This window comes from Microthrixaceae bacterium (genome assembly GCA_023957975.1).
GTDB lineage: Bacteria > Actinomycetota > Acidimicrobiia > Acidimicrobiales > Microtrichaceae > JAMLGM01.
Genome location: JAMLGM010000005.1, coordinates 173,015 through 229,053 on the forward strand (window position 1 = coordinate 173,015; position 56,039 = coordinate 229,053).

The following is a 56,039-nucleotide window of genomic DNA, read 5'->3' on the forward strand; positions in this document are numbered from 1 at the left end:
TCGGCCGACAGGTCGAACACGGCGAGCCCGTCGGGGTTGGACAACAGCCGTTTGGCCATCGGTGCTCCGATGTTGCCAAGGCCGACGAATCCTGCAACCGCCATCAGATGCCTTCCGCGATCGTCTTGAGCTCGAGGTACTCCTCGAACCCGGCGACCCCCATCTCGCGGCCGATGCCGGACTGCTTGTAGCCACCGAACGGAGCGTCGGGGCTGTAATAGAGCCCACCGTTCACGCTGATGGTGCCGGTTCGGATTCGCCGTGCGACCGAGCGGGCACGTTCGATGTCGTTGGAGGTCACCGCTCCCGACAGTCCATAAAGGCTGTTGTTGGCGATGGCCACGGCGTCGTCGTCGCCGTCGTGGGCGATGACCGCCAGCACCGGTCCGAACACCTCCTCCTGGGCGATGCGCGAGTTCTGGTCGACGTTGACGAGCACGGTCGGTTCGACGAAGTATCCGCCCGCCAACTCCCCCTCGAGCACGGCCGGTTTGCCCGAGCCGAGCACCAGTTCGGCTCCGTCGTCAACCGCGGTGTTGATGTAGTCGAGGACCTTGGTTCGTTGGACCTCGCTGACGATGGGGCCCATGAAGTTTCCGGGATCGGTCGGGTCGCCCCACCCGATTCCCTGCATCATCGACACGAGCGCATCGACGAACTCGTCCTGGCGGGCACGCGGCACCAACAGCCGGGTCGTGATCGCACAGCCCTGGCCGGCGTGCGCCATGATCTGAAATCCGGCGCCCATCGCCACGGCCATCGGATCGGCGTCGTCGAGCGCGATGAACGCCGACTTGCCGCCGAGTTCGAGGAACACCTTTTTGAGGGTGGCCGAGGCGGCCGCCATGACCTTGCGTCCCGTGGCCGTGGAGCCGGTGAAGCTGACCATGTCGACGCGGGGGTCGGTGCACAACACCTCGCCGATGGCGTTTTCCTGGGAGGTGATGACGTTGAACACGCCCGCCGGCATGTCGGTGTGTTCGGCCACGAGGCGCGCCAGGTTGTTGGCCGCCCACGGGGTTGCGGGCGCAGCCTTCAAGACGACGGTGCAGCCCGCCGCGAGCGCGGGGATCACCTTGGCCAGGTTGATCTGGTGCGGGAAGTTCCATGGCGTGATCGCCGCGACGACCCCGACGGCCTCGCGGGCGATCGTTCGGTGGGTCTTGATGCCGAGGGGCACCGCCTCGCCGAGGTCGGTGTCGAACTCGTAGCCCTCCAACAGGTCGGCGTTGTAGGCGATGGAACTGACGGGGATGTCGAGCTGCGCCGCATAGGTCAGCCCGACCGGGCACCCGACCTCGGCCACCGTCATCGCCCGGATCTCCTCGGAGTTGGCGAGATACGCATCGTGAAGCTGGCGAAGACACCGCACGCGCAGTTCGGTGTTGGTCGACCAGTCGGTTTCGTCGAAGGCCCGCCGTGCCGCGGCGATGGCTCGGTCGATATCAGCAAGCGACGCGTCGGGGGCCTGGCCGATCACCTTGCCGGTGGCGGGGTTGGTGTTGTCGTAGGTCGCTGCGCCGGTGGCGTCGACGAGTTGTCCGTCGATGAGCAACTTGGGTTCGTGGAAACTCACGTGGTTCCTTTCTTGCGGAGGTGCGTTGTTGGCCGACACCGGGTCAGTCGAGGTCGACGATCGACAGGGCGTGGGTCGGGCAGTACTTCACGGCGGCCTGCACCGCGCTCCGGTGCTGTTCGCCCGGTTCGGGGATCAGGATGTGCAACTCGTGCTTACGCACCTCGAACACGTCGGGGGCTTCGCCCTCACACACGCCGTGGCACTGACACAGGTCGGTGTCCAACTCGATACGAAATGCCATGATCGGGCCCCCTCAGTCCTGGCGGCGACGGTACTTCACCGTCGTCGGCGACTTCATTTGCACCACCATCTTCGAGTGGTCGTTGACGTAGGACTCCGGCGGGGCACCCAACTCGAAATCCCAGTCCTTCAACAGCACCGACAGAATCACCTTGAGCTGCATCATCGCGAACTGTGCGCCGACGCAACGGTGGCGGCCAGCGCCGAAGGGGATCCAGTTCCAGGGGTTCTCAAGGTCCTCGGCGCGGCCGTCGAGGTAGCGACCCGGGTCGAAGCGGTCGGCGTCGGGGAAGGACTCCTCGATCCGGTTCGAAATCGCCGGAGTGGCACCGACCAGCCATCCCTCGGGAACCGTGTAGCCGGCCACCTCGAAGGGTTCCTTGGCCACGCGCAACAGCAGGATGAGTGGCGGGTGAAGGCGCAACGTCTCTTTGATCGCCGCTTCGGTGATCGGCATTTCCCGCAGCGCCTGATAGGAGGCCGAGCGGCCATCCGCGTACAACTCGTCGAGTTCGCCGCGCACCGCTGCGAGATGCTCGGGATTGCGCAGCAACTCGATGAGGGTCCAGCTCAGGGTGGTGGAGGTGGTGTGGTGGCCGGCGAACATCATCGAGATGAACATGCCGGTGATGTAGTCGGCGGAGAAAGCGAGCGAGCCGTCCTCGTTCTTGATGCTCAACAACACGTCGACCAGGTCGCGGTCGTCGCCTTCGGGCGCGGGCTCGGCCAGGCGCTTTTGCAGGATGGCATCGATCAGGGCCACGAGTTCCTCGCGGGCCGCATCTCGTCGGTGAAACGACGCGATGTCCATGTAGGGGTCGACGAACGCGAGGGCATCGGTGCCCTTTTCGAGATCGTGGAAGAGCTCCGCGAACTCAGCGGTCAGGTCCTCCCGAAACCGCGGACCGATGAGGCAGGTGGTCGAGGTGTAGATCGTGAGTTCGGCGAACCAGTCGAGCATCTCGAATTGGCCGGCCTCGCCGAAGCGTTCGCACATCCGGTCGATCTCGGCGTGGATCTTCTCCGCATGGCCGCGCATGTATTTGTCGCGCAGCGCCTGGTTGTGCATCATCTCCCGACGCCGCTCGGCCGAGGCGTCGAACACGACGCCCTCTCCGAACACCGGCTTCATGAACGGGTAGGCCTCGGCCTGATCGAGCGCCGATTCGGGTGCCCGAAAGTAGGGCTCGTTCGCCTCGGAGCCGCTCAGTAGTGCCACCGGGCGATCGACGAGCATGAAGGCGCCCACGTCGCCGTGTTCGGCGCGGACTCTGGCCATGAGGCCGATCGGGTCGTGGCGCAACTCCTCGAGATGGCCGGTGGTGTCGTCGCCGCCGGAGACGAACTCCGGGATGCGTGGCTCATTGGCGGTGTCGGTGTCGGTCATGACGGTTCCCCCTGGTCTGAGACCGTTGCGGTCAGTTCGTTTCCGATTGGTCGGAGGTGTCGCTGCGACGCGGCAGCGGCGCCTCCGGGTTGAGTTCGACGAGCGACCACAGCATTCCCCGCGGCGCCGTGGCGACGTGCACGATGGCCGCGGCTATGTCGTCGGCGTCGATGAACCCGCCGTGGCGCAACACGCCCCAGCGCTGCCATTCGCGCATCGTGTGGTCGAGAAGTTGTTGGTCCCAGCCCCAACCCATTTCGGTGAGGGTGGGTCCGGGCCGAACGATCGAGGCCCGCACGCCCGTTCCCTCGAATTCCATCTGCGCGGTGCGGGCGTAGGCCTCGAGCGCAGCCTTCGAGGAGTTGTAGGCGGCCGACATGACCCGCGGGACCGACGCGTTCATCGACGACACGTACACGATGTCGCCGCGACCTCGCTCGATCATGGCCGAGCCAATCACGGAGGTGAGGCGCTGTGGACCGAAGACGTTGACGTCGTAGTGCCTGGCGAAACGTGCGGCGTCATCGCTGTGTACGGTCGACGGCTCGTTGTCGCCGGCGTTGGACACGACGATGTCGATCTCGCCGATCGCCGCCTCGGCGGCTCTGACGCCGGCGTCGATGGAATCGAGGTCTCCGACGTCCATCGCGACGCCGACCGCCTCACCGCCGTCGGAGCGGATCGCGGCGGCGAGTTCGTCGAGACGGTCGAGGCGCCGCGCCGCGATCGCCACCGGGTGCCCGATCGCCGCAAAGGCGCGGGCGGTCGCCGCACCGATGCCGGCCGAGGCCCCCGTGACCAGGACCGGACGGCGGGTCGGGTGCGGTTCGAACCGTGCCATCAGGAGGCGGCCCGCAGCGCCAAGGTGGATGGAAGCGCCGAGAACCCGCGCACGTTGACCGAGTGCACCCGTTCGATACCCGATGGGTCCAGCTCGTAGCCGGCGACCCTGGCGACGAATTCTTCGAGCGCGACCTTGGCTTCCAGCCGGGCGAGCGAGGCGCCCATGCAGAAGTGCCGTCCGACCCCGAAGCTCAGGATCTGGCTGGTGTCGCGCCCGATGCGATACTCCTCGGGGGCATCGAACACCGTCTCGTCGTGATTGGCCGAGCCCGCCAGCAACAGCACCCGGGAACCGGCCGGGATGACACCGCCGGCGATCTCGACATCCTCGGTCGTGGTGCGTGCCAGCACCTGCGAGGAGGTGTCGTAACGCAACGTTTCCTCGATCCACTCCTCGACGCTGCGCTGCCCCGACCACACGGCGTCGCGTTGATCCGGGTTGCGCCAAGCCCAGTAGAGCGCGTTGCCCAACAGTTTGGTCGTGGTCTCGTTGCCGGCGACGACCATCAGGAACAGGAAGGCGACGATCTCGTCGTGGGCGAGCTTCTCGTCGTCGATCTCGGCGTCGATCAACGCACTCGTCAGGTCATCGGTACGCGTCTTGCGCCGCTGGGCGACCATGTCGTCGTAGTAACCGAACAGCGTCATCGCCGCCTCGATTCCGGCTGCGGGCACCCCCTCGACCCCTTCCTCGCGATGCACGAGCAGGTCGGCGAGGCGGCGGATCTCGTCGCGGTCCGCCTTCGGCACCCCCATCATCTCGCTGATGACGTCCATCGGCATGCGCCCGGCGAAGTCTTTGATGATGTCGTAGGGCTCGCCGTCGCGTGCGCCGTCGAGGTAGTCGATCGCGATCTCGCGGATCTGACCTTCCAACTCGACGACTCGCCGGGGGGTGAATCCGCGGGCGACCAGGGCGCGCATTCGCGTATGACGAGGCGGATCCATGGCCAGAAACGACATGGTCTTGTAGGCGTGGGGGCCCGTGGCCTCCTTGTCGAGGGAAACGCCGTCGGCACTTGAGAACCGTGCCGAATCACGAAAGCCCGCGCCCACGTCCTCGTGGCGCGACAGCGCGTAGAAGTTGAGGTCGTCGTTGCGATAGAGCGGCGCCTCGGAGCGAAGTCGGGCGTAGATTGGGTACGGGTTCTCGTGCGACTCGTAGTCGTACGGGCTGTAGTGAACGGTCATGTGCGTCCCCCCAAGATGAGTGTTGCGGATTCGATGAGGCGGTCGCCGAGCTCGTCGTACGACAGGTGGCCGGTGCCGGCCTGGAGCAGGGCTCCGGCGTAGAGCAGTTCGAGCGAGTGGACGACCAACAGATCGTCCGCGCCGAGCGAGTTGGTGAGTCGGATGCGGATGTTGGCGCCGATGCGGTCGCGCAGTCGTTTCACCTGCGGATCATGGGCCAGCAGTGCGGTGGTCACCGCCGCGGAGAGCTCGGGCTCGTCGGCCACCAGGTTCGACACGGACCGCAGAGCGTCGGCGACGCGTTGAGCGGCCGGGCGGTCGTCGTTGGACTGTGGGAGCGGCAACTCCTTGAGTCGACGCCAGAACACCTCCGACACGAGGTGCTCCTTGGAATCGAAGTAGGTGTAGGCCGTCGCGGCCGCCACCCCCGCCCGGGCGGCGACGTTGCGCACCGTCAGCCCGGCGAAGCCGACCGTTCGGATCTCGTCGACAGCCGCGTCGACCAGACGATTGATCGTCTCGACCTGACGGGGAGACGGGCGCTCGGAGCGTGCGGCGACTGCTGAACTGGACATGTGTCCAGGACACTACTGGACACCTGTCCAGTTTTCAACCAGCAATAGCGGTTGCGCCAAACGCATCGCGACACAGGACTCGGCGCGCTAGCGGGTCGGATGTGACCCGCTGGCGCGCCCAGTCCCCGCGAGACCGCCCGCTTCAACCCCGTGGCAACAATGCCAACTGGCGCGACTGGGCCACCAACGTGCCCGCAGCGTCCCAATACCAGCCATCGACCTCCATGAATCCGGTACTGACGAATCGGGTCCGTACCTCACAACAGAGCCAGTCGTCGACGGGCACGGCACGGATGTGGCCGGTGAGTTCCACCGTCGGCGCCCACCCCATCGGCAGGTCGAGATTGAAGATGGTCGGAGGGAAGGCGTCGATGGCCACGAGCAGTGCGTCAGTGGTCAACAGCTCGCCGTCGCCGAGACGGAACCACCCGCGATAGCGCGGCATACCGGTGCGTTCACCGAACACGAAACCGAGGTCGCGAGGGTCGATCAGGAGGTCGACCCGACGCATGAATTCGGGCGTCGTTTCCTGGGCCCCCATCTCAACGCACTCCTGTCGTGGCAACACGTCGGGTGCGGCGCCGTCGATCCAGGTCGGAAACTCGCCGCGCTCGGACAGATCGCCGTAGGTGGCGAGCGCGGTGATGACCGGCTTGGAGTCGGCGTTGAGCATCGTCGCCCGTGCCGTCGAGAAACGCTTCCCCTCCTTGACGGTTTCGACATCGATGCTGACGGGACCCGGCCGTCCCGGCGACAGGTAGTGCGCGGTGATCGTCATCGGATCCGGCCGCCCGGTGACCTCGGCGATCGATCGGCCCACGATTGCGAGCAGGTAGCCGCCGTGGGTGTTGCCGAGGATGTCCCACCCGTCGTGGATGGTGGCGCGGCAACGGGTCGAGTCGGGTTGTTCTTCGTGTGGAGTCCGCCCGAGGCGGGTCACCGCTGAAGCATCGAGGTACATCGGGCCACTCGACCACAGCCGACTCGACGCTGTCCAACGTCAGCGGTCAGCGACGACCGGCCCGCAGACGCGGGTGTGCACGACTCCGATCCCCTTGGGCTACAATTGGTCCTGCGGTTGGCGGGGCGTTCCCGCTCATCCGGCCCCTCGCCTCGGCGTCGGTTCGGGTCCTTCCGCAGGGGGTCACGTGCCAGACGGTCGACCCCACGTCTTGCGGACGACGTTTCATCGCCTTCGCGAGCAGCCATTCTCCAACACCTCACCGCCGTCGATGCTCGACGGTGATGGTTCATCGATGCATCGACGGGGCTCGCCACACCTATGGCCGACGCACACAACAGTTCCGCTGCCACAGCCGCTGCGACCGACGACCAGTTCCGCTCGGCGGTCGAGGCGCACGCGTACGGCGAAGCAACGCCGGAACAGATGGAGATCCTGCAGGCCGACGAACGCCGCTGGACCAACATGCTCATCCACCTCCTCGAGGACACCGAGAACACGATCGAGGTTCTCGAGGCATCCCAGGACGAGGACCGTTTCCAGGCACTCGCCGATTTCCAGACCGAGCACCGGCATCTGATCTCGGCCTATGCCCGCCTCACCGGAGACGTCGAGGCCCTCGACATCGATCCGAACCACGCCGGCCTCGGCCATCCGACGGCGGTGCTGTTGCAGCTCAGTTGGGAGCCCGGCAAGGTCATCGCCTGGGCCGCGGGCCCGACCGTCGGGGCCGCAGACCTCGACCGGGTCGCAGAGTTGCTGTCCCAGGCCGGTGCCTCCGCTTCGGGATGGTCGAAACACCCGTCGATCAAACTCCCCGACGGCACCAGCGCCGAGGCACTGGCCATCCCCGCCAGCGAACTCCTCGGCTGGCTCGTGAGCCTCGGCGGCGACGACGCCAGCCCACTCGTCGGGCCCTCCGGGCGATGGCTCGGCCAGGTCGCGGTGTGGGCGGTCGACCTCGCGGCGCGTGGAGCGATGGTGCCGCTGTTGCGTCAACGTCGCCGCAACAAGAAGAACCACGATCCGAACCTCAGCGCCTTTTCGGTGCGGTGGACCCCGACGCTCATCGACAACGAGCGCCTCGAGTACTTCGCCGAGACGATGCCGGGCGCGTGCACCGCGGCCTCGCCGGCCACCGACGGCCGCGAAGTCGTCAAGACCGCGCTCACCGGCATGGTCGATGCCATCTGTCGCATGGCGGCATCGATGGTGGACGTACCCGCTCCCCCGCCCCAGGTGCGCAATGCGCGAGACACTGCCGAGACCTTCCTCGCCAGCCTCGACGGCAGCCACTTCGACGCGCCGACCCACTGCGGCAACGAACTCGTGGGGCGCATCGATCGCTGGGCGCGACCGGTCGTCAACGGCAACCCCAACCGACTCATCCTGCAACTCGATCCGCCCGACACCGCCAACGCCTGGCACCTCATCGTGTTGGCCGAGGATCCCGATGGGCAGCTCGTTTCGGTCGAGGTTGCGCTCGTCAATGCCGGCGCGCGGCGTCGGGAAATCGAAGACCAACTCGTGCGGCTCGAACGGCTCCTTCCGGTGCTGTTGCGCCCGGGGTCCAACCGGCGCGGCGAGGTGTTGCTGAGCCAGGACGAGGCCTGGGAGCTGATGAGCAAGACCGGGCCCGAACTCGCCATGTCGGGCTACGACGTGCGGGTGCCGGCGCTGTCGACGAGGAAGGCGACCCCCTCGCTGCGGCTCACCTCCGAGTCCACGGGCAGCGTCGTCGGGGCACATCAACTGGCAAACGTACGGTGGTCGGCGGTTTTCGACGATGTCGAGCTCACCGCCGCCGACATCAGCCGCCTCGCCCAGGAGGCGCGGCCGCTCGTGCGATCCGGCGGCCGTTGGGTGGCGATCGACCACCAGGACCTGGCGAATGCCGCCGCAGCCCTCGCCGAACGCTCCACGACCACTCAACTCACCGGCGCCGAAATGCTGCGCCAGGCGCTCGGCTTGGACGGAGGCGGGCTGTCGGGCGGGATCAGCCTTGCCGGCTCCGGCTGGGCGAACGACCTGCTTGCGGCGGCGGGGGCGGTGTCGGCCGCAGATGTCGAGACCCCACCCGAGTTCGACGGCGACCTGCGGTCCTATCAAAAGGAGGCGCTCGGATGGCTCGGCTTCCTCGACGAAGCCGGCCTTGGCGGCTGCCTTGCGCTCGACATGGGGCTGGGTAAGACCCCGACGATGCTCGCGCACCTTGCGCAGACCAGCGAGGGGGGCCCAGCGCTCGTCATCGCACCGCCGGCGGTGATCGGCAACTGGGCATCGGAGGCGCACAAGTTCACCCCGAAGCTCAAGATCATGGTCCATCACGGCCCGAGCCGTGCCGAGGGCCGCCAGATCGCGCAGATCGCCGCGCTCAACGACGTCATCATCACGACCTACGGCACGGCCGTGCGCGACATTGCCGATCTCGAGGACATCGAGTGGGCCCGAGTGGTGCTCGACGAGGCACAGGCGATCAAGAACCCTGCGAACGACACCTCACGGCAGCTTCGACGGCTCAACGCCCGCTGCAAGGTGGCCCTCACGGGCACTCCCATCGAGAACGGCCTCGGCGACCTGTGGTCGATTCTCGATTTCACCAACCCCGGCCTCGTCGGGGCACGGTCGCAGTTCATCGCATCGCTTCAGGCCACCAACGGTGCCGGGGCCGAAGGAGCCGAGAGCGCACTGCGCACGCTCAACGGCATCCTGGTGTTCCGCCGCACCAAGTCGGAACCGGCGATCGCTGCGGAACTGCCCGATCGCGTCGACACCCTCGATCACTGCTCGATGACCCCCGAACAGATCGGGTTGTATCAGGCGGTGCTCGACCGGCTCGTGACCCACAGCTCCGACGACGCCGAACCGCGCAAGGGTGAGGTGCTCGCGGCGATCACCGCGCTCAAACAGATCTGCAACCACCCCGCCGCCTACCAGGACGACGGCCGCCCACTCGCGGGCCGATCCGGCAAGCTCGCCCGCCTCGAGGAGATCGTCCACTCGGTGTTCGCCGTCGGCGAGAAGGTGTTGATCTTCACGCACTTCGCCGAGTGGGGTGGCCGCATGGCACAGCACCTGACGTCGATCACCGGCAAGAAGGTGAACTGCTATCACGGCGGACTGAGCCGCACGGTGCGCGACGAGATGATCCGCGAGTTCCAGCAGTCCGATGGGCCCGGCGCGCTCGTGCTGTCGCTGAAAGCCGGTGGAACCGGCCTGAACCTGACCGCCGCGAGCCACGTCGTGTTGTATGACCGTTGGTGGAACCCGGCGGTCGAGGATCAGGCCCGAGATCGCGCCTGGAGAATCGGCCAAACCAAGACGGTCATCTGCCACCGGCTCGTGTGCCCGGGCACGGTCGACGAGAAGGTCGAGGAGGTCGTGGCCGACAAGCGTCGCATCGCCGATCTCGTCTTGCCCAAGTCGTCGTCGCTGTCCGACCTCGACGCCGATCAGTTGCGTCAGGCCCTGGGGCTCAACGCCGATGCCATCCTCACCGAGGAGTCCGAGTTGGCCGAAGAGAACGAGTTGCTCACCGGAGGTGCCCTCGCATGAGCCGATCCCGTCGATCCAACAAGCAACGATCCCAGGGCACCCAGCGCTACGCGGCTCAAGGCGCCGCTCGCGGCGCGAGGGCTCAGGCGCCGACCCGCGACTTCTGGGGGAGTTTCGACGACCTACCCGAGGGCGACGAACGAGTGCACCCGGCCGCCGACCCCGCCGCCGTCGTGTTGTCGCTGGGCAGTCCGCCGCTCGTCGGCCACGAGCAACTCGCCGAGCACTACTTCCGCGCCATCTACGAACGCGCGGGCGGCTTGGCCTACGCGGTCGCCGCCGGCAACGCGATGATCGCCGAGTAGCGCCCCTGCCCCGCCCGTTCTGCGATAACGAGTGGTCGTGATCACGACCACTCGTTATCGCAGAACGAGATGAGTCGGCGCGCAAGATCGTGGGCTTCGGCGACTTCGATGTCGGCAATCAGCGGCGACATCGAGACATCCGGTGGTGCCAGCGACACCTGCACGCTCGCCAGTCCGAGGCGCCGCTGAATCGGACCGCTGATGACGCGAACCGACTGGGTGTTGAAAACCGAGGCGGCCAGCACCCGGCGACGCAATAGCCCGCGTACGACCACGAGGTGAGTTTCGGAGAGCCCCCAACGCTCCACCCTCCAAAGGCGCCAACCCCGATAGACGCCGAAGGCGATCGCTGCGAGGACCATCGCCAACCAGCCCCACACCAGCGGAGCGGAGCTCAACCCGGTCGACCACTCACTGCGACGTTGTCCGACCACGAGGACCGCCAACGCAATTCCGAGCGCGGCCAGCACCGGAGTGGCGATCGATGCCACCCGAGCAAACACGGCGAAGCGCGCCGCACGAGGCTTCTGCACCAAGCGCGAAAGCGACTCGATGGGAAGTCCAATCAGGTCGTGAGCGAACCCGGCCCACGTTCCTGTCGGCATGTCGAGAGCCAACCGCCCCCGAACCGCTGCCCCGTCTGCGTCCAAGGTGGCATCGGCTGAGGCGTACCACACCGACTCCCGCGAACGCAGGCGCTGCATCCAACCGGATTCCCCGTAGACGACCTGAATTCGCCGCAATCGGCTCGACGAACGGTGGATCGTCGCCACCCCGGCGGTGGCCCGAACCGTCTCGCCGGACTCGAGCACCACCGTGAGGCGCGCATGGTTCAGCGTCCAACCCACAACAGAGACGACCCCGACCAAACTCATGGCAATCAGCGGCACCAACGACTGCCAGGCCTGTGCCACAACACCCGCGGTCACACACACGACGAGGCCGATCACAGCACCGAACACCCAGGGCCAGGAACGGTTCCAGACCGCGCCCGCCAACTCGCCGGGATCGACACGGTGGAGTTCACGAACCGACTCCGCCCCGCCTCGACCTTCCGCCGTGACCCCCTGCGAACCCTGCCCCTCCGCAACCCCATCGCCAGCACCACGAAGCCGCAACGCGCCGACCAAGGCTGTGGTCAGCACCTCGGCTCCCTCCACCGAGAGGTATTCGAGGAGGATTTCACCATCCGATCCAGCCGAACTGATCGTGACCCTCGACAGCCCCAACACTCGGGCCACCAGCGGCCGCGTGATCGTCACATCCTGGATTCGGTCAAGGCCGAGTTCCTTCGCCTGGTGTGTGAGGATGCCGGTGCGCCATTGCACGACGCCGTCGGCGATTCGAAACCGGGTCGACAGGTACCGAGCGGCAGCACCTGCGGCGAACGCTGCAGCGAGGACGAGCCCCGTCCAGTCCTCGACGAATGCTTCGGCGACATCGCCTGCCGTGCCGGAGGTCGGGGCGAACTGCTGGAGCCACAACACGATCAACACCACCACGACCGGGCCGGCGATCGGCAGCGTCGAACGCGGATCGACTCGGGTCCAGTGTCTCCACGCCGCGATCGGATCGTCGAGGTGCGAACTCGTCTCAGACGTCGGCATCGACATCGGGCTGGGACTCCGGCACCGCTGAGGGAGCTGAACCCTCCGTCTGTTCTCGTGGCAGCAACACCGAACGAAGGTGTTCGGCATCGGCTTCGTACACGTGGGGAATCACGATGTCGGGGGTGTTCGCTCCGGCGGAATGAACATGGATCGTGGCCATCCCGAGCGCCCGTTCGACCGGTCCCGACGACTTGGTCACGTTCTGAACCCTGCCGCGTGGGAGCACCGATTCGACCCGTCGAACCACGCCGAGCCGCGACTCGACGGTGCCCTCGGTCAGCTCCCACGACACCGCTCGGAATCGCAGCGTCGACCATACCCACCACACGGCCGCCGCAACGACCGCTGCCGTCATAGAGATCGCCCCGAGGACCGCCTCGTCGGCAACGAACGCGATCACCCCGAACACCACCATCACGACCGCCAGCAGAACCCAGGGCGCGTTGTGGAGACGGTACAGATGAATCGCCGGTGGTGGGAGGGTCCGGCGCGACGACGTCGGAGGCTGCATCCCTGCAGGCTACGGGATCCCGCCCCAGCCTGTTCTCCCGCCCCAGCCTGTTCTCCCGCCCCAGCCCGTTCTCCGATAACCAGTGGTCGTGATCACGACCACTGGTTATCGGAGAACGGGCGATTTGGGGGGCGGTACGGTGCAGGTGCCGCATTCGCATTCGCACTCGCAATCACCCGGAGGCCTCATGCCCGTTCGACCGCTGCTCGAATCGAAGACCGTCGTCATCACCGGAACCGGTCCCGGCCTCGGCGCCGAAGTCGCCCGCGTGGCGTTCGCCGACGGGGCCAACGTCGTCATCGGGGCACGCTCGGGCGATACCTTGGCGGCCTTCGCCCGGGAACTCGATCCCACCGGGGAGCGCGTCGTTGCCGTGCCGACCGATATCACCAAGCCCGACGAGTGCCAGCGAATCGTCGACACGGCGATCGAGCGTTTCGGTCGCGTCGACGGCCTGGCGCAGGTCGCCGCCTACACCGGAGCGTCGGGTGGCCTGAGAGCCGCCGACTTCGACAAGGTTCGACGCAGCATCGAGACCAACCTCATCGGCTCGATGCGGATCTCGACCGCCGCCGCGGATGCCATGCGCGAGACCGGCGGCGGGTCGATCGTGCTCGTCGGCAGCCAGTCGATGCTGGCACCGCTCATCGAACAGATCGGGTACGCGGCGTCCAAGGGCGCACTGTTGAGTGCCAGCTTCCACATGGCCAAGGAACTCGGCCCCGACAACGTTCGCGTGAACACCGTCGTGCCGAACTGGATGTGGGGGCCGCCGGTGGAGACCTACGTGCAATGGCAGGCCACGGCGAACGACATCACCGAGACCGAGGTGAAGGCCAAGCTCGAAGCCGCCATCCCCCTCGGCGAGATCGTGCCCGACGAGGAGGTCGCGAACGCGATCGCCTTCTTCCTGTCGGACCGCGCACGTTGCATCACCGGACAGACGCTGTTGGTCAACGGCGGCGAGATGATGCGCTGATGCTCGCCGCGTTCAGAACCCGGCCGCTACCGGGCTGGCGGGTTGGGGTCGAATGAGCCTCGACCCATCTGCTCACGGATCGGCACGACCGGCGGGTTGGTGAGCATGCGCCGCTGCCAGTTCGCGCCATCCACGACCAGGGTATGGCCGCTGATGAAACGGGCGAAGGGTGACGCCAGAAACGTTGCGGCCCACCCGAGTTCCTGGCGATGTCCAACGCGTAACGCCGGCTGGCAGGCGTCCTTGTCGGTGGTGCGGTCGAGGTTGCCGGTGATATCCGCGGTCATGTCCTCGTGCGGAAACAGCCCGGGCACGAGGCAGTTGACCGAGATGCCATAGGGGCCCCACTCGACCGCCAGGGTTTCGGTGAGGTTCTTGACCCCGGCCTTGGCGGCAGAGCTGTGAGCGAATCCTGGCCCGCCGGTCCAGGCGTAGGACGCTCCGACGCTGAGGATCGAAGCGGGGGTCCCGGCCTCGATGTGTCGCCGACCGAACTCGCGGCTCACGAAAAACGTGCCGTTCAACGTGATGTCGACGACCGTGCGCCAGGCGTTTGGCGACATGTCCTCGGCCGGTACGGGGAAGTTGGCGGCCGCGTTGTTGATCAGCACACCGGGCAGCGCAAACCGCTGTCCGGCGGCGTCGAAGGCTGCGGCGATCGAGTCTGGCTCCCGAATATCGCACTCGACGCCGATCACCTCGGCGCCGATGGCCTCGATCGCTTCGATGCCGGCCGCCAGGTGCTCGGGCTTGCGCGAGGCGATGACGATGTTCGCGCCCAAGCGAGCGAACTCCGAGGCGATCGCCTTGCCGAGGCCGGTGCCGCCGCCGGTGACGAACACCGTTTCACCGTCGTAGGTTCCGGGCGCCATCGCCGACGCTCCAACGGCGGGGGGAACCGGGATGCCGGGGAACTGAGAACGGTCGACCATGTCAGCTCCCGGTATAGCGGGGCTCGCGCCCCTCGGCTCGTGCCGCCTTGAATTCGGCGAAGTCGTCGGATCGGTTGAGGAAGGTCTGGTAGATCAACTCGTCGTCCATCGACGTCACGATCTGGGGGCGCGACAAATGCGAGATCACCCGACGGGCGAGCTTCACCGTGACCGCCGGCGAGGCCGCAATCTTCTGCGCCATCTCCATCGCGGTCGCGTCGAGTTCGTCCGCTTCGACGATGCGCGACACGATCCCGTGTTGCAGCGCCTCGTCGGCGCTCAGCCGTCGGCCGGTGAGCACCATGTCGCTGACGAGTCCGTGCCCGCACATTTCATAGAGCACACCCATGCCACCGGTGTCGGGGATCACGCCGTGGCCGACCTCGGGCAACATGAACTTCGCGTCGGGAGTGCAGATGCGAATGTCACACAGCAACGCCCGTTGGAACGACCCGCCGATCGCCCACCCCTGAATCGCCACGATGACCGGGGCGTCGAGTTCCCAGAGCCGTTGGATACCGCGGTGACCGCGAACCATCATCTGATGATGGGTCAGGTCGGTGCTGGCGTTGCCGATGATCGAGGTGTCGCGCCCCGAGGACCACGACTTGCCCTCGCCGCGCCACACCACGGCTCGCACCGACGGGTCGCCCGAAAGCTGCTCGAGAATCCCGAACAGTTGGGCATCCATCGCGTCATCGAACGCGTTGTGTTTCTCGGTGTTGTCGTTGGTGATGACGGCGACACCGCCGTCGATTTCGAGCCGTACGCTTCCGGGCATCTCGTCTCCCTCCCCGCACATCTCCGGGCGCGAGGTGTGACCGATGTTAGGCGTTGGCACGGTTGTCGACACCGGCCCAGCAGGGTGCCCCGCACTCGGGAATTGCGCCATGGCGGTTCGGCACCCCATCGGATCGTCGCCCTGAGGCGCAGCGTTTCCTGCCTGACCCCGCCGTTCGTCGAGTTAGTCGACCGACCCTGGCGCGATTCGAACAGCATCTGGCCCATGCCGTGTCGGAGTGATCGGAGTGCTTCGCATTGTCGCTTCCATTGCCACCTCACTTGCGAGGTCCATGGCATCTTCAGCATCTGGACGCGAGTCGACCACCGACGGAGCAGCAACGGGAATCACGTCCTTCGGTCGCAGCCGAGGCGCCGGCGGCGACCACGCTACGAGTCCCTGAACCACGTCTCCGTAGAACCGATTGATGAGGCCATCGACGGAGTCGATAAACCCAGCGGCTTTCCCACCGGCCTTCCGTGCAAGCCCCATCTCCGCTCGAAGCACGAGGCGGAATCGAAGAAACTCGCGGCCCTCCGAGTCGGTGAGCCGGTCTGGGTCCGCTGCGACCTCACTCCAACTTGCGACCAGAGGAGCACGCGAATTGCGCGGCCAGGCTTCGATTGACAGAGAGGATGACTGTTCGCCGAGTTGCCGGAGCAGCCACGTCATCCGCGCCTTGTTTCCTCGGTCTGACGGCGCAGGCACATCAACCGATGTCGTCAAGCGGCGAGCGCGTAGGTCGGCCTCAACTCCGATAACGCCAACTGCGTTCGGAATCTTGATCGCGCCTGCCAGCGTCCCGCTACCGCACAGAACGTCGGCCAACTGCGTGAGCCGCACCTTCGGATCCTGCTGGCCCTTCGACACCACTTGCTGCACATCGGCTCCGATTTCGGAACCAAGCCGCATCGACACGAACTGCAGAAGTTGGTCCCAGCGTTGCGCCACCTCTCGAACTTCGTCCGAATTTGCTCGAAGCGTCGACTCCTTCGCTCCATCCCGCACAGCGACCCAGTTCGACCCCATGTCGTTGAACGCAACTGCCCCCGACGCTCCGCTTTCCAGGTAGCGAATGAGCTCACCGAGAATCCACGCCTGTTCCACATCATCAACTCCGCGATGGACCTTGCACATGATCGCAGTGGAAAGCACCTTCGACCACGACAGGTGGTACACCTGCACCTTGGAGTTGGATCGAACCTTCAACCCCGCGGCCGGGTGTTGTCCAGGTAGTGCGATCTCATTCGAGATCGTGATCACTGCGTCGTAGCCGTACTTCCTGGCAACCTCCCAATAGCTGTTGATCTGAGCTGAGTTCAGTACGTTCTGCCCAGTCTTTACCTCGACGAGAGCGGTGAACGTGTTCTTTCCATAGGTGACCCGAATAAGCCCGTCGGGCCTGATGACCGTGCCATCGTCGAGTTTGAAGGACACCTCAACGAACGTCTCGACAAGCGCCTTCTTCGCCGCCGACGCCCCAAATGGACCTAGGAGGGCGATAGAGAAGTCCCGCACGATAGACACGACCGCCAACGTCGCCGATACCGCTCGCATCTCAGCTTCTGTATCGCTCTGGATCCCCCAAGTCGGGATCAGCCTCGCTACCTGCCACTCTGCCATCCGGTCCCCCCCGTCGACTTCGACGCGAACTACGACACGTCTCGATCCACGATACGCCCTCACCTCAGGTATCAGACGAATGGATTGCGATATTGAGCAGGTCTGAGCAAGCGCTGACCCGGGCGAGGACTTCATCGAACGTAGGAGGTTGGTCGGTGCCGTAGTACAGGACGCGCATCGCACGGTCATGTGCTTGTCGTAGCTGTGAAGCGAATGGCGAGTCGGGGTTGAACGCGTCCGAACGGGCGAAGCCACCGGTGGGCACCGGCTGGTCGGGGCGCCCGATCGAGGCTGAGACCGACTGCGCGCTTGCGAGGATCCGACGGACGAGTTTTCGGTCACCGAGCAACTCGGTCACCACCGGCGCACCGAGGAGCGCCCAGATATCGTAAAACTGGCGTCCAATCCGAACCCTGTTGTGATCTCCAGAATCGGCATCGCGGGTGGACGTGTAGTTGTTGACGCGCAACAACTTCTCGATCAGCGTCCGTCCAGGGTGGAGGATCTCCACATCAAACGGAGCGAGGTCGACCCACCGGTCGGTGTCGAACCCAGACGCCCTGAGTTCGCGGCTGAGCATCGAGGCCACCTCGTGCACCCGGTGGGGATTGGGCCCTCCGGACTGCCCGAGCTCAACGAGAATCGCAGCAGGGTCCGCGAATGCGTCGGATTCGACTCGATGTCGCAGTGGCGGTTCCAGGTATCCGGCTCGATGAAAGCTACCTGGATTGCCGCCCGAGGTGACGCTGGAAGGCCCGGCGCCGGTCGCGTTCGCTGCCGCCGCGAGCATCTCGCGTAAGGCCTTCTGCTGTGCACGGTTGGACGGGTAGCTACCGACCACGAGGAGGTCAAGGTCCTCGGAGAATCGCCGGATGATGCGTAGCTTCTCGAGGCTCGTGCCACCCTTGAACACGATCTCACCTGGGTGCGTCGTCACGATTGCCCGGAGGGCTTCGCACACCCAGTAGTCCTTCTCTACGGCAAGCGGTTGGATGTTGAGGTTTTCTGCAGCCGTCAAGATTGCACCGCGGAACACCTCCGGCTCCTCGTCACGCCAGTGGTGCTTCGGGTCGCTCACGCAGGTGAGATGGCCACGAGAGCATGCGCCATCGTTCGTTGGTCGGACGGCGGGACCCGCTGCGCCAGGTCGGCGCGGCCGCTTCGCTCCAGCACGTCTCGCAACCGTGCACGCACCTTGCCCGGCTCAGTGGCCGCCGCTGCAACGATGCGCTCGGCGCGTACCTGCGGGGAGTCCAGGATCGACCTGAGGCGCTCGAATGCGTCCGCTAGCGGGACCTCAACGACATCGGGCCAGGCGTCGAGGACTTCGAGTACTGCGACCTCAGTCGGGTTGAGTCGAGCCGTACGCCGCTGGGTTCTAGCGGCCCGTGAAACGAATCGGACAGCGCCCACGTCGGTCGGTGGACGATACGGAACCGCTGTCTCGCTGAACCGCGGTACCTGTGTTGAGAGTCGCAAAACGTTCGCTGCCGTCGACCCTGCCGGTCCGACGCCAACGCCCGGTGCCAACTCACTCACGAGCCGCTCCGGCGGCGGCGGCGCCATACCCAACGGGGTCTTCGCTCCACGCCAGTAGAGCCCTCGACGCACGCGCCGCAACTCCCCTTGGGCGACCAGGTCGCCGAACAGGTGGTAGGCGGTGGACTGGGACAATGCCAGGTCGGTTGATCGCCAGAACCTGTCCTTCGACGCAAGGACGGCCTGCCGAACGGCCGCAGCACCGTGCCGGTCTCTCTGGTGAGTGACTGTGGTAACCATCGACGCCTCCTCCGCATGATGCTACGAGAACCTGCTGTACCTGTTACTGCAGAGTCATACGCGAACCTGCACTAATCATAACCACACCGGCCCGCCGAACGTCCTCAGCGCTTGTGCGCCGCCAACACGACGAATTTCTTTGAGGAGCCGATCGTGTCGACGTTGCCGAACAGCCGCCTCAACTTGTTGTGGTAGTTCAGGTGCCGATTGCCGACCACGACGAGCACTCCCCCGCGGCGCAACACCCGGCGAGCACCGTGGAAGAAACTCCAGGCGATCTCATCGGTGACGGCATGGTCGTGATGAAACGGCGGGTTGGTGATGATGACGTCGGCGACCATATCGTCGGCACCGGGCTCGTGTGGCGTCGCGTCGTCGCCCGGCACGAACGCCCGCAGACCGTCGCCCACCACGAATCGTGGCGGTCGGCGCCGCGGCTGATGCTGCGCGTCGACCGCCAGCCCGACGGTGGCCTCGAACGTGGCGCGGGCCGAACGGATCGCTGCGTAGGACTCGTCGATCAAGGTGAGTTCCGCGCCTGGGTACCGTCGTGCGATCGCCGCGCCGATGACGCCGTTGCCGCACCCCAGATCGATCACCCGAACCGGCGAGTCGGGCCCGCCCGCATACTGGTCGAGCGGCGGAAGGTGGTCGAGCAACAGCCGTGTGCCGGCGTCGACCCGTTCGGCACCGAACACCCCCGGCTCGCTGACGAGCCTCAGATCGTGGTCGGTCACCTCGATCGTTGGCCGACCGTTCGACGGCGCGAGCGGACCGCACCGGGTCGGGTCCGGGGTCGGCTGAATGAGTCGGGCCTTGCGACGCGCCAGCGACGTGGTCGCCGGCCCGATCAGGTCCGCGAACGCGTCGATGGTTGCCCGGTGGACGTGGCGGGTCATGCCTGTTCCAACCACGACCGTGTGATCGTCGACAACTCCGGCGATCTCTCGCAGCTGGGCTTCGAGCAACGCTTGGCCTTTCGGCACCATCACGACGACGACGTCGGCCGCCTGCTCGCCCCAACCGGTGACCTCCACGAGGGTCCGGGGATCGGCGACGACCGTGAATCGGTCCGGATCGATGCCGTTGCAAACCGCGTTGGCCTGCATCGCCAACACATCGACGGCGCTGTCGGTGACCACGACCGGCGATGCCCCACCCAACGCAAGTGCGAGCGGCACCGCGCCGGCTGCAGGGTTGACCACGATGATGCGCCCAGGGAGCGCTGCCGAGCCGAAGCGATCGATGAGATGCGCCAACACATACTCCTCGGCGGCGTTCCAGCCGCGAAGCTCGCTGCAGCGTCCCGGGGTCCGTTCGAGGTTCAGCGGCCCGAACGGACTCTCGAAAACGTCCACCCGACGCTCAGAAGTGCGAGGTCGGAGCGGATGCGCCCGAGTGGGTGCCATCAGCTGCCGCATGCTGTTCGGCGACGAGACGCAACTCCTCGAGACGCAACCGGTGAAAGTCCGGGTCAATCGCCAACTCGAGATCCGAGCCGAGCCGAAGCACCGCCTGAGCAGCAGCCTCCAGTCGTTCGCTTGCAACGGTGAGATCGAATGGCTGCAGCCCTCGCACCACAAGGTCCGCCTCGGCGTTGTAGGTGCGCAACAGCAACATCGCCAGGTCACGAGACGACGCGCCCTGTGACGCGGCGCTCGACGCGCGGTCGGGTCGGACTCGAATAGCGGCATCGTCGAGTAGGCGACGTTCGATTCGGCGACGCACCTCTACCAACTCGTCGCTCGGCGGGACCACGTGATCGACCGGTCGCTCGAATCGGAAGGCGCCAAGCAGTTGCAGCCGGCCTTCCCGTGCGACCTCCACATAGTCGTTGCGTAGATCCCGCAACTCGGCCGTCGCTGCTCGAACCTGCTCGAAGACCTCCGCGCGATGCTCCGTCAGCCGTTCGACAGCGGAGGTGAGCGCCGTCACGTCAGATCGCAACGCCGAACGCTGCGCCACACCCATCGCTGCGATGTAGGTGCGGAGCGCCTCGATCTCGCCTTGAAGCGCACGCTTGGAGGTGCTCGAACTCGGCGGCGGAACCTCGGGTAGCTCGGCCAGGCTTGCGACGTCGATTGGCTCCGGAGTCGATGAGGGACCCGTGGACGAGGCGAGCTCGGAGGCCGGCGATAGCGGCTCGACCGACCGTCCCTGCCTCACCACCTTGGCCGGCTCGAGGAACGCGTCGAGATCGTCGTCATCCAGATCGGCGTCATCGAGATCGTCGTCAGGCGCGTCGCCGGTTCGCGACGCTTCGAGCGCCGCGACGATCTCATCGAGGAACTTCGCGGTCGTGCGTAGACGGTGCGTCTCGCCGTTCGCCAGCGTGAACTCGACGAGCGGCTGGATCACGTCGGCACCCAACTGATCCAGGCCGACGACATCGACAAGCGCCACGACGATCGGCGGAGCCGGACTCGGGTCGGGCGGCGCGAAAATGTCGGGATTGAACGGGTACATGGCCAACGTGGCCGCATCGACCTCGATCCGCACGGCGCTCGCCGTCGCCTCGTCACTCGCGACAATCCACCCCGATGACACCATCGGCTGCTCGTTTCGGGGGGAAACCATGGGACCCATGTTACGAAGGCGCCGCCGCCGATCGGCGCACTTCGGCTCAACTTCCCGAGATTTCCGTCCGCCCCGTCGACACGTCGTCGACCGCACCCGACTCCGAGGCCTCATGCACCCGTCGCTCGCGCAGATAGGTCGACCGGCTGATGAGATTCGCCGACACCGGGGAGGTCATCATCTGCAAGAACGCCGCCAGCAACAGCGACGTCCAGTCGTTTGCGGAGTCCATTCCCAGCGCCGCACCGACGAGCAACACCACGATCCCGAGCGTGGTGGCTTTGGACAGGAAGTGCATCTGGGCCATCACATCGTTGAACCGCGTCACCCCGAGCGCCGAGAACAGGATCAACACGGCCCCGGCCAACACGAAAACCTGCGCCATCACGACCGACCCTCCGGATGGTCCTCACACCCCGCCGAACCAGCCGAACCCACACCATCGGCGTCGGCCACACCATCGGCGTCGGCGTCGGCATCCGCGTCGAGTTCGCGACGTTCGATGAACCGAGCCGATGCTGCGGTGCTCACGAAACCGACGAGTGTGATCACGACGACGGTCGGCAGATAGATGCCGTCGCCGCGATACATCGCATCCGCGGCGATCGCTCCGACCCCCACGACGATCATGCCGTCCATACCGATGACCCGCGCCGACAACGACGGTCCGCGCACGGTCCTCAACATGAACAGTGCACCGGCCGCGGCGAGCACCACGAACGTGATCGTCTTCACGGCGCACCTCCGATGCTGGCCCGGTAGGCGCTCCGGTCGGCCTCGGTCCCGAACGCCTCGAGCGAGAGTCGTTCCAACGTCCGGATCGACTCGACCGATTCCTCGGTGCCCTCGCGCCCGCCGAAGACCAGCACGTGAATCCGCAGAACCGGCGGATGTTGGCTCGTGCCCACGACCATCGTTCCCGGCGACATCGCGGCCAGGTTCGACACCGCGGTGATGACCGACGGCGACGTCGTGTGCATCTCCACGTCGACCACTTCGCCGCGAAGCCTCGAGGTCGGTCGGACCAACTCGACGCTCAGGCGCAGGTTCGACACCACGAGCTCCGAGGTGAAATACCCGACGAGGCGTACCAGGGCGACGAGGTCGAGTCGCACGCTCGGCAATTTCGGTCGCGAACTGGGGAAGGTCGAAAACAACACCAGGACAACGGCGATGCCGCCGAGCACGGTTCCCGGACTCGCGCTCCCCCAGAGCATCATCCACCCGACGATGAGGCCGAGCCCGAGCGTGACCCGGCTCACGGCTCCACCACCTCGTAATAGGCGTCTGGGTCAATGATGCCTTCAGCCGCTCGGGTGCTGAGATCGTGCAACGGTCCGGCGAACACGGCGATTCCGATGCTGATCGCGGCGAGCACGGCCGTGGGGATCACCATGAGGGGCGGGCGATCGTCGTGGCCCCCGGGAATGAGGCCGAGGCCCTCGTACTCGTCGAGAACGTCGAGGTCGTCGGCGCACAACTCCGGCTCTTCACCCCAGAACGCCGCCGACCAGATCTTGGTCATCGAAAACAGCGTCATGAGGCTCACGACGAGCGACACCGCGATGATGGCGTAGCGCTCGCTGCGAACGCCGGCATCGATCAGCCCGACCTTGGCGACAAACCCGGAAAACGGCGGCAGCCCGGCAAGGCTGAGCGCTGGAAGCGCGAAGAGCACCGCCACCCCCGGCGCCGAACGGACCAGGCCGCCGACCCGACTCAGTCGGCTCGACCCACCGACGTGTTCGATGAGGCCGCCGGTGAGGAACAGCGTCGTCATCACCACGATGTGATGGACGATGTAGAACAGCGCCGCGCCCAGGCCTGCGACGGTGAAGAATCCGAGGCCCATCACCATGAACCCGACGTGGCTCACGATGTGGAACGACAAGATTCGTTTGACGTCGTCTTGGGCGATCGCCCCCAACACCCCCACGACCATCGTCGCTGCGGCCAACACGAGGATCAGTCGATCGGGCCGGCTGTCGTTGTCGAACAACAACGTCTGGGTGCGGATGATGGCGTAGACGCCGACCTTGGTCAGCAACCCGGCGAACACCGCCGTGACCGCCGAAGGTGCCGTCGGGTAGCTGTCGGGCAGCCAGAAGAACAGCGGAAACAGCCCCGCCTTGATGCCGAACACGATCAGCATCATCAACGAGAATCCGCTGCGCAGACCGGGCGACAGTTCCCCCATGCGAACCGACAGGTCGGCGAGATTCAACGTTCCGGTGGCCGAGTAGACCAGCGCCAACACCACGACGAAGAACGTCGACGCCAGCAGCGAGATCACGACATAGCTCATCCCGGACCGAACCTGATCCTTACGGGCCCCGATCGTGATCAGCACGTAACTGGCGGCGAGCATCATTTCGAAACTGACGAAGAGGTTGAATAGGTCGCCGGTGAGAAACGACCCGGCAACCCCTGCGGCCATGATGAGATACACCGACTGGAACCCGACGTGATTGCGCTCAGCGCCGGGCTGGCCGATGGCGTACACCATCACCGCCACCAGCATCACCGACGCCACCGCCAGCATGGTCGCCGATAGGCGATCCGCGACCAGGCTGATGCCGATCGGCGCCCGCCAACCGCCGGCTTGCAGGCTCAGCGGGCCGACTCGATCGACGTGAATCGCGATCGCGATGGCGCAGCCCATGACGACGGTGAGCACCGTGAGGCTGACGGTTCGCTGGGCGGCGCGACTCCGACCGACGATCATCGACAGCCCGGCGCCCAACAGCGGCAACAGGATCGGAACAGCCAACAGCAGGTTCACACGTCCTCCGGGTCGATCACGCTCGCGATGACCGCGTCGGCATCGCGAATCTCCCGGTCGAGGAATCCGCCGCCGGCGACGACGCGGTCGGACACGTCGTCTTCGACCTCATCGTCGTCGGTCAACAACCAGCTTCGGTACGCCAGGGCCAACAACAGCGCGGTTACGCCGAAGGAGATGACGATGGCGGTCAGCACCATGGCGTGTGGCAACGGGTCGGTGAGGGCCGCGTGTTCGGCGGCGGTGTCCTCCTTGATGAACGGCGGACGGCCGCTTCGGCCGGCGCCGAGGAACAACACGTTCGCACCGTGGCTCAAGAGTCCGATGCCGATGATGATGCGGCTGAGCTTGCGTTGCAGCACCAGGTAGGTGCCGATGCCGAACATGAGCGCGGCCAGCGCGGCGAGGGTGATGGTCATAACACGTCCCATCCGTCGACAAAACGCTCACCGAACGCCTCGACCACCATGAGCACCAGGCCGATCACCACGAGGTAGACGCCGCCGTCGAACGCCATAGCGGAGGCGACTTCATAGTCGCCGAGGACCGGCACGTGCACATGGGCCACGCCGTTGTCGAGCACCGAATCGCCGACGAGCAGGGGAATCAACGCGGTCACCGCACTCATCACGACGCCGGCGCCGAGAATCGTCCACGGTTTGAGCGGGCTGACACGGCGCACCTCGTCGATGCCGCCGGCCACGTACCGCAACGCGATGGCGCCGCCGGCCACGAGTCCGCCAACGAAGCCGCCACCGGGGAGTTGGTGTCCGGCGAAGAGCAGGTACACCGAGGCCGCCATCATCACATAGAAGATCATCGATACCGACACGTCGAAGTGGAGTTGTGTCTGGTGGGCCGAGTCGGCGTCGGTTGTGATCGCCGTGCCCGGCCGTCGACCGGCGCGTGCGAGGGCCACCGCGCCGATTCCCGCAGCGGCGAGCACGGTGATCTCGCCCATCGTGTCGAAGCCACGGAAATCGACCAGGATCACGTTGACGATGTTGCGCCCGTGGCCGTCGCTCAGCGCTCCCTCAACCATCTCCTCCGACACCGGTTCCGGGAGGCGCTCCCCTGCCGCCACGAGCGCGAACACGAACACCGTCGACCCCACGATGGCCGAGATCACCAGACGCACCGTTCGGCTGTACACCTCGTGGCTGCGCTCGAACCCGTCAGGGAGCCGACGAAGGACCAGCACGAACAACACCGTGGTCAGGGTCTCGATGGCGATTTGGGTGAGCGCCAGATCCGGAGCACCCTGAACGATGAACAGTGCCGCCATCCCGTAGCCCACGAGGCCGAGGAACAACGCTGCGGTGAAACGCCGCCGCACGAACACCGCGGCGACCGCCGCTGTCAGGATGTGCGCGGCGGCGACGGCCTGGGCCGGGCTGCCCACCCACTTCGGCCAGTCGATCTCGAGGCCGTCGAGGATGAGCGCGATGCTCGGAATCAGCGTCGCGGTGAGCACGATCACACCCGTGTAGATGCGCAACGAACCGTTCTGAACGACGCCGGTCACCAGGTCTGCACTGCGGTTCATGGTGCGCAGGATCTCGCGATACACCGTCGTGCCGCGCGGGAGTTTCGACCCGAGTGCGATGACACGACCAATCGGTCGGCGATAGATGACCATGACCACCGAGAACCCAAGGGCCAACGCGGAGAGTCCGAGCGCCGCGGTGAACCCGTGCCACAGCGAAAGGTGGGCGACGACGTGGGCGGCCGCTCGACCGGTTGGCAGAAGCAGGCTGGCTTGGGCCGACCCGGCGAAGGTGTTGAGCAGACCGGGCGCGACACCGAACACGAGGGTGAAGGCCGTCAACACGCACGCGGGGGCGATGAATGCGGCGCTGGGTGCCGGCGCCGCTCTCCTCGTCGCCCCGTCGCCACCGGCGACCTCGGCCGCGACGCGACGAGAGGGCCACACGAAGGTTCCCCAAATGATGCGGATGCTGTAGGCGGCGGTGAGGGCGGATCCGACCACCACGCCGGCCACGACGATCCAGCCGCCGTCGATCCCGCTGCCGGTCAACGCTTCGAGCACCGTTTCCTTCGCGACGAACCCGAACGCCAGCGGAATACCCGCCATCGACGCGGCGGAGATCGACATGAAGACCCGCACGGGGCGCCACCGGCCGTCGAGCACCGGGAGCTCCGCGAGGTCGCGGGTCTTCGCCTGGTGGTCGATGATTCCGACCCCCATGAACAAGGCCGCTTTGAACAACCCGTGGCTCAGCAACATGAGCGAACCCGCCAACATCGCCTCGTCGGTTCCGACCCCGAAGATCACGAACAGGAATCCGAGCTGGCTGATCGTGCCGTTCGCCAACAGCGCTTTGAGGTCGGTCGGGCGCAGCGCACTCAACCCTCCGAGGATCATCGTGATCAGCCCGACTGCGATGACCGTCGGGCGGAACCACCCGACGGCGAGCACCGCCGGAGAAAGCCGGGCGACGAGGTACACGCCGGCTTTCACCATGGTCGCCGAGTGCAGGTAGGCGCTCACTGGGGTCGGCGCGGCCATGGCGCCGGGCAGCCAGGACTGGAACGGGAACTGAGCGCTCTTGGTTGCGGCGCCGACCAACACCAGACCCAGCCCGATCTGGGCCGGGGTCGTGGTCGGCACATCGGCCAGAATCGCACTCAGTCGAAACGTTCCAGCCTCGTTGCCGATGACGATGAATCCACCCAGCATCGCCAACCCGCCGAGCGCGGTGGTGAGTATCGCTTGCAAGGCCGCAGCGCGCGCCGCGGTCTCGGTGTGGTTGTTGCCGATCAGCAGGAACGAGGTGACGGCGGTGAGTTCCCAACACGTGTAAAGGAACAACACGTTGTCGGCGAGCACCAGGCCGAGCATCGACCCGCTGAACAACACGAGCAGTCCGCACAGGCGCCCCACCCCTGCGCCGTCGCCGAAGTATCTCGTGGCGTACAGGAACACCAGGACCCCGATGCCGGACACGAGCAGAACCATCAGCGCGGCGAATGCATCCAGGCGCAGGTCGATGTTCAGGCCCAACGCGGGGACCCACTCGACGTGTTGTGTGACCGCCGCCGCATCGTCGCCGAGAATCGAACCGATCTGTGTCCCAAGCCACGCCAGCACGGCGAGCGGGCCGGCCAACGCCAGGTAGAAGCCGCGCCGTCCGATTCGGTCGCCGGCAACGACGATGCCGAGCCCGCCGATGAGGTGAAGCGCCAACAGCGCCGTCATGACGGACCGCTCCCGTGATAGAGGTCGGTGCGGAAAGCGACGGCCGAAACGGGACGTCCAACGCCCTCCGTCGTGCCAAGGCGGAGTCGCATGGTCGCAGCAGTTTACACATGCGGCGCGCCCAGTTGAATCACGTCGACCCGGATCCAGCCGAACGGAGGCCGGTTCGGATCAGCTCGCCAACGACGCCGGCTCGCAGATCACCACCGGAATATCGCGTTCGGTGTTTGCCTGATACGACGCGTACCCGCCGTAGACCTTCACGATGTCGGGCCACATCGACGCCTTCTCCTCCGGCGAGGCCGTGCGGGCGACCCATGGCGAGGTCACGCCGCTGCGGGTCAGTTCGATGCCGGGGTTCGCGACGAGGTTCAGGTACCACGCCGGGTGGCGGGAGTGGCCGCCCTTGGACGCGACCAGTACGACACGATCATCCGAGGCCATCGGACTGGTGAGCAGCGTCGAGCGCCGTTCGCCCGAGCGGCGACCGATCGTGTGCAGCTCGAGCGTCTCCATGCCGAGCAGGCGCTTGGGCCACCGGCCACCGGTGAGCGCCGACAGCGTGCGGTGCCCATTTTCCAACGCCCAGGCTGCGGCGGCGACGACTCGGTCGGGATACTGCATCGCCACACGCTACCCGGCGTCCGCCGACCGATCCCGGTACGCCTTTCGGCTTCTCCGACGAAACGATACGGAACTCCCGTGACCCAACGAGTGATACGGCCTGCATTGGCCATGGTCATGGCCGAGCCGACGTCTCAGGCCTACGTCTCGGGCCCCATCTAGGGTTATCCACCATGGCAGCTCGCGACCTCGACGCAACCGTCATCTACACCGATGGCGCGTGCATCAACAACCCGGGACCGGGCGGGTGGGCCTGGGCCATTCCCGGCGGTGCGCACGCCTCCGGATTCGACGAAGCCACCACCAACCAACGCATGGAGGTCACCGCGGCATTCGAGGCGGTGCTTGCCAATCCCGGTCGGCTTCACATCGTCAGCGACTCGACCTACGTGGTCGACTGCTTCAACAAACGCTGGCACGAAGGGTGGGTTGCCCGCGGTTGGTTGAATGCCCAGAAGCGGCCGGTCGCCAACCAGGACCTGTGGAAGCCCTTCATCGAGGAGTACCTCAACCGCCGCGACGAAATCACCTTCGCATGGGTGAAGGGACACTCCGGCGACGAGATGAACGATCTCGTCGACCGCCTCGCGATCGAGGCGGCCCAGAGCCAATGTGCGCGCCACGGCGACGAACCGCCGACCGACCTCGGCGAGCCCGACGGCGCGGCCGGCAGCGCTCCCGGCAGCACGGATGCCCGCGCCGATTCCTCGCCGGCATCGAAGCTGGGACCCTGGGTCGTTGCGGTGTTCGGGCACCGTCCACCCGAACTCGGCGGCTACGACGAAACCAACCCGACGGCGGTAACGGTGACCGCACGTCTGCGAGAGGTCATCGAGGCCCTCGCCGTGGTCCACCCCGACCTCGTCGTCGCGAGCGGACTCGGCCTGGGAGCGGAACAGTACGGTGCCCAGGCTGCGGTCGATTCCGGCGTCGACCTGGTCGCCGTGTTGGCCTACCCGGCACCGGACAAGGTGTGGCCCCGAGCGTCGCGGGAACGCTTCGCCGCACTCGCCGCCGCGGCCACCAGGGTGATCACGCTGAGCCCGACGGCGCCGGCCACCAAGCAGGCGGCGGGACAGGCTTGCGGCGCTCGCGACCGATGGCTGACCCAAGCCTGCGATGCGGCGATCGTGGTGTGGGACGCGAAGGACCGCAACCTGGGTCGGATCGTGTCGGATCTGGAGGCGGCCGAGGTGAGTTGTTATCTCATCACGCCGCCGACCCCTTGACCTCGGCTCTGAGGCCGCTGTCGCCGCTGTCGCCGGCCGAAGCCGCAGGTCGATTACACCGGTGCGGTGAGCGTCGCCGTCAGCCCCGAGGCCACCTCGCCGGTCATCGCCGCCATCTGCAACGACACGCCGTCTCGAAAGACCATGTCGCGGTCGAGTGAGATCTGCGAGAGGTTCCGAGCGCTCGACGGGTACCGGCTGTCGCCGTAGATCTCGGTGCTGATGTCCTCCGGAAACGCCATCTGCGAGGTCCGCAGACGATTCGATGCCGACGCCGCGTCGTCGACGGAGGGGTACACCTCGAAGTGCACGTGGGGCCACCGGCCCGAATAGCACCCGGGAAAAATCGATGTGAAACGCACGTAACCATCGGCGTCGCTCTCCTGCACCCCGCGCAGGAAGTTCTCGTCTTCCACCCCGTCGCTGTACATCGAGTACCTGCCTTCGGCGTCGCAGTGCCAGGCGTAGACCGCAGCTCCGGCGAGCGGCGCACATCCGTTCTTGGTGTCGACGATGCGAAGAACCAGTTCGACCGGCACGCCGTCCGCGGTCGTCGACGACGCACCGAAACTCGAGCGAATGTCCTGGCGTACGACCCCGGATTCGCTCAACACGTCGGGGCCGTTCGAGCCATCCCCGGGATACGGTCCGGCGGTCTCCTCGGGGATCACCTCGCACGAACCGGCATCGGCTGCAGCCGTCGCGTCGCCGCCCGAGCCCGTCGAGATGGAGCCCCCACTCGCCGAGGTTGCACCGGAGCCAGTCGAGGTGGGACCGGCACCAGCGCCGCTGTCGGCCTCGGGGCCGGAACAACCGACGAGTGCCGCCAGTCCGGTTCCGAGCAGGGTCAGCGATGCCCGGCGTCGGGTGAACAGCCCAAGATCTGCGGACAATCCGGCATCGTGGAGCTCGTCGCCGTGGTGCTCGTCGTTCGCCGAATCGACGTGGCCATGGCCCGTTCGGCGGGTTCCGTTTCGAATCATCGTCGTCTCCTTCGAGGTACGAAACCATCGTGACCGCGGTGTCTTGGAACTCCCTCCGAGACCCAGCCGGGTCGGCTCAGAATGTTCCCGACCCTCTCGACCCCGTGGCCCTCAGCGCACCCCGCGCGCCGCTGCGTCCGCGGCGGCGACCGCCACATCGACGGCGGCGTCGAGCCGGTCGAGCGCCTCGGCGCGCAGCTGCGGGTCCCGGTCGATCATCGCGAGCGCCGCCGCCCCGACGAGTGCGGAGTGTTCGGGGATCACGAATCGCAGGGGTACGTCACTTCGTTCGCCCATGAGCGCCCGAAAGCGATCCTGGAAGACCGGGTCCTTCGCAATGCCGCCGAACAGCCCCACGGGAACCGCATCGGTGCGGCCGGACCGCTCGTCGCCGCGCAACACCGCGACCGCCGCGAGCGCAGCTTCCGCGAGCACCGTGACCTCATCGTCAATGATCTCGAGCGCCCGCAGGTCGCCCGCCGCGGCCAGGTCGGTGACGATGGGGGCGAACGATGCGATCCACGCCTTGTCGATCGTGGGGTAGTGAACATCGTCGGGGAGCCCTTCAACGTCGGTCCCGCCCCAATGTTGCACAACCGCCTCCGCCAGGGCCGACGCCTCCGAACGGCCCTCGTGTACGAGGAGCGTCTCCTGCAAGGCTCGACGCCCCAGCGCGTAACCGGACCCTTCGTCGCCGAGCACGAAGTCCCAGCCTCCGAATCGACGCCAGATCCGCCGCTCGCGGTCGGCCGCGACCGCGACGCTGCCAGTGCCGGCGATGATCGCCGCCGCCGGACCCAGCGAATCGGTCGAGGCCCAGCACCCCATCGTGTCGGGCACCGTCGACCTCACCGCATGCGCCAACCCGGCTGCGCCGAGCGCGTCGTCGAAGCTGGCCGCTCGGGCCAACGTGTCGACCGAGGCGCTCGTGATCAGGCAGGTCTCGATGTCCGCGGTCGACACCCCGGCGGAGCGCATCGCGGCGTTCGCGGTGAAGACGAGGTTCTCCCCCGCGGCGGCCTCGCCGATGACCCGGGCGTTCGTCGGACGACCGTGCGCCTTGTGGTATCCGATGAGGGTTCCGTCGGCCGAACAGATCGCGACTCGGCAGTTCGTCGCACCTCCGTCGGCCACCAGCAACAGCCCAGCGCCGCTATAGGGGGGAAGTCGATTGATCCAGTTGATCATCCCAGCACCATACTCAGCGGCCGGTCGCTGTCCGTCGAGTAGCGCTCAGGAGTCGATGCCGAACCAACACGGCGTCTCGGAGTCACGATGCACCCAATGGCTCGCCAGCTCGACCGCCACCTCGAGTGCATCGGCGGGCGATTCCCCGGCGGCGTGAGCGATGAATGCCGCCGCGGCGAACACGTCTCCGGCACCGATCGTACGGTCGGGATTCACCGGTCGAGGTCGATCGTTCGCCCCCTCGAGGTGCCCGCCGAGCGCGGACGCATACTGCGCCAACACGGTTCCGCCGCGCATCACCAATGCCCCGTCGCGGCCGAGCGTGCGAAACACCAACCCGTCGAAGCCGGCCAACAGGCCGAGTTGGTCGACGCGACGGTATTCGCCGTCGTTGAGCACCAGCGCGTCCGCGCTCAAGACGGCGTCGTGCCATCCGCTCGGGTCGACGACGAAGGAACCGTCCTCGGCGAAGGCTCGCAGCATTCCCTGTGGGGTGATGCCCAGATAATCGGACCCGGCGCGCGCCATTTCCACAACACCGGGACCCAACTCACCCGCGATCGGGCCGAGATGCACGGTGCCCCGGTCGGCGGCGGCCAACAACATGGCCACCGCTCCGGCATCGATGGGTGCGGCCGCGCTCAGGAGCCGGGCTGGTCCGTCATCCGCGGTGGGGTCGAAACCAAAGCACGTATCGCCATCGGACTCGCGCAGATCGAGTTCGATCGCCCCGTCGTGGGCATCGAAAAGTCGTTGCGCCAACCGTGCGGTCGCGCTGGTGATCACGCGGACCTCACACCCGAGCGCCAACGCCTGACCCGCAGCGAAATGCACGGTGCCCCCGAGGCGGTCGGTGCCGTCATCCAACTCGTCGATGCAAACGTGGCCGATAAGCGTGTAGTCGAGTGCGGACATGGCTGCACCCTACCGAAGCCCATCCAAACCCACCGAAGGCGCCGTCGTCGTGTCGGACTCGCCGCCGACTCCACCACCCTGGCCGAAAAAACGCCACGGGGCACCCCGAGTTGACGGAGTGCCCCGTGGATGGCGATGCGGCAAAACTGCCGCAAGCAACCTAGATGAACAGTGCGACGATCTTGGCGATGGTCAACACGTCGTCGATGGTGCAGCCAGTGCTGAACACCGCCAGGCCGGCGATCGATGCGATGAGCGGCGCATTACGCCTCAGCGACTTGGACATGTGGCAATCCCTCCCGAGTGCCGAGACTGGGCGTCTCGGATCCGTCGACGGTACCAAACCCACCTCCCATGCGGAAGCCCTTCACGGCATTTCGTTCACATTCGGGCTCGCGGGCCCGAGTGTCAGTTGCGTCGATGCAGGGTGTTCGCGTCGTTGTGCGCCAGTTCGCCCGGAATCTCCGTCATCTGCAACAGGGTCGTTTCGGCGTAGGACCAGGTGTCATCGTCGTTCAGCGTGACGGTGACCGTGTACAGCCGGGTCGAGGCGCGTTCGGCGAGGTAGCGGTTCTCGCCGATCGGGTAGAGCGGATCGCCGGCGCGTGCGGACATCGTGAACTGCTTGGCGTCGGCATCGGCCTGGCCGCCTGCGAGTACCGTGATTCCGCGGGGCACGACGAATCCGCGCAGGATCTCACCGGTCGCCGGGTCGTACAGCCAGTAACCGACCTCGGTGTGAAACGGAATGTCTTCGCTCTCCCGCCACATGGCCGAGTGATAATCGAGGCCCCACAGTTGCTGATCGCCGTTGGCCACGGGCCCGAACGGCTTCATCTCGACCTTCTCGAAATACGGCGTGTTGATCACCTGTTCCTCGCTGTGCGAGAAGGCGGTGTCGAGTCCACCGGTTCCCTCCCAGTCGCCGACCAACGCGGCCAATGGGCCCCATTCGCTCATATCGATGTCCTTTCCCGTGGGGTGCTCGCGTGCGGCACGCGCCCGCCGCCGGGACCCTAGTGCCAGGGGCCGCCACGGGGCCGAGAATCGCGGCGAGCAGCCGAATCAGTTGCGCTCGGCGCTCGATCGCAGGCTGGAGATCCGCTTCGTGTCGTTCAGCAGGTCATCGATCGCATGCTCGAGTTGCTGTTCGAAAATGATGCGCGCACCATCTCCAGCGGAAGGTTTGAAGGCGTTGACCAACGTCGCCGGATCGATCCCGCGGCCGTACCCGTGGGTGACCATCGTGACGAACAACTCGATCAGTTCCTTTGCCGCCACGGCCAGCGCGCCCCGGAGAATCTCGCCCGCCTCCAGCACGCTGTCGCCGGGAACGCCCGACGCGATGAGGCGCAGGGTCAGGTCGTACAACGCGGGGTTCGGCAGGAGCCACGAGTCGCCCTGACGCACGATGAGACGGCCGTCCTCCAGCGCACCACGGCTGCCCGCCGGCATGCCGTCGAGCGCTTCTTTGAGTTCCTTGTTGCCGATGATGCGCGGCTCGATCCCGGTCCACGATCCGCGCAGCTGCGTGTCGAGTCCGAGCCAATCCGCGACCCGCTCGGACACGTCGCCCTCCTCGATGAGCGCGCGGATTCCCGGCAGTTTCAGCCCACGATCGCGCAGTTCGCCGATGAGGACCAGGCGTTCGAGGTGAGCCGGCCCATAGCGGGCAACACGCCCATCTGACCGGTCTCGTTCGGGCTTTTGGAGCAACCGCTCCGCCTGGTAGAAGCGGATCGTTCGGGGCGCGACGCCGGTGCGTTCGGAGAGCTCCTCGATCGTGAGCCACCCGTCGCTCGACTCGACCGACAACTGGCCGTCGGATGCGTCGGCTCCTTGCGCCGGACCGGCCGACCGCTGCTCGGACTCGGCGGTCTCTGCCACCAGTTCGAGGTGCGCCATCGACGGGTCGGACTTGGAGGCTGATCGACGGGAGGCCATCGGCCCAGTCTGCCAGCTCGACCGCTCGACGGCGTCGGTGCGACATCTGCCACTCCGGCGCGAGTCAAGAATCCTTGACAGCATCCACTGTTACTGTCAGTGTTAGCTGTCAGTGTCAGCTCTCACCATCCCCCGCCGACTGCCTCGCCATCTTCCCCGCCCCATCCGGCGCATCGCCGAGGCCCTCACCTCTCCCCACTCACTCGACGACTTCACCTCGGCGTTCAATCCGCGCTGGACCGGTTCTCTCACCGGCACCATCACCTCCATCTCGCCGCTCACACCGAACGCAGCTCAGATCACGATCTCGGTGCCCCGCTCCTGGCCGGGCCACCATGCCGGCCAATACGTCAGTGTCGGTGTCGAAATCGACGGCCGGCGACAGCAGCGCACCTACTCCATCACCGGACCGTCGAGCCGACCCGGAGCCGGGACGATCACGCTTGGGGTTCAGCGGGTCGAGGGTGGCTTGGTGTCGAATCACCTCATCGATGCGGCCCGGCCGTCGACCCTCGTTCACCTCGGCACGCCGACCGGCGAATTCGTCCTACCCGACCGAGGGTCGCCCGCCGACGAATCCAACACGACTCCGCTGCTCCTGCTCGGTGCCGGAAGCGGGATGACCCCGATCCGCAGCATCATCGCCGAACTCGAGGTTCGCCACGATCGAGGCGAAGCCGTCCCCGACGTCGTGGCGTTGTCGTTCGCACCCGATGCCTCCTCGAGGATGTTCCACCACGACCTGGTCGCCGCTGCACAGCACCCGTGGCTGCGTGTCGAATTCGTCGACACCCGTTCCGGCGGCGCAGCGTCGGCGACCACCCGCCTCAGCCCGGCGCTGCTCGACGAGCACTGCGCCGACTGGAGCCAACGTCGGGTGTATGCGTGCGGCCCGGAGGGGTTCCTCGACGCCGCAACCGACGCCTTCGCAGCGCGGGGCATCGTCGGCGACGCGCTCGACGAGCAACTCGTGATCGAGCGCTTCACCCGCGTCCTGCCGCCGCGCGACGGCCACGCCGAGACGGCGTCGGTCGTCGTCGAACTCGCCGACTCAGCGACACGTCTCGAACTGCGCACCGACACACCGTTGCTCGACAGCATCGAGGCAGCGGGGCAGCTCGCACCCTCGGGGTGTCGAAACGGCATCTGCCACACGTGTTCGACCGAGGTGATCGACGGCTGCGCGCTCAACCTGCGCGACGGACGAATCGTCGAGGCCGGCCAGCACGTTCAGTTGTGCATCTCCGCTCCGCTCACCGACCTCACGCTCGCGCTGTAACCCAGTGCCCATCCCCACCGCCACCCATCGCCACACCGCCGCCGCACAGCACAGGACGTTCCCACGATGACCATCGTCGCCCCCGACCTCGACCAGCTCACGTCGCACGAGCCGGTCGGCCTCGCCACCCACACCGTCGAACCCGCCGCCCAACACCCGGGCATCGCCCCCTACGGCGACACCGAGCTGAGCGAGAAGCAACTCGGTGAGCTCGCCGCTGAACTCGACGCGTTGCGCGACGAATTGCTCGCCGATATCGGCCAACGAGACGCCGACTACATCCGTCGAATCGTCAAGGTGCAAAAGTCCCTCGAAGTCGGTGGGCGCGCCTCGCTGATGGCGGGAGTGCTGCCGCCGATGTGGGTGGCCGGTGTCGCGATGCTCGCGGCGTCGAAGATCCTCGAGAACATGGAAATCGGCCACAACGTCATGCACGGCCAGTACGACTGGATGCGAGACCCGCACCTGCACTCAAGCACCTACGAGTGGGACAACGTGTGCCCTTCCTCGCAGTGGAAGCACTACCACAACGCCGTTCACCACCAATGGACCAACGTGCGCGGCCTCGACGACGACCTGGGCTACGGCGTGTTTCGCGTCGACCCCACACGAAAGTGGAGCCCCGCTCACGCCGCCCAGCCGCTGATCTTCGTCGCGCTCGCGGCGCTGTTCCAATACGGCGTCGGATACCAGGACTCCTATGCCGGGCGTCCCGAGGGCCAACGCGCCGACTGGGCGTGGCGCAAGCCGAAACTCATGGAGACCGCCCGCAAGATTCGCCGTCAGTGGCTTAAGGACTACGTGGCGTTTCCTGCCCTGGCCGCACCACTCGGAGCACCATCGGCGGTGGCCGTGCTCAGTGGCAACGCAGCCGCGAACCTCATCCGCAATGTGTGGTCCTTCAGCGTGATCTTCTGTGGCCATTTCCCCGATGGCGTCGCCATCTTCGATAAGGCCGACGCCATCGACGAAAGTCGCGGCCATTGGTATCTGCGCCAGATCACCGGCTCGGCCAACTTCACCGGCGGGCGGCTCATGGACATCATGAGCGGCAACCTCAACCATCAGGTCGAACACCACGTGTTCCCCGACATCCCGGCGAATCGCTACGCCGAGGTCGCCCCGAAACTCCGCGAGATCTGCGGCCGCTATGGCCTGCGCTACAACACGGGGTCGATGCCGAAGCAGTTCGCAACGGTGGTCAAAAAGATCTGTCGCCTCGCCCTACCGGGGTAGCGCCTCGCGGCACCGCCGCAACCGACCTGCCCCCGGAGGGTTGAATTCGACGCCCACCGTTGACAGCCCGGACCGATGGAACAATTATTGTTCTTATGTTCCAGCCTGAACCCCGGTCGATCGGACCAAACTCGCTCCTGTGGCGCTATGCGGGCGACCAACGACTCGGATTCGTCGGCCTCGCCACCGGCATCTTGCAGCTCATGCACCCCGGCATCGGTGCGGGAGTCGCCCAGCACTCGGCGTTCTTCACCGAGCCGTGGGACCGAATTCAACGATCGATGCCGCTCATCCTCGGCGTCATCTATAACGAGGATGCGGAGAACACCGGCAACTCCGTGCGCGAGTTTCATCGGGGCATCAAGGGAAAGACCGAGCACGGCGAGGCCTACAGCGCACTACGCCCCGAGACCTTCTGGTGGGCACATGCCACCTTCCAATGGGCGGTGTTCCAACTCATCGACCGATTCGACAACCACCGCCTCACCGACGCCGAACGAGAGTCGCTCTACCTCGATGGCATCGAGTGGTACCGGCGCTACGGCATGGGCATGGACCCGGTGCCGCCGACCTATGCCGAGTTCGTGGACAAGTGGGAGTACTACTGCCGCGAGGTCCTCGAGTTGAACGTGGCCTCGAGTCGTTCCCTCGACATGGCCCTTCACGAAAAGGTGTCCGATATGCCCGGACTACCCGGCTGGAGCAACCCGTTACAACGCGAGGTTCTGACACCGCTGCTTCGCCTGACGGCCATCGGCGGACTCCCTCGTACCGTCCGCAAACGATTCGACCTGCCGTGGGGTCGCCACGAGGAACTCCAGATGAAGGGGCTTGAGCTGTGGGTGCGCCAGAACTGGCGCTTCGTCCCCCGACATCTCCGGTACGCCCCGACCGCGTTGGCGGGCAAGGATCGCGTCCGGAACGAACGTCGGAGTCTGGCCCATGCGTCGTAGCCTCACGGTCGACGCGGACGGGGTCGTCGCTTCCCTCGCCAACGGCCCGGTCGACGACGATGCGGACGACACGACGACGCGCATCCTCGACGCCGCCGCCGAGCTGTACGCCACCATCGGGCCGCGCCGGTGCAGCGTCGAGGACATCGCCGAACGCAGCGGGCTCGGGCGCACCACCATCTATCGCCGTTTCGATGGGCGCCAGCAGATCCTCGAGGCGGTCATCGGCCGCGAGGTTCGCCGGTTCTTCGCATCCATCCTCGCCCCGACGGCGGGCTTGCATCGCTTCAACGACGTCGTGGTCGAGTCGTTCGTACACGGCCTCGCATCGAGCGAGACGTCGTTGCTCGCCGCGATGGTTCGCTCCGAGCCGGAGCTCTTGGCACTGTTGACCATCGACGGGGGCGCGATCATCGACGCCGCCCGCGAGTTCCTCCTCGACCTCGCCGCTCAGGCGGGCGTCGGCAGCGACGCCGACACGACCGCTACGCTCGTCGAGGTGCTCGTGCGCCTGGCCATCTCGCTGGTGCTCACGCCATCCGCGACCTTCCCCCTCGACGACCCTGACACCGCCCGCGCCGCGCTGCACCGGGTGCTCGATCCGATCCTCGCCGCGCTCGCCCCCTGACCGCCACGCACACCCACGCACACCCACGCACGCCCACCCACGTCCCAACCACGCGTTCTGTAGGTAATCGCGGCGGCTATGGCCACCGCGATTACCTACAGAACTGGCAAGGTAGGGGCTGCGATGACCAACCGGGCGCCTCTCACCATCGACCGCCACGCTGTGGTCGAGCGTCTATGGCTCGACGAGACCAGTTGGGTCGACGTCGTGCGCCGCTTCGTGCGCGAACCAGCGACCCTCACCGCCTCGCTGCTCGACGACGTCGTGTGGCGCCCCGACGAACAGTTCCGCTACGAGGTCACGATCACCTCGCCACGCCTCATCGCCACCCCTCGCGGCGAATCGCTTCCCGCTGCGGTGCGCCAGATCGAACTGCACCTTGCGGCGACGTATCGGCGGCGATTCAGCGGCCCGGCGTTGATCCAGTATCGAACCGGCCGCGACTCGGTCGCCTTTCACCGCGACCGCGAGATGCGCTGGTTGGACGACACCCTCATCGCCATCGTGTCCCTCGGAGCCACCCGACCGTTCGCCTTCCGGCCGGTCCATTCCCGCCGCGACGACGACACACACGACCACCGCATCGACCTCAACTCCGGCGACCTCATCGTGATGGGAGGTCGGGCCCAACAGGACTGGCTCCACGCCGTTCCAAAGTGCGACGCAAGCGAGCCGCGGGTCTCGATGACCTGGCGTTGGACCTCGCGGGGCGGTCGACCCGACTCGAGCGCGCCGTATCGGGGTGCCCGGCACTTCGGCGATTCGGGCAGGGTCGGCCCGCAGCGACGAAACTGAGCCGATGCAGAACAGCTCCCCCACCGACGGCTCCCGCAGCGACCTCGACCCCGACCTCGCCGAAACCGTTGCGTACTGCGCGATCGAGCGGCTGCAACGCCGCTACGGCGACGCCGTCACCCGCCAGGCATGGGACGAGGTCGCTGCCTGCTTCGACCCCGAGGCCACCGTGACGGTCGACCTCATCGATCGCTCGCCGCTTCGACGACGGCACCAGCGAGGTGTTCGCAATTCCCCGGCAGTAACGATTCCTGCCGTGGCCGATCAGGAACCGATCAGGAACCGATCAGGAACCGATCAGGAGCCGATCTTTCCGCCGCCGATCTTGCGGATCACAACCGTCGCCGGGCGCGGCCGGCCGTCGGGGTCGTAGTCCGGCCAGTTGCTCACCGCTCGTGGGTTGGCGTTGGTCGGTGAACCGAATGCCGGAGTCGACTCACCCGGATGCTGAATGTTCACGAACATCGTCTGCTGGTCCGGGGTGATGGCGATGCCGGTCAGTTCGCAGCCGCGCGGGCCGACGAGGAAGCGACGGGTCTCACCACTGACCGGGTCCGCGCACAGCATCTGGTTGTTGCCGATGTTGTCGTAGGCCTTCGACACCAGGTTCTGCGACGAGTTCGAGATGTCGGTCTGGATCCAGATGCGGCCGTCGTCGTCGACCATGATGCCGTCGGGCGACCCGTAGATGTCACCCACGATGTTTCCGGCCGCTGACAACGCCGGGTAGGCGGGGTCGCCACACAGCGCGAAGATGTTCCAGTCGAAGGTGAGGGAGCGGAAGTCATCGCCGGTCTCGTTCCAGCTCATGATCGAGCCGTACGGATTGGTGCCACGTGGATTCGCAGCGTTCTGGTTTCCTGACCCGTTGGTGAGTGTGCAGAACACGGTGTTCGACACCGGGCTCACCGCAAGCCATTCCGGACGGTGCATCGGCGTCGCCCGTGCCGTCGTCGTTGAAACGCGCCACATACAGCGTTCCTTCGTCGAGCGGGCTGCGGCCGGCGGCGATGAGTTCCTGCCACGGGGCGGACCCGACGAACTTGTAGATGTATTCGCTGTTCTCATCGTCACCCGAGTAGAACACGGCGACTCCGGCCGTCTCGGCGTAGGTCGCACCCTCATGCTTGAACCGACCGAGCGCGGTGCGCTTCACCGGCGTGGAGTTCGGGTCAAACGGATCAATCTCCACGATCCAGCCGAAGCGGTTTGTCTCGTCAGGGTTCGCGGCGAGATCGAAACGCGGGTTCGACTCGTGCCACTTGAGCGACGAGTTCTTGGTCACCCCGTGACGAGCCTGATCGTCGCTCAGGGTGTACCCCGACGACGCTGTGCCGAAGTACTGGTTCCAGTTCTCCTCGCACGTGAGGTAGGTGCCCCAGGGCGTGAACCCGTTGGCGCAGTTGTTCAACGTTCCCTCGGGCGGCAGCGACCCTGCGACGGCGGGGTGCGACGCATCGACTGGACCCGAGAAGATGACGGGGGTCGACCCGGTGATGCGACGGTTGTAGGACGAATCGACCAGGCGCCACTTGTTGGCGCGAAGCTCGAACTGCACGACCGAGACCCCGTGGGCCGCCAGTGCCTTTGCGACCTGCTCGGCCGACGGCGAACCGGCTGACGCCGGGTAGATCTGCGTGATGTCGACGTACTCGTGGTTCAGCACGAGGAGGCCCTTGCGGCTTGCTTGCGCTCCCTCGCCGAGCGCGAAGTAGTGCATCCCGTCGTGGTTGAAGCCGATCTGTTGAGCCTGGTCGGCGGCGGTGTTCGAGGCGTCGGTACGAAACGCGGGGCCCGAACTCAAGATGGGGGGTGCCCCACGGGATCAGCACCTCGGCGGCGTACCCGTCGGCAACGGTGATCCGGTCGGCCTTGTTGGCCGCGACGCTTTCAAATCCAAGGAGTGGACCGGCCGGGACCGTCGTGGTGGTGGTCGTCGTGGTCGAGCCTGGTGACTCCGGCGAGCATGCGGTCAGCGCGCCGATTCCCGCAAGCGACGCGGCACCGAGTCCGCCGCCGATGAGACTCCGGCGAGAGAATCTCGTCGCGATGACCTCGTCGATCGGACGATTGGCGGATGGGTTCGAGGGAGGTGGAACGGGTCACAGCTGGTCTCCTCACTGCGTTGGGGCGTCGACATGTGGTGGTGTCGATCGGCAACCTACGGAGCCAACCTGTGCGTGAAGCGACCTGGGGGTGAACTCGGGGACAAGCCTTCGTGGATTTCCGTCGACCAGCGGCGCCGGTGCCGCGGCGCGGACTGGTCGCCGGGGTCACGAAGCTGTCAGGGTTGAGGCCGTGACGTCTGTGAGCCACACCCGCGACCTGCTCGTCATCGGCGGAGGCCCCGGTGGATCGGCAGCAGCAATCCGCGCCGCACGAGCGGGCGCGAAGGTCACGCTGTTCGAAAAGGGCGCTCCGGGGCGCGACAAGATCTGCGGCGACGGCCTGACGCCCCGCGCCATTCGAGCGCTGCTCGAACTCGACATCGACCTGACCGGAATCCATCGCACCCGTGGCCTTCGGATGAAGGCGTTCGGCAACGCCCGTGAGCTCGACTGGCCTGGGGGCGCCTTCCCCGACTGGGGGGCCGTGTGGCCGCGGCGTCGTCTCGACACCCACCTGGTCGAGGTTGCTGAAGAAGCCGGGGCCGAGGTGTTGTGGAGTCACGTGGCGACCCCGATCATGGACGGGAACCGGGTGGTCGGGGTCGAGGCCAACGGTGGTCGCTGGCATGCCCCGATGACGATCGTGGCGACGGGAGCACCGAACGCCGTGACCAAGGGTTTGGGGGCCGATCGCAATCCCGACGAACCCTTCGGCCTGGCGATTCGCACCTACGCGGCGACGCCTCGCGACACCGACGCGTTCCTCGAAGCCGACCTGACCCTGCGCGACGACAACGGCGCCCCGATCCCGGGCTACGGCTGGATGTTCCCGGTCGGCGACGGCACCGTGAACATCGGTGTGGGTGCCCTGTCGACCATGAAGGGGTTCAAGAAGCTGAACCTCAACAAGCTCCAGGACATCTACCGCGCCAGCGTCGCCGAGGAGTGGGAACTCGGACCGGATCTCGAACGGCCCCGCGCCTGGCGGCTTCCGATGAGCGTCACGAAGACGCACGGTCCAGGGTGGGTCGTGGTCGGCGACGCGGCTGGCCTGGTCAACCCGATGAACGGCGAGGGAATCGACTACGGCCTCGAATCGGGAATCCTCGCCGCGGATCTGGCCCTCGACGACCCGCTGTATGCCCCCGCGCGGTACGCCCGCGGGGTGCGTGCGCGCTACGAGCCGTTCATGGACATGGGTCGTCGCTTCTCGTTCCTGGTGGGGCACCCGTGGATCCTGCGCACCGGCCTTCGTTTCGCCGCGTCGACCGATGCCATCTCCAAGATCACCCTCGAGGTGATGGCGAATCTGGTCGAGGCCGACTCACCGGGTGCGAGCGGCTGGACCTACCGGACCGCGGGCCGGTTGTTCGACGTCGCCGACCCGCTACTTCGCGCCACCCGAGCTGAACGCTGAACGCCACGCTGCGCCAGCGTTGCGGCACGCCGCTGCGGCCTTGCAGCGCTGGCGGGAACTACGCGAGAAACCTGGCCGTGTAGTCGGCGAAGCTGCCTCGCAGCGCGTCGGGGTCGATCCCCAGCGTGTCCGCCTCGTAGATCACCGAACCGTGCCGTGCCCGCCCGTGGCTGTCGAGGTAGGCGCGCTGCGCGGCGACCGTCTCGGGCGAGCGAGGCTGATCGGCGACCTGGTAGATCGCCTCGAGGATGCCCCACTGGTCGGCCATGAAGTCGTCGAAACGCACGTCGATGCTGCGTTCGGCCGCCAACACGTCGCGGTCGCGCACGGCGGCACCGAGCATTCGGGTGACTCGGTCGGACCAGTAGTCGCCGATCTCGACGGGGTCGACGGGATCCATCTGCATCCGGGCGGCGTACGCGGCCATGGTCGCCATCGACACGGTCACGGCCACCGGATCGCGGTGAGTCACCACAACGGTGGCGTCGCCGAACACGTTGCGCAGCGCCACGAATTGTTCGAGGTGCTGGGGCGATTTCAACATCCACCGTTTCGATCCGCCGCGAAGGAACGACATCGCCTTCAACACCGTCTTCATGTACTCATAATGCGGCGTCTGATCGCGGGCGAGGAAGTCGTCGCGCCACCGCGGGATGGGTGCGAGCGGTTCGAAGAACATCGAGCTGAAGTCGACGGCGAGGAGCTGAATCTCCTCGTGCACGTGGTCGGCGCTCATTTCGTGCATACGTTTGAAATACGGCATGGCGAGGTCCATGAACTCGCACGCGGCGTTGGTGCGATCCCAGCGCCCATCTCGTCCGTCGGCGCGGGCGACGTCGGTCGGCATCGGGATCGGCTCGAGCGACTCCCAGTACGGCAACGACCGCAGGTGGGGATCCGCGGCGAGAAGCTGTTGCAGATGGGTCGTGCCGGTGCGGGGTAGCCCGGCGATGACGATGGGCCGGTCGATCTCGATGTCGTGGATCTCGGGATGGCGGGCTAGCAAATCTTCCAGCAGCATCCGGTTACGGGTCATCTGCACGAACATGGTGTGCAGCGAGATGCGCCCCATGTGGCTGAGTCGCGGATGCTCCCAGAAGGCGTTGAAGAGCAGTTGCATCCTCCCCAGGTAGTCGTCGGGGCCCGCGTCGGGTTCGGCGATCCCCGCCGCCTGAAGCTCCCCTCTCGCCTGGGCGACCACCCCCTCCACGCTGTAGTCGAGGAGGTCGTCGAGCGCCTTGGCTCCCTCGATCGCCTCGGCGACCTCGGGCGGAAACCGCGGTGCTGCGTAATCGTCGATGCGCACGGGCTCGGGCGTATTCAGGTCGTTGGCAGCGCTCATCGCCCGCCTCCGATCGACCCGGCTCCGACCGGCCCGGCTCCGATCGGTTCGACCGAGGTCGTCAACGGTTCGGGTGTGTGTTCGGGCAGGAACCACCGAAGCCAGATCCTCCCCCTCCGATGCCCCTGGGTCGACACCCAGTTCGGGTGACCTGGATCGCTCGCGGCGACCACGATTTCGAAGCTGCCATCCGGTTCGTAGCGCACCTGCGCACCGTTGATCGTGACGCGATCGCGGTCGTAGTTGTAGGTGTGCAACAGCGGGTTCCACAGCACGAGATTCCAGAATCGGCACTTCGGGGAACGTCCCCGGATGACGAGTTGCTCGCCCTCGGCCAGCTCGAAGGATCCCATGGCGTAGGCGGCATCCCCCGCAGCCCATCCAAAGGTCGCCGTGGGAACCGGGTACGGGTCGGCGACCGCGTTCACGCTGTCCATATCGCCGACCGGCACAATCGCCGCCTGGTCTCGCACCCAGGTGAGCGCAGCGCGGAAACGGCGCGCGAGATCGTCGTCGGTGAACTCGTATGGTGGCGCGTCGTCAATGCATTCGATGCGCCAGGTGCAGCGGCGGCCTGCGACCGGGTCGGCCAGGTAGTCACGGGTGAGGGCCACCACCGACTCGGCGTCGGTGATGATGCCCGGCCCGTCGTCGAGGGGTTCGGGCGCCACCCAGAACGAAAAGCGGCCCTCCTCGTCGAAGGCGAGCTGCTCGTCGTTGACGGTGCCGACGATGCGTTCGGAGTAGTGACCGTCGTCGGGTCCGGCATAGACGGTGAGCGACATGTACGCCGCGTCGCCGCGCCAGCCACTCACGCGGTAACGGCGGCCGGGCCCGATCGGGGCGTGTTGGTAGAAGGCATCGGCGTTGTCGCCGCCCCACTTCTTTGTGGTTCCCACGATGTCGACGAAGCGTGGGGCGTCGACGTCGGCCCAGACGAAGCAGTCGAGCGCCACCTGGGTGATCGAGAAGATCCACCGGTTGACCTCGAGTTGGGACAACTCGTCAGCCAGGTCCGGATGTTCGGCCATCCTGGCGCGCAACCCAGCCATTTCCGCCAGGAGTTCATCGACCGCCTCGACGGTACGAGCGGCAGGCTTCGGTGACAGCGACATGGCTCCCCCTTCAGGCGTGGTTCCCCTCCACACGAAACGGGCGATGTCGCCGGTGCCGTGTGTGCGGTGCACGCTATCGGTCCGGTAGAGTATCCGGGTCGTTCGAGTGAGCGACCCCGCTGAACCGCCGTCGCAGGTCACCGGCGCACATTGGTTGCGCCACATGATCGACCTCGACCGATGACTTCGGCGGACCCCTCAGCGAGGAGCAACATCATGGCGGACACGTCCGCGCCCCCGTTCGCCGAATTCGGTTTCACCGATCTCGGCGTCCCCGAATCCGTCGCGGCCGCAGCGGCCGACAGCGGGTTCGACACCCCCTTCCCCATCCAAACCGCGACCCTTCCCGATTCCATCGCCGGTCGCGACGTCCTCGGCCGTGGCCGCACCGGGTCCGGCAAGACGCTGGCCTTCGCGCTTCCCGTCGTCATCCGCCTCATGGCGAACGACCGCGAGCGTGAGCCCGGCCGTCCACGCGCGCTGATCCTGGCCCCCACCCGGGAGTTGGCGAGCCAGATCTACCGCACGGTCGACGGCATCGCCCGCCCCCTCGGCTTTCGCACCGCGACGGTGTACGGCGGCATTCCCGCCAAGCCGCAGATCGCAGCGTTCCGCAAGGGTGTCGACATCGTCGTCGCCTGTCCTGGCCGCCTCGAAGACCTGCTGCAGCAAAAGGCGCTGACCCTTCAGGGCATCGAGATCACGGTGCTCGACGAGGCCGATCACATGGCCGACCTCGGATTCCTCCCGTCGGTGAAGCGGCTGCTCGACCGAACCCCCGCTGGCACACAGCGACTGCTGTTCTCGGCGACGCTCGATCGCGGAGTCGACGGACTCGTCAAGCAGTACCTCCGCAATCCCGTCACTCACAGTGTCGATAGTGCCGAGTCCCCGGTCGCCACGATGGAACATCATCTGCTGAACGTGACCTCGGAGAACCGCATGGCGGTGCTGATCGAGTTGCTGTCGACCCCCGGCAAGACGATCGTGTTCACGCGCACGAAGCACAAGGCCAAGGCGCTCGCCCGGTCGCTCAACAAGAACGGCATCCCGTCGGTCGACATGCACTCGAACCTGGCCCAGAACGCCCGAGTACGAAACCTCGCGGCGTTCTCCGATGGCCGTGCGACGACGATGGTCGCCACCGACATCGCGGCGCGAGGCATTCACGTCGACGATGTGGCTCTCGTGATTCACGCGGACCCGCCCGTCGAGCACAAGGCGTACCTGCACCGGTCGGGCCGCACGGCGCGGGCCGGCAACGACGGCACCGTGGTCACCCTGGTGTTGCCCGAACAGCGCGGCGATGTCGCCGACCTTGTCCGCAAGGCGAAGATCTCGCCGACGACGACCAACGCGACACCCGATCATCCGATCATCGCCGAGTTGGCGCCCGGCGAACGTCGGCGTTTCACCCGCGAGGAGATCGCGGAGTTGTTGCCGTTCACCGTTCCTCAGCCGGCATCCACGAAGCCCGGCGCGAAATCCGGTGGGAAGGGTTCGGGCGGGAAGAGTTCGGGGAGGTCCGCCGGCAAGACCGCTGGTCGAAAGCTGGCCGCGAGGAACGGCGGTGGTTCAGGCGGAGATTCACGCGGCGGCCTTGGCGACGGCTCCGGCGATCGCACGGCCGACGGCTCCCCCAAGCGTCGCAAGCGCACGAAGAAGCCGACCACCGGCACTGGCCACGGTGGCGCACAGGCATCACGCCACGACGGTGGCTCGGCTGGCTCCCGGCACCGGGACGACCGCCAACCCGCAGGTTCTGGGCGGCCGACCGGACCAGGACGACCGACGCGCAAGAAGCCAACAGCCGCCGGCCGCTCCTCCCGCCCACGCTGACCTCACCCTCCCGGAGTGTCTGTCGTAGTGGTTGTGGTCACCGCCACTACGACAGATGCATCGCGGTCATTCCGCCACGGCGTGGGCTGCGAAGTCGCGATACAGCAAGTCGCCGGTGCGCAACTCCTCCGATAGAGCGACGTTGACAAGCTTGATCACGTGAGGATCGCTGCTGGCGATCGCCTTAGCGGCAATGGCCTCGCGTGACGGCAAGGCGGCACCCCGCCGCTGGTCGAGTTCCTCGACGGTGGCAACCCTTGGAGCGCCGGTCGCGGCGTAGGCCACGGCCGACTCGACGACCATCGCGCGGCAAAGACGCCGCTGCGACCCGTCGTCGAGGAGACTCGCGACGCTACGTGCCGCCCTGGCCGCGGTGACCAGATGGAGGGTGACGAACGACCCCGACGAACCGTGTGCGATCAGCGCGAACTCTGCCACGTCGTCGATCGTGAGGTTCTCGGTCGCAAGGCCGTCCAGTGCGGCACCGAACTCCGGTCGACGCGCTACAGCATCGAGATCCCACGTCGTCGGCGACTCGACCTCCGAATTCCCCAGTGCGCGGAGCACCTCGATGGGACGTCGCGAGCCCGCGTCGAGCGTGCCGTGACGCAGCACGTGAAACCGTGTTTCCCAATCGAGAAGCGCGGCCGCGACCTGCCCACCATGATCTGCCTCGATCCCGTAGGCGAGACGGATCAGCGGATGAAACAGCGCCGTCGCAGGTCCGTCGACGAGCGATGGAGCACGCCGTCGGATCACCTCGGCGATACCGAGCGCATGCACCTCGTCGACGCGTTCGTGGAGTTCGGCGACATCGCTACGAGCCTCCGCACTGCCGTCGCCATGGCGGTCGAACTCGTCTTGGAGACGCTGCGAGGTCGCCCCGAGTTGGTAGAGGGCCACCAGACTCATCGCCAGATGCAGGCTGTAGGTTCCGGCCAAGGCGGGCGAATAGCGGAGTTCCTCGGTCAGCAGCCGATCCAGCATGGTTGCGGAATCAGATCGCTGACTCTCGGGAGATACCGGACGGTCGACGGTGGGCGTTGGAAATGTGTCCATAAGGCGACGGTACAACCTCAAGTACACTTGAGGTCAATGGAGAATCTCACGCCGAAGTTCATCGCCGAGCGGTCGGGAGTCAGCGTGCCGACGCTGCACTTCTACGAACAGCAGGGGCTGATCACGAGTGAGCGGACTCCTGGCAACCAGCGCCGGTACCACCGAGACGTGCTGCGGAGGATCGCGTTCATTCGGGCTGCGCAACGCGTCGGGATCTCACTCGCCGAGATCGCAGCGGCCTTGGCCACCTTGCCGCGGGAACGAACCCCAACCGCTCGCGACTGGGCGCGCCTTTCGAGCCACTGGCGGGCGTCGCTCGATCAGCGGATCGCGAGACTCGAACAGCTACGCGACACCCTCGACGGCTGCATCGGCTGCGGATGCCTCTCACTCGATGCGTGCGCCCTGTTCAACCCCGACGACGAGCTTTCGGCCTTCGGAACCGGAGCCGTTCGGTTCGGCTGATCGCCGCGGGCGCCAGACGGTGGCTTCACTGCGCCATCGTCGAGCGAGCACGCGCACCGCCCGGCATCAGTTGTACATCTGGTACCAGTGGTGGTCTGAGAACGGGCTGTCGTAGATGTACGCGTCGTCAGTGATGACGTTGGGTGATCGCGTGAAAATGTAGTCGATGCGGCGACTTGCGGTTGTCTTCCGTTTGTTCGCTCGGGCGAGGGATACGGCGTCTGCTTCACCCAACACCGCGTACCACCAGCTGTCGAATGCGCCTTGGTTCTCGGCGTACTCCAAGTTGAAGTCACCGGCAACCCAGACCGGAAGGTTCTGGGTCAGGTATTGGTTCGCGACGACGGAGTACTCCCACATCTGCGTCTGACGGATATTGGGCGGGGCGCTTCGGGCAGTCACATGAGCAGAGCAGCCGGTGAGGTTGAAGAGGTTGGAGGCGACACAGACCCAACCGACTCCCGTCTGGTTGGTTGCCTGATTACTGAACGAGCCGTGGCTCCGGATCGCCGCGGAGCCACGAACAGCGACGACGTTCCCGAATCGCCCGCATGTGCCTGAAACGGAGGTGCCCCAGTGGGCCTCTGCGACGTAGCTGTGCAGGCCGAAGTAGTTGTTCCACAGGCTCAGCCATTGAGTCTCGCAAATCTCATTGAACGACACGACAAGGGGATAGGGGTTGGTTCGCGCCTTGAGCGAGTTGAGGACCGCTTGAGCAATGTCGGGGTTCCAACCGCCGTCCGGGTTGCCTTTGGCCCCCCACAGGTTCATGTGCACCACCATGTTGGCGCCTGGTTTCACCGCAGGGCTCGGAATCCCCGCGCTCGCCGGGGTTGCGCCGCCAGCGACCGCGACGACCGCAACGATCGCGACAGCGGCGACCGCTCGTGTACGCCATGGACATCGGATCATGGCGCCTCCTCGAAGCGGAACGTGGAGTCTTCAGCCGCACCCACGAGCCCAATTCGACGATCGCCTAGTCGAATGACGCGGTACGACGAGAATCGCGAATCATCGCTCGCGACTTTGCCAGTCGTCCTCCCACCCTCCAACGCGACGAGCTCGACCGCCGAGTTGTCACCGGGCTCACCGCGCACCTTGACGACCACCGATGGATCGGTGTACTCGTTTGGAACGAACGAACCGACGCTCGCCATGAGCACGGTACGCCAGCCCTCACCGTCCAGCACATCCCACTGAAACCGGCTGGTCCCTTGAGTTGGATTTGCAATGCTGCGCTCCAGATAGAGAGCGTCGGACGAGCAAGAGACGGTCAAACCGGTCGCAACCTCGTCGGGCCCGACTGCCGGGGCGGTGATCGCGTCCAAGTCGCCGCCGTCGGCACCGTAGCGTCGAACCACTTGCGGCTCGTCCGACTGCGGCTTCACGTCTGCCCCGTAGCTGGTCGCTCCGATCGGCGCCATGCCCGCGGCGTAAAGGATCGACCCAACCGGACATGCGTCCGGCAGCGCCACTTCCGAGTCCGGGCGCAACAGGAACCCGCCCGCACCGACCGAGCGAATCATCGGAACCCCGTCGAGCACTCCCCCGCGCAGGTCGGCGCCCCATTGCACACCGAGATGCGCGAGCTCGGCGGTACGTGTGATCTTCCAGCGCTTGGTGTCGAACGTGAGACGCGTCAACGCAACCTCTCCTTCGCAGTACCGATCCCCGTCCGTGTCGGTCGTCAAGGAAGTCAGGCAATGATTTACAAGCACATCGAGGCGCGATTCGCCCGGTGTGGCCACAGCGCCGAGTGATTGGATCTCGCCTTTGATCGGCTCGCGGAGTCGCTCCTTCTGTCCTTCGGGCGCCAGTTCGGCAACAGCGACCGCTGTTCTCACATCGCTGATCGCTAGGAGTCGATCACCATCCACGACAATACGCGTCGGGCCTCCGGCCTCGAATGTCGATCCAGGAATTGAGCCCTCCTCGTCGACCTGACCGCACGACGTCAAGGCTATCGCCATCGCGAACACCGCTACTCGACGTCGATAGCGACCTCTGACGTTTGCAGCCATGGCGCACGCCTCCTTCAATGATGCAAGGTCTCGGCAGTCTATCGACGGGATCAGTGCCCCCCTGCCGAATCGCAGTGCCTGAGCCTCAGCTCAAGGGCATGCGTGTGGGACCACTGGCAGCGAGACGGCGGTGGGTGGCGGGACGATGCCGCCGGGGTTGTTGAAGAAGAAGACGGTGCCGATCGCTGGAACGTCGGGTTCGCCGTCGTATGGTGACACGACCTACGCGTATGACCAGTACGGCAGCCTGGCGGTCATGGTGGATTATGGGCTGGGGTGAAATGCACGTTCGTTGGTTCGTGGGGTGGCGCGTGCCTGAACCGGGTCAACCTCAGACTTGGCCGTCGCGGATCTTGACGACGATCGCGTCGATGAACACGACCGGATACACGCGATCGAGAGGCCGGTTCTGCCACTCGGCCAGCTCGCCGATAACCCGGTCGGTGATCTTGGAGATCGTCTCGCGGCTGATGTCCGTCGAGTACACCTCGGCCAGATGGGCCTCGACCTCACCGGTCGTGAGCCCCCTCGCGGTGAGCGCGATCACCATCGAGTCGACCCCGTCGAGGCGACGCTGACCCTTGCGCACCGTGGCCGGCTCGAAGCTGCCGTCACGATCACGCGAGACGTTGAGCTCGACCGGGCCGATCTCGGTGATCACCGTCTTGGACCTGGTCCCGTTGCGGGAGTTGCCGTGGTTGCGACCCTCGGCGGCGTGCTTGGCGTAACCGAGATGCTCATCCATCTCGACCTCCAAGCCCGTCTCGAGCACCTGCTTGGTCAGATCGCTCAGCAAGCCACCAGGGCCCACCAAGCTTTTGCCATCGGCACGGGCCTGCTCAACGAGCTGCTCGGCCAGCGAACTATCGGGCCGCTCCTCACCGGGCTCATCCGCTGGCGTCGCCACCATCACATCATGGTCTGCCATCTGACATCTGTCCTTGCTCGCCGAGCAAAGCCGCTCAGCGTGTCAGGCCAGACCAGTTACACCGCAGATCTGACAGTCCCCCCTCTGGTTGCTTCGCAACACCCAGAAAAGCCCACCAGCAGGGCACTTGTCGCGTTTCGAAACTCTCAACCCATATCAACCCCGTGAAGAATCAAGGTTAGCCAATATTGATCCGCACGTTGCCGTGGGAGTAGTTTTCGCAATCGAAATCACGCTAGATTCTGTTCACTCATACGCCAAATAGAATCAGACAAATTAGGACGCCCAATGTAGAGGAAACGAACAATGGTACTGCTGCGCCTTTTACCCGAGCGTTCGAGGCCCATGCAGTTGCAGATATAAACCCAACGAGAATCGTTGTACTTACAATGCTAATGTAGAAAGACTTTACCGTCGAGTTTACCTGTGTGCGCGAGACGATGAGGATTCCTCGAAGAGACAGCACGAGGTGCAGGACTGCCGTTAGGATGGCCAGTACCGTGAGTATGGATGACTTACCTTTGTCATCGTCCCGGCTATCTAGCATCTGCGAAATTCCTCCCGTCCGCGGTAGAGGTATTCGCAGCGCATAGCGGCAGCCATGCGTGACCACGTCATTCGTCCGACGAACGACGAGAAAAATGTTGGAGCAGTATTCTCGATACCTCCGCTGCCCGCTTGTGCGGCAACTTCGAGGTATACAAACCGTTTGGTTCCCTCTGACCGGATGTTGAAACTGAAGTTCACGACTCCACCACGAGCAATGTGATCATCGAGGGCTACGAAAGTGAATGAGTATTCGGTCGCAGCTATCACCTGTACGTAGCCCGGGGCGTAGTTCGAACCCGTGAGGTATAGTACATTACCAACTGAGATTGGAGGGTCACATGTTGTTGCGCAAGTCTTGACTTCGACTCGGAATGGAAAGTAGTCGTTTGGGTTCGATTTGATGCGTGATTCCTGCGCCTTTGCGTCAGCAGTTCCACCCTCAAACAAGTTCCATGAATGACGATATATCTCGCCGTATGTCTTAGGTTTCGCGACTGGACCGTTCGCTGGTACGCACGATCCATACAGCGTTATCCAGTCGAGACATTTGACAGTATTTGTTGGAGTTTGATCTCGCTGGTTGGAGTCTGGGTTGCGTGTGGGTACGTTGCGTGTTGATGTTTGTGGGTGTGCTTTTGCCCATGCGAAGTTGATGAGGTCGAGGCGGCGGGTGATGACTGGGGTGGTGACGCTTGCGGCGTGGTATTTGGCGAGTTCGTTGACGGCTTCGTTTCCGAGGTGGCCGAATACCGCGTAGATGCGAAGGTATTCGCCGGCGAGATATGCGTCGGTTTGTTGTCGGATGTCTCGTTCGTAGGCGGCTCTTCCAGCAGCGGTGTTCTGGTAGTTTGCCGCATCGACCTTTCGGAGGTAGCTGTCGAAGCGGTCGAAGTCTTCTTGCTTGGGTGCGTGGCCGTTGGGGTCCCAGTTGGTGAGGGGGTTGTTGTGGGCGTAGGTGTAGCGGTTGAGGCTGATGGGTTGTTCGAGGCGTCCGTTGTGGGTGTCTCGTGAGGTGAAGTTGGCGGTGGTGGGTTGGTAGTGGCGGGCGCCCATCCAGACTTCGTTGGTGGTGGGGTCGGTGTAGTCGGATTGGTAGCCGATGGTTGGGGTGAGGGTTCCGGTGGTGGCGCGGGGTTCGCCGTAGGGGGTGTAGTCGGTGGTGTTGTCGACGTGTCCGGTGTTGGGGTCGCGTAGAGCGACGAGGTTGTTGCGTGCGTCGAGCACGGCCCAGCGGGGGTTGATGCCACCGTTTTGTTCGAGGGATACCACGGTGCCGTCGGGACGGTGGTTGAATGTCCAGGTGCCGTCGGTGGTGGGGTCGAGGGTGAGGCCGGTATAGGTGAACGCGGTGGAGTTGCGGGTGGCGATACGTCCGAGTCCGTCGTAGGTGAGTGTGACCGTGCCGTTGGTGAGGTTCTGGTTGAACACGTCAAATGTTGAGGTGGTGGTGCCGGAGGTGGTGGTCACAGCGTCCAGGGTGCCACGGTCGCTCCAGGTGTTGGTCGCGCCCCCGCCGGAGGTCAAACGGTTTTGGGGGTCGTAGGTGTAGGAGACCCCACCCGCGCTGGTGCGGTTTCCGGCTTTGTCGTAGGTGTAGTAGGTCGGGGTGCCTGAGGTCCATGCTTCGGCGAGTTGGCCGAGTGTGTCATAGTTGAACCATTGGAACCCGGTATCGGCGGGGTTGGAGGTTCCCCACACGTTGAGGGTGTGCAAGTTGTTGTCGCCGTCGAAACCGTAGGACCGGGCATAGGTTTCGGGGTTTCCGTTCGAGTCGGGTACGAACACGTCCCATTCGACGCGTCCGTAGGTGTCGTGTCCGGTCCATCGTGTTGGCGTGTCGGGCCAGGGAGCCAGGGTGGAGTCGTAGTTTGCTTGGTAGACGCGTCGCCCGGCGTTGTCGTAGCCGTACTCGATTTGACCGCCGGTGAGCGGGTCGGTTTCGGTGAGGAGTCGTGCGGCGTCGTCGTAGGTGTAGACGGCGGTACCGGTGGAATCGGTTCGGGTGACGAGTTGGCCACGGGCATCCCAGTCAAAGGTTGCGGTACCGGCACCTCCGGTGACGGTTGTGGGCAGTCCGCGGTCGTCGTAGGTGACGCTCACTGCTGTGGCGGGGTGTGAAATCGAATTGATTCGTCCTTCGGTGTCATACGCGAATGTTCGAGAACCGGTAGCGCCGACACCGGTTTCGGTGAGGGTACGGCCAGCTTCGTCGAAGGTACGGTTCAACGCGACCGAGCCCGGCTGGGTTTGCGACACCACCAACCCCGCAGGGTCATAGCGGTAACCCCACGTGCGATCGACAGCGGGTTGACCGGAGCTGGTTTCGGGTTCGATCCTCGCTTCGAGCAGGTTCCAGGATTGATAGTCCAACACGGTGTCATAGCCGCGGCCGTTACGAACCCGAGTGTTGTTCCCGGCCGGGTCATAGAACAGACTCGTTGTCGCTGCCGCAGCACCGGTACCGACGGTGACGGCACTCATCCGCCCCGCAGCGTCCCACCCGACAGCGGTTTGCACGCCTTCGGGTGTGACGGTGCTGGTACGCAACCCTCGTTTGTCGTAGCTGAACGTGGTCATCAACGGTGTCGCTGCGCCACCGGTTCCGGCATGGGTTGCGCTGAGTTGGCGGCCGGCTTGATCGTAGGTCGCGGTGTTCCACACGTTCGTCGCGTCGATCACCGTGTCGGTGTCACCGAACGCGTTGTACACCGTTGTCGACGTAGCTGAATCATCCCGGGTTTGATGCACCCTCGGGTTATTGGGTGCCAACGGTTTCGTTGGACCTCTGGGCGGCATAATACGCGGCTTCAGCCTCGACTGGGGGCACGCGTCCGAGACGGTGCATCAGCCGGTCGTTGTTGAACCAGCCAACCCAGTCCGCAGTGATGTGCTCGACATCAGACACGTTTCGTAGCGGGCCGCGTCGAAACGGCGAATCAGCTCGGACACACTCGGTCTTGAACAACCCGATCGTGGTTTCAGCCAGAGCGTTGTCGTATGCGTCACCAACCGTGCCGATAGATGGTCGAAGCCCCGACAGGACCAGGGTTTCACCGAAGCGCACCGCGGTGTATTGGGACCCGGCATCGGAGTGATGAACCGCCCCCGCAACGCTGTGGCCCTGACGTTGACGCAACGCGACGGCTTGGCGGATCGCGGCCTCGACAAAGGACGTGTGCTTCGACATCGACGCTTCCCAACCGATGATCGCACCCGCGTACGCGTCGATCACAAACGCCACATACGCGAAACGGCCATCAACCAGTTTCACGTAGGTGAAATCAGCGACCAGCAGCCGGTTCGGGGCGTCAACACGGAACTGGCGGTCCACAAGGTCAGGAGCCCTCACCGCAGCCGGATCCGCAACGGTGGTGCGTACTCGGGCTTGGCGTCGAACCCCGTGCCAACCGTTGAGTTTCATCAACCGCTCAACCGTGCACCTTGCGACAGGGATCCCTTCGCGACGGAGATGAGCCCACATTTTGAGCGACCCATACACCGCTTCAGGGCGACGCCGCCCCGTGTGGTCAGGCTCGTGATAGCCGGCGAGGATCTCGGTGATCGTGGCGTCCCACAACGCCCGTTTCGAAGGCGCTCTGGCCGCCCAGGCGTGAAACGTTCTCGGAGCGATCTTGACACCAGACGCGTTCAGCGCCCGGCAGATCGAAGCGACCCCGAAACGGGTTTTATGGGCTGCGATGAACTCGCAGAGCTCGGACGTTGTTAGCGACGTGAGCGCGGGTCGCTCTCCCGCACGAAGAAAGACGTCGCAGCTTTCAACACCTCGATCGTTTCTTCGAGCTCACGGTTCTTGCGTTTCAACTCGCGGATCTCTGCGGCGGCTTCGCTGGTCACGCCTGGCCGTTCACCACCATCGACCTGTGCTTGACGAACCCAGTTCCGCAACGTTTCGGCATGCATCCCCAAACGGGTAGCGACTGCTTTGATCGCTTGCCATTCCGACGGGTACTCCCCGACGTGATCGGTCACCA

The 56,039-nt window shown here is 65.7% G+C and carries 50 protein-coding genes and 2 pseudogenes (1 of these 52 cut by a window edge); 14 read left to right on the top strand and 38 right to left on the bottom strand.

The window, feature by feature from the left end:
• The 8 genes from M9952_09510 to M9952_09545 form a co-directional block, all read right to left on the bottom strand.
• Positions 1 to 104 carry the beginning of an NAD(P)-dependent oxidoreductase gene (locus tag M9952_09510; GenBank protein ID MCO5313152.1) on the bottom strand. It extends 760 nt beyond the left edge of the window, so only the first 104 of its 864 coding nucleotides appear in the window; it begins with the start codon at positions 102 to 104; its stop codon lies beyond the left edge, outside the window.
• Entirely contained in the window at positions 104 to 1,576 is a 1,473-nt protein-coding gene (locus M9952_09515) for an aldehyde dehydrogenase family protein (GenBank protein MCO5313153.1), read from the bottom strand. Before M9952_09515 ends, M9952_09510 begins: the two co-directional genes overlap by 1 nt.
• A 43-nt stretch (positions 1,577 to 1,619) precedes the next feature.
• A complete protein-coding gene (locus M9952_09520; protein MCO5313154.1) occupies positions 1,620 to 1,820 on the bottom strand; it encodes a ferredoxin in 201 nt (66 codons plus the stop codon).
• A 12-nt stretch (positions 1,821 to 1,832) separates the two neighbouring features.
• Positions 1,833 to 3,206: a cytochrome P450 gene (locus tag M9952_09525; protein ID MCO5313155.1), complete on the bottom strand. Its 1,374-nt coding sequence runs from the start codon at positions 3,204 to 3,206 to the stop codon at positions 1,833 to 1,835.
• A 31-nt stretch (positions 3,207 to 3,237) separates the two neighbouring features.
• Entirely contained in the window at positions 3,238 to 4,047 is an 810-nt protein-coding gene (locus M9952_09530) for an SDR family oxidoreductase (GenBank protein ID MCO5313156.1), read from the bottom strand.
• Positions 4,047 to 5,240: a cytochrome P450 gene (locus M9952_09535; GenBank protein MCO5313157.1), complete on the bottom strand. Its 1,194-nt coding sequence runs from the start codon at positions 5,238 to 5,240 to the stop codon at positions 4,047 to 4,049. Before M9952_09535 ends, M9952_09530 begins: the two co-directional genes overlap by 1 nt.
• Positions 5,237 to 5,815 carry a TetR family transcriptional regulator gene (locus M9952_09540; GenBank protein MCO5313158.1) on the bottom strand — a complete coding sequence of 193 codons (579 nt, stop codon included), beginning with the start codon at positions 5,813 to 5,815 and terminating at the stop codon, positions 5,237 to 5,239. The genes M9952_09535 and M9952_09540 overlap by 4 nt, the downstream gene beginning before the upstream one ends.
• 142 nt (positions 5,816 to 5,957) lie before the next feature.
• Positions 5,958 to 6,776 (bottom strand): thioesterase family protein, encoded by an 819-nt coding sequence (locus M9952_09545; GenBank protein MCO5313159.1) that lies wholly within the window; start codon positions 6,774 to 6,776, stop codon positions 5,958 to 5,960.
• A gap of 321 nt (positions 6,777 to 7,097) precedes the next feature.
• Between M9952_09545 and M9952_09550 the strand changes: the two genes are divergently transcribed.
• Together M9952_09550 and M9952_09555 are read left to right on the top strand one after the other, a co-directional pair.
• On the top strand, positions 7,098 to 10,331 hold the full coding sequence (locus M9952_09550) for a DEAD/DEAH box helicase (GenBank protein MCO5313160.1): 3,234 nt from the start codon (positions 7,098 to 7,100) through the stop codon (positions 10,329 to 10,331).
• Positions 10,328 to 10,636, top strand: coding sequence for a hypothetical protein (locus M9952_09555; protein ID MCO5313161.1), 309 nt, complete (start codon positions 10,328 to 10,330; stop codon positions 10,634 to 10,636). Before M9952_09550 ends, M9952_09555 begins: the two co-directional genes overlap by 4 nt.
• Positions 10,637 to 10,677: 41 nt before the next feature.
• Here the strand turns inward: M9952_09555 and M9952_09560 are convergent, their stop codons facing one another.
• Entirely contained in the window at positions 10,678 to 12,243 is a 1,566-nt protein-coding gene (locus M9952_09560) for a PH domain-containing protein (protein MCO5313162.1), read from the bottom strand.
• The gene (locus M9952_09565) at positions 12,230 to 12,757 is read right to left on the bottom strand and encodes a PH domain-containing protein (GenBank protein ID MCO5313163.1); all 528 of its coding nucleotides are present in this window, start codon (positions 12,755 to 12,757) and stop codon (positions 12,230 to 12,232) included. The genes M9952_09560 and M9952_09565 overlap by 14 nt, the downstream gene beginning before the upstream one ends.
• Before the next feature lie 187 nt (positions 12,758 to 12,944).
• On the opposite strand from M9952_09565, the gene M9952_09570 reads away from it, so the two are divergent.
• A complete protein-coding gene (locus M9952_09570; protein ID MCO5313164.1) occupies positions 12,945 to 13,736 on the top strand; it encodes an SDR family oxidoreductase in 792 nt (263 codons plus the stop codon).
• A 26-nt stretch (positions 13,737 to 13,762) separates the two neighbouring features.
• Here M9952_09570 and M9952_09575 read toward each other — a convergent pair whose 3' ends face one another.
• The 14 genes from M9952_09575 to M9952_09640 form a co-directional block, all read right to left on the bottom strand.
• Complete coding sequence (locus M9952_09575; GenBank protein MCO5313165.1) at positions 13,763 to 14,668, bottom strand: SDR family oxidoreductase; 906 nt, start codon at positions 14,666 to 14,668, stop codon at positions 13,763 to 13,765.
• Between the two features lies 1 nt (position 14,669).
• A complete protein-coding gene (locus tag M9952_09580) occupies positions 14,670 to 15,449 on the bottom strand; it encodes an enoyl-CoA hydratase/isomerase family protein (protein MCO5313166.1) in 780 nt (259 codons plus the stop codon).
• Between the two features lie 183 nt (positions 15,450 to 15,632).
• Positions 15,633 to 17,207 carry a hypothetical protein gene (locus M9952_09585; GenBank protein ID MCO5313167.1) on the bottom strand — a complete coding sequence of 525 codons (1,575 nt, stop codon included), beginning with the start codon at positions 17,205 to 17,207 and terminating at the stop codon, positions 15,633 to 15,635.
• Positions 17,137 to 18,150, bottom strand: a complete 1,014-nt coding sequence (locus M9952_09590; protein ID MCO5313168.1) for a nucleotidyl transferase AbiEii/AbiGii toxin family protein — start codon at positions 18,148 to 18,150, stop codon at positions 17,137 to 17,139. The genes M9952_09585 and M9952_09590 overlap by 71 nt, the downstream gene beginning before the upstream one ends.
• Positions 18,147 to 18,851 (bottom strand): hypothetical protein, encoded by a 705-nt coding sequence (locus tag M9952_09595; GenBank protein MCO5313169.1) that lies wholly within the window; start codon positions 18,849 to 18,851, stop codon positions 18,147 to 18,149. The genes M9952_09590 and M9952_09595 overlap by 4 nt, the downstream gene beginning before the upstream one ends.
• 104 nt (positions 18,852 to 18,955) lie before the next feature.
• Positions 18,956 to 20,209: a methyltransferase gene (locus M9952_09600; protein MCO5313170.1), complete on the bottom strand. Its 1,254-nt coding sequence runs from the start codon at positions 20,207 to 20,209 to the stop codon at positions 18,956 to 18,958.
• Positions 20,210 to 20,216: 7 nt separating this feature from the next.
• Positions 20,217 to 21,428 carry a DUF4041 domain-containing protein gene (locus tag M9952_09605; protein ID MCO5313171.1) on the bottom strand — a complete coding sequence of 404 codons (1,212 nt, stop codon included), beginning with the start codon at positions 21,426 to 21,428 and terminating at the stop codon, positions 20,217 to 20,219.
• A 46-nt stretch (positions 21,429 to 21,474) separates the two neighbouring features.
• The gene (gene mnhG / locus M9952_09610) at positions 21,475 to 21,813 is read right to left on the bottom strand and encodes a monovalent cation/H(+) antiporter subunit G (protein MCO5313172.1); all 339 of its coding nucleotides are present in this window, start codon (positions 21,811 to 21,813) and stop codon (positions 21,475 to 21,477) included.
• The gene (locus tag M9952_09615; protein ID MCO5313173.1) at positions 21,813 to 22,163 is read right to left on the bottom strand and encodes a monovalent cation/H+ antiporter complex subunit F; all 351 of its coding nucleotides are present in this window, start codon (positions 22,161 to 22,163) and stop codon (positions 21,813 to 21,815) included. The genes mnhG and M9952_09615 overlap by 1 nt, the downstream gene beginning before the upstream one ends.
• Positions 22,160 to 22,690, bottom strand: a complete 531-nt coding sequence (locus M9952_09620; protein ID MCO5313174.1) for a Na+/H+ antiporter subunit E — start codon at positions 22,688 to 22,690, stop codon at positions 22,160 to 22,162. The genes M9952_09615 and M9952_09620 overlap by 4 nt, the downstream gene beginning before the upstream one ends.
• Entirely contained in the window at positions 22,687 to 24,210 is a 1,524-nt protein-coding gene (locus M9952_09625; protein MCO5313175.1) for a Na+/H+ antiporter subunit D, read from the bottom strand. Before M9952_09625 ends, M9952_09620 begins: the two co-directional genes overlap by 4 nt.
• The gene (locus M9952_09630) at positions 24,207 to 24,629 is read right to left on the bottom strand and encodes an NADH-quinone oxidoreductase subunit K (GenBank protein ID MCO5313176.1); all 423 of its coding nucleotides are present in this window, start codon (positions 24,627 to 24,629) and stop codon (positions 24,207 to 24,209) included. Before M9952_09630 ends, M9952_09625 begins: the two co-directional genes overlap by 4 nt.
• Complete coding sequence (locus tag M9952_09635; protein ID MCO5313177.1) at positions 24,626 to 27,430, bottom strand: DUF4040 domain-containing protein; 2,805 nt, start codon at positions 27,428 to 27,430, stop codon at positions 24,626 to 24,628. The genes M9952_09630 and M9952_09635 overlap by 4 nt, the downstream gene beginning before the upstream one ends.
• A gap of 171 nt (positions 27,431 to 27,601) precedes the next feature.
• Entirely contained in the window at positions 27,602 to 28,054 is a 453-nt protein-coding gene (locus M9952_09640) for a nitroreductase family deazaflavin-dependent oxidoreductase (GenBank protein ID MCO5313178.1), read from the bottom strand.
• A gap of 173 nt (positions 28,055 to 28,227) precedes the next feature.
• On the opposite strand from M9952_09640, the gene M9952_09645 reads away from it, so the two are divergent.
• Positions 28,228 to 29,283, top strand: coding sequence for a ribonuclease HI (locus M9952_09645; GenBank protein MCO5313179.1), 1,056 nt, complete (start codon positions 28,228 to 28,230; stop codon positions 29,281 to 29,283).
• Positions 29,284 to 29,336: 53 nt separating this feature from the next.
• On the opposite strand, the gene M9952_09650 is transcribed toward M9952_09645, so the two are convergent.
• The 5 genes from M9952_09650 to M9952_09670 form a co-directional block, all read right to left on the bottom strand.
• Positions 29,337 to 30,266, bottom strand: coding sequence for an intradiol ring-cleavage dioxygenase (locus M9952_09650; GenBank protein MCO5313180.1), 930 nt, complete (start codon positions 30,264 to 30,266; stop codon positions 29,337 to 29,339).
• A gap of 111 nt (positions 30,267 to 30,377) precedes the next feature.
• Positions 30,378 to 31,454 (bottom strand): hypothetical protein, encoded by a 1,077-nt coding sequence (locus M9952_09655; protein ID MCO5313181.1) that lies wholly within the window; start codon positions 31,452 to 31,454, stop codon positions 30,378 to 30,380.
• Between the two features lie 45 nt (positions 31,455 to 31,499).
• On the bottom strand, positions 31,500 to 32,369 hold the full coding sequence (locus M9952_09660; GenBank protein MCO5313182.1) for a hypothetical protein: 870 nt from the start codon (positions 32,367 to 32,369) through the stop codon (positions 31,500 to 31,502).
• A 408-nt stretch (positions 32,370 to 32,777) separates the two neighbouring features.
• Positions 32,778 to 33,329: a heme-binding beta-barrel domain-containing protein gene (locus M9952_09665; GenBank protein ID MCO5313183.1), complete on the bottom strand. Its 552-nt coding sequence runs from the start codon at positions 33,327 to 33,329 to the stop codon at positions 32,778 to 32,780.
• A gap of 105 nt (positions 33,330 to 33,434) precedes the next feature.
• On the bottom strand, positions 33,435 to 34,313 hold the full coding sequence (locus M9952_09670; GenBank protein ID MCO5313184.1) for a MerR family transcriptional regulator: 879 nt from the start codon (positions 34,311 to 34,313) through the stop codon (positions 33,435 to 33,437).
• A 112-nt stretch (positions 34,314 to 34,425) separates the two neighbouring features.
• Between M9952_09670 and M9952_09675 the strand changes: the two genes are divergently transcribed.
• From M9952_09675 to M9952_09700, 6 genes are all read left to right on the top strand, one after another.
• On the top strand, positions 34,426 to 35,592 hold the full coding sequence (locus M9952_09675) for an iron-sulfur cluster-binding domain-containing protein (GenBank protein ID MCO5313185.1): 1,167 nt from the start codon (positions 34,426 to 34,428) through the stop codon (positions 35,590 to 35,592).
• 66 nt (positions 35,593 to 35,658) lie between these two features.
• Positions 35,659 to 36,828, top strand: coding sequence for an acyl-CoA desaturase (locus M9952_09680; protein ID MCO5313186.1), 1,170 nt, complete (start codon positions 35,659 to 35,661; stop codon positions 36,826 to 36,828).
• A gap of 95 nt (positions 36,829 to 36,923) precedes the next feature.
• On the top strand, positions 36,924 to 37,781 hold the full coding sequence (locus tag M9952_09685; protein ID MCO5313187.1) for an oxygenase MpaB family protein: 858 nt from the start codon (positions 36,924 to 36,926) through the stop codon (positions 37,779 to 37,781).
• The gene (locus tag M9952_09690; protein MCO5313188.1) at positions 37,771 to 38,409 is read left to right on the top strand and encodes a TetR/AcrR family transcriptional regulator; all 639 of its coding nucleotides are present in this window, start codon (positions 37,771 to 37,773) and stop codon (positions 38,407 to 38,409) included. Before M9952_09685 ends, M9952_09690 begins: the two co-directional genes overlap by 11 nt.
• 123 nt (positions 38,410 to 38,532) lie before the next feature.
• Entirely contained in the window at positions 38,533 to 39,204 is a 672-nt protein-coding gene (locus M9952_09695; protein MCO5313189.1) for an alpha-ketoglutarate-dependent dioxygenase AlkB, read from the top strand.
• Between the two features lie 4 nt (positions 39,205 to 39,208).
• On the top strand, positions 39,209 to 39,577 hold the full coding sequence (locus M9952_09700) for a nuclear transport factor 2 family protein (protein ID MCO5313190.1): 369 nt from the start codon (positions 39,209 to 39,211) through the stop codon (positions 39,575 to 39,577).
• Here M9952_09700 and M9952_09705 read toward each other — a convergent pair.
• A pseudogene (locus tag M9952_09705) lies at positions 39,502 to 41,008 on the bottom strand (PhoX family phosphatase). The gene M9952_09700 and the pseudogene M9952_09705 overlap by 76 nt on opposite strands.
• Before the next feature lie 494 nt (positions 41,009 to 41,502).
• Here M9952_09705 and M9952_09710 point away from each other — a divergent pair.
• Positions 41,503 to 42,729: an NAD(P)/FAD-dependent oxidoreductase gene (locus tag M9952_09710; protein ID MCO5313191.1), complete on the top strand. Its 1,227-nt coding sequence runs from the start codon at positions 41,503 to 41,505 to the stop codon at positions 42,727 to 42,729.
• A 58-nt stretch (positions 42,730 to 42,787) separates the two neighbouring features.
• Here the strand turns inward: M9952_09710 and M9952_09715 are convergent, their stop codons facing one another.
• The gene (locus M9952_09715; protein MCO5313192.1) at positions 42,788 to 44,071 is read right to left on the bottom strand and encodes a sulfotransferase; all 1,284 of its coding nucleotides are present in this window, start codon (positions 44,069 to 44,071) and stop codon (positions 42,788 to 42,790) included.
• Positions 44,068 to 45,186, bottom strand: coding sequence for a DUF1214 domain-containing protein (locus tag M9952_09720; protein ID MCO5313193.1), 1,119 nt, complete (start codon positions 45,184 to 45,186; stop codon positions 44,068 to 44,070). The genes M9952_09715 and M9952_09720 overlap by 4 nt, the downstream gene beginning before the upstream one ends.
• Before the next feature lie 216 nt (positions 45,187 to 45,402).
• On the opposite strand from M9952_09720, the gene M9952_09725 reads away from it, so the two are divergent.
• A complete protein-coding gene (locus M9952_09725; GenBank protein MCO5313194.1) occupies positions 45,403 to 47,025 on the top strand; it encodes a DEAD/DEAH box helicase in 1,623 nt (540 codons plus the stop codon).
• Between the two features lie 66 nt (positions 47,026 to 47,091).
• On the opposite strand, the gene M9952_09730 is transcribed toward M9952_09725, so the two are convergent.
• Positions 47,092 to 48,084 carry a questin oxidase family protein gene (locus M9952_09730; protein MCO5313195.1) on the bottom strand — a complete coding sequence of 331 codons (993 nt, stop codon included), beginning with the start codon at positions 48,082 to 48,084 and terminating at the stop codon, positions 47,092 to 47,094.
• A 36-nt stretch (positions 48,085 to 48,120) separates the two neighbouring features.
• Between M9952_09730 and soxR the strand changes: the two genes are divergently transcribed.
• Positions 48,121 to 48,549 carry a redox-sensitive transcriptional activator SoxR gene (soxR, locus tag M9952_09735; GenBank protein MCO5313196.1) on the top strand — a complete coding sequence of 143 codons (429 nt, stop codon included), beginning with the start codon at positions 48,121 to 48,123 and terminating at the stop codon, positions 48,547 to 48,549.
• A gap of 66 nt (positions 48,550 to 48,615) precedes the next feature.
• On the opposite strand, the gene M9952_09740 is transcribed toward soxR, so the two are convergent.
• Positions 48,616 to 49,461, bottom strand: coding sequence for an endonuclease/exonuclease/phosphatase family protein (locus M9952_09740; GenBank protein MCO5313197.1), 846 nt, complete (start codon positions 49,459 to 49,461; stop codon positions 48,616 to 48,618).
• Positions 49,458 to 50,192, bottom strand: coding sequence for a hypothetical protein (locus tag M9952_09745; GenBank protein ID MCO5313198.1), 735 nt, complete (start codon positions 50,190 to 50,192; stop codon positions 49,458 to 49,460). Before M9952_09745 ends, M9952_09740 begins: the two co-directional genes overlap by 4 nt.
• A gap of 508 nt (positions 50,193 to 50,700) precedes the next feature.
• Between M9952_09745 and M9952_09750 the strand changes: the two genes are divergently transcribed.
• On the top strand, positions 50,701 to 50,850 hold the full coding sequence (locus tag M9952_09750) for a hypothetical protein (GenBank protein MCO5313199.1): 150 nt from the start codon (positions 50,701 to 50,703) through the stop codon (positions 50,848 to 50,850).
• Between the two features lie 54 nt (positions 50,851 to 50,904).
• On the opposite strand, the pseudogene M9952_09755 reads toward M9952_09750, so the two are convergent.
• The 3 genes and pseudogenes from M9952_09755 to M9952_09765 form a co-directional block, all read right to left on the bottom strand.
• Positions 50,905 to 51,498: pseudogene (locus M9952_09755) on the bottom strand (transposase).
• Between the two features lie 540 nt (positions 51,499 to 52,038).
• Positions 52,039 to 54,756: a hypothetical protein gene (locus tag M9952_09760; GenBank protein MCO5313200.1), complete on the bottom strand. Its 2,718-nt coding sequence runs from the start codon at positions 54,754 to 54,756 to the stop codon at positions 52,039 to 52,041.
• A gap of 46 nt (positions 54,757 to 54,802) precedes the next feature.
• Positions 54,803 to 56,037 (bottom strand): IS3 family transposase gene (locus tag M9952_09765; GenBank protein ID MCO5313201.1). Its coding sequence is split into 2 segments (ribosomal slippage): positions 54,803 to 55,812 and positions 55,812 to 56,037, totalling 1,236 coding nucleotides; the frame shifts between segments, so codons are not numbered across the junction.
• Positions 56,038 to 56,039: the final 2 nt, after the last annotated feature.

What these genes read in the sequence shown, in the direction of transcription:
- M9952_09520 (MCO5313154.1), bottom strand. Translation starts at nt 1,820, where the DNA reads ATGGCATTTCGTATCGAGTTGGACACCGACCTGTGTCAGTGCCACGGC.
- M9952_09525 (MCO5313155.1), bottom strand. Translation starts at nt 3,206, where the DNA reads ATGACCGACACCGACACCGCCAATGAGCCACGCATCCCGGAGTTCGTC.
- M9952_09530 (MCO5313156.1), bottom strand. Translation starts at nt 4,047, where the DNA reads ATGGCACGGTTCGAACCGCACCCGACCCGCCGTCCGGTCCTGGTCACG.
- M9952_09535 (MCO5313157.1), bottom strand. Translation starts at nt 5,240, where the DNA reads ATGACCGTTCACTACAGCCCGTACGACTACGAGTCGCACGAGAACCCG.
- M9952_09540 (MCO5313158.1), bottom strand. Translation starts at nt 5,815, where the DNA reads ATGTCCAGTTCAGCAGTCGCCGCACGCTCCGAGCGCCCGTCTCCCCGT.
- M9952_09545 (MCO5313159.1), bottom strand. Translation starts at nt 6,776, where the DNA reads ATGTACCTCGATGCTTCAGCGGTGACCCGCCTCGGGCGGACTCCACAC.
- M9952_09550 (MCO5313160.1), top strand. Translation starts at nt 7,098, where the DNA reads ATGGCCGACGCACACAACAGTTCCGCTGCCACAGCCGCTGCGACCGAC.
- M9952_09555 (MCO5313161.1), top strand. Translation starts at nt 10,328, where the DNA reads ATGAGCCGATCCCGTCGATCCAACAAGCAACGATCCCAGGGCACCCAG.
- M9952_09560 (MCO5313162.1), bottom strand. Translation starts at nt 12,243, where the DNA reads ATGCCGACGTCTGAGACGAGTTCGCACCTCGACGATCCGATCGCGGCG.
- M9952_09565 (MCO5313163.1), bottom strand. Translation starts at nt 12,757, where the DNA reads ATGCAGCCTCCGACGTCGTCGCGCCGGACCCTCCCACCACCGGCGATT.
- M9952_09570 (MCO5313164.1), top strand. Translation starts at nt 12,945, where the DNA reads ATGCCCGTTCGACCGCTGCTCGAATCGAAGACCGTCGTCATCACCGGA.
- M9952_09575 (MCO5313165.1), bottom strand. Translation starts at nt 14,668, where the DNA reads ATGGTCGACCGTTCTCAGTTCCCCGGCATCCCGGTTCCCCCCGCCGTT.
- M9952_09580 (MCO5313166.1), bottom strand. Translation starts at nt 15,449, where the DNA reads ATGCCCGGAAGCGTACGGCTCGAAATCGACGGCGGTGTCGCCGTCATC.
- M9952_09585 (MCO5313167.1), bottom strand. Translation starts at nt 17,207, where the DNA reads ATGAAGTCCTCGCCCGGGTCAGCGCTTGCTCAGACCTGCTCAATATCG.
- M9952_09595 (MCO5313169.1), bottom strand. Translation starts at nt 18,851, where the DNA reads ATGGTTACCACAGTCACTCACCAGAGAGACCGGCACGGTGCTGCGGCC.
- M9952_09605 (MCO5313171.1), bottom strand. Translation starts at nt 21,428, where the DNA reads ATGGTTTCCCCCCGAAACGAGCAGCCGATGGTGTCATCGGGGTGGATT.
- mnhG (MCO5313172.1), bottom strand. Translation starts at nt 21,813, where the DNA reads ATGGCGCAGGTTTTCGTGTTGGCCGGGGCCGTGTTGATCCTGTTCTCG.
- M9952_09630 (MCO5313176.1), bottom strand. Translation starts at nt 24,629, where the DNA reads ATGACCATCACCCTCGCCGCGCTGGCCGCGCTCATGTTCGGCATCGGC.
- M9952_09635 (MCO5313177.1), bottom strand. Translation starts at nt 27,430, where the DNA reads ATGACGGCGCTGTTGGCGCTTCACCTCATCGGCGGGCTCGGCATCGTC.
- M9952_09640 (MCO5313178.1), bottom strand. Translation starts at nt 28,054, where the DNA reads ATGCAGTATCCCGACCGAGTCGTCGCCGCCGCAGCCTGGGCGTTGGAA.
- M9952_09645 (MCO5313179.1), top strand. Translation starts at nt 28,228, where the DNA reads ATGGCAGCTCGCGACCTCGACGCAACCGTCATCTACACCGATGGCGCG.
- M9952_09650 (MCO5313180.1), bottom strand. Translation starts at nt 30,266, where the DNA reads ATGATTCGAAACGGAACCCGCCGAACGGGCCATGGCCACGTCGATTCG.
- M9952_09655 (MCO5313181.1), bottom strand. Translation starts at nt 31,454, where the DNA reads ATGATCAACTGGATCAATCGACTTCCCCCCTATAGCGGCGCTGGGCTG.
- M9952_09660 (MCO5313182.1), bottom strand. Translation starts at nt 32,369, where the DNA reads ATGTCCGCACTCGACTACACGCTTATCGGCCACGTTTGCATCGACGAG.
- M9952_09665 (MCO5313183.1), bottom strand. Translation starts at nt 33,329, where the DNA reads ATGAGCGAATGGGGCCCATTGGCCGCGTTGGTCGGCGACTGGGAGGGA.
- M9952_09670 (MCO5313184.1), bottom strand. Translation starts at nt 34,313, where the DNA reads ATGGCCTCCCGTCGATCAGCCTCCAAGTCCGACCCGTCGATGGCGCAC.
- M9952_09680 (MCO5313186.1), top strand. Translation starts at nt 35,659, where the DNA reads ATGACCATCGTCGCCCCCGACCTCGACCAGCTCACGTCGCACGAGCCG.
- M9952_09685 (MCO5313187.1), top strand. Translation starts at nt 36,924, where the DNA reads ATGTTCCAGCCTGAACCCCGGTCGATCGGACCAAACTCGCTCCTGTGG.
- M9952_09690 (MCO5313188.1), top strand. Translation starts at nt 37,771, where the DNA reads ATGCGTCGTAGCCTCACGGTCGACGCGGACGGGGTCGTCGCTTCCCTC.
- M9952_09695 (MCO5313189.1), top strand. Translation starts at nt 38,533, where the DNA reads ATGACCAACCGGGCGCCTCTCACCATCGACCGCCACGCTGTGGTCGAG.
- M9952_09700 (MCO5313190.1), top strand. Translation starts at nt 39,209, where the DNA reads ATGCAGAACAGCTCCCCCACCGACGGCTCCCGCAGCGACCTCGACCCC.
- M9952_09715 (MCO5313192.1), bottom strand. Translation starts at nt 44,071, where the DNA reads ATGAGCGCTGCCAACGACCTGAATACGCCCGAGCCCGTGCGCATCGAC.
- M9952_09720 (MCO5313193.1), bottom strand. Translation starts at nt 45,186, where the DNA reads ATGTCGCTGTCACCGAAGCCTGCCGCTCGTACCGTCGAGGCGGTCGAT.
- M9952_09725 (MCO5313194.1), top strand. Translation starts at nt 45,403, where the DNA reads ATGGCGGACACGTCCGCGCCCCCGTTCGCCGAATTCGGTTTCACCGAT.
- M9952_09730 (MCO5313195.1), bottom strand. Translation starts at nt 48,084, where the DNA reads ATGGACACATTTCCAACGCCCACCGTCGACCGTCCGGTATCTCCCGAG.
- soxR (MCO5313196.1), top strand. Translation starts at nt 48,121, where the DNA reads ATGGAGAATCTCACGCCGAAGTTCATCGCCGAGCGGTCGGGAGTCAGC.
- M9952_09740 (MCO5313197.1), bottom strand. Translation starts at nt 49,461, where the DNA reads ATGATCCGATGTCCATGGCGTACACGAGCGGTCGCCGCTGTCGCGATC.